This window comes from Sphingobacterium sp. UME9, assembly GCF_014170215.1.
GTDB lineage: Bacteria > Bacteroidota > Bacteroidia > Sphingobacteriales > Sphingobacteriaceae > Sphingobacterium > Sphingobacterium paramultivorum.
This window is the reverse complement of the sequence record NZ_LZZP01000002.1, coordinates 1-57,671: the sequence shown is the minus strand read 5'-3', so window position 1 is coordinate 57,671 and position 57,671 is coordinate 1. Positions and strand designations below refer to the sequence as shown.

Sequence of the window (57,671 nt, the reverse complement as noted above, 5' to 3'; positions counted from 1 at the left end):
GTTACGTGTACTAAATTTGGCATTGGCTATTTCTTTTTCTTGTCTATTAATTTTTTCATCTCCTTATCAAAATCGGAAACATAATTCTGGTCTTGAATCACGCGAAATTTATCATACTCACTTTCGGCTTTTAGCTTTGCTTCCAACATTGATATTTTGCCGTTGTCTTTTAAAATAGGATAATCTGCCAATTCCAAAAATTGAACTAAAAAGCTGTCCCAATTTTTCATATTCATTACCTGCCTGTTTCTAGCTCTGTTTTCTGCTAAGTCTAAATAGGAAGTCACTATCCTTTCTAAAGCTTTTAAATGTTCTGCATTCAAATAGTTTTTGGCAATCGTTACATCACTTTTTAAAATCTTTCCGTCAGGAGCTTGTTTCCAAGTTTTTAAGCCCATATAAATTTTGGAGGCATCTGCTTCTGTGTAAATAATCTCAGCAGCCGTTTTTCCTGTTATTGCCCAATGCAGTTTGTTTTGAACCGAAGCAAAAAAGTGTTGGGTTATTTCCGATTTGTTGTCATAGTCAGCAGAAAGCGCATAGATGTCGGTAATTTTTTGATATAAACGTCTTTCACTTAATCGAATCTCACGGATTCGCTCCAACATTTCTTCAAAATAATCTTCTCCAAAATGTTTGATTTGTTTCAATCGCTCATCATCCATAGCAAAACCTTTGATGATGTATTCGTGCAAAATTTCAGTTGCCCATTTTCTAAATTCAATGGCTCTTTGCGAATTTACCCTGTAGCCAACCGCTGTTATGGCTCTTAAATTATAGTATTTGGTCTGGTAGGTTTTGCCGTCTTCGGCAGTGTGTCGGAAATCCCGACATACTGAAACTTCATCCAATTCGGCATCTTCAAATATTCTTTTGAGGTGTTCGGTTATGGTTGAACGTCCTTTTTCAAAGAGTTCAGCTATTGTTTTTTGCGTTAACCAAAGCGTTTTGTCTTGATAAAAAACGTCTATATTTACTTTGCCACTTTCGGTTTTGAAAATAACAAAGTTGTTTATAGGCTGTAAATCGTTATTTTGATTTTCCTTGCTCATCTTACTTTCTTTTGATGCAATTCGGTTTCTAACTGAATTAAACTTTCTAAAACTTCTTCCACAATTTTTGAATCAAAATCATCACGGTCAGGTTCTTCGTGTGTACCTTTATTCAAATAGTTCCATATTTGATTATTTGTAGTTTCAAGACCTGCTAGCCAAGTAAGAATTTTTAAACTATTCTCAAAGTCTGTAACCTTAAGTGCGGTCAGTTCTTTTTTAAGAGAATTAACAATTCCCATCAAGTCTGGCGGTGCGTTTGGAGTTCTAACTTTATAACTTATTTGAAAATTATATTTTTTACTTGCTTTATTCCATAAGGTATTGCTTAAATTTTCAAGAGCTCTTCGGCACTCCATTAAGCAGTCTCGATACGAATTTTCTTCAATGTGTGCCGAAGCTTTGTTTATATAATGTTTTGTTGTCTCTTTTTTGCGAACAGTTTTTGATGTTGGTTTTAAGAACGCATATAATATTCTTTCACTTTCAAAACCATTTTTTGTAAAATGTTTATTCTCAATATCCTTTATGTATTCTTCCGAATGAGAAGTAATAATTATTTGTTTTTCATTAATAATTGGATTATCAAACAGCAACTCTCTTATATTTCCACGGTGGTCGTGGTCAATAGCATTTACTATATCATCAAAAATTATAAATGGAAGTCTGTCTTGAACAACTTTTGCCAGTAAAATGGATAAACCTAAGCATCTTGTGTGACCTTCACTTAAAATATGCATTGCATCCAATTCAATTTCAGGGTTATCCTGAAAAAAAACTTTTATTCTGTCTCCTGCGTTGGAAGGCAATAAAATATTTTCAATTAACTCAAATTTACTATCGCCTTGATTTATGAAGTTATAAAAGTCTTTTGTTAAATCATTAAGATTTGAAACAAGTGATAAAGGCAATTCTCTTTTATATTTATTGAGTTTTTGCAACAATACGGAGTATGCTTCTACAAACTTTTTATTATCATCTATTAAAATCTTTTCTATTTGAACTTCTTCAATGAGTGTTTTATTTATTGTATCAAATTCCTTTATCACCTTTTCTGCCGAACTTACTATATCATTATGAGATTTTATATTGGCTTTTAACTGGTCAATCTGTGTTTTGATTACTGATAGGGTACTTCTTTCTGCCTGTAACTGCTTTTGGGTTTCTAAATGTTTATTTGAAACCGCATTTGTGGCTGTAATCTTTTGTTCTAATTCAAGTAAACTGGTTTTATGTAGTTTAATACTTTCAAAAAACACTTCTAAATCTTTCACATAGCTATCTTGTTCCAATTTTTCCTTCTGAAAGTTTTTAAGTTGTTCTGGAATGTCTACGGTTATCTCAATTTTTAAATCATCAGCACTTTTTTTTCTTTCCTCAAAGTCTATAGTGAAATTATAAACGTCCGAAACCAAATTCGTCCAAGCGTTGTCTCTATCTTGTTGAATTTTAGCAATCCCTTCAAGTTCATTCAGTTTAGCTTTTGCATTTTTATAAGGATTTATTTTTGCTTGTTCTACAGGCGTTTCACAAACAGGACATTTCTCGGAAAGAGTGTCCTCAAAATTTTCAACTAATCTGAATAATTCTACAAAATTTATTTTCTCTTTTTCTTGTTCAAACTTTGTGTTGTTTACTTCAAAAGCCAATAGCGTTTTTTCAATATTTGAAATGGATTCAAACAATTCATTTACTGAAGAATGGGTGTAAATTTTGCCTTTTGCCTTTTGTAACTCATCATCAATAAGGGTAATTCTACCTTTTATTTCTGGATTTCCATTAATATATAAATCCAATTCATCAAACATTTTTTTTAATCTGCAATTTTCAGAAATAGTCTGTTTTTCCTTTTCAAGTTCAACGAGTTTTCCATTAGAAGTTTTAATACTTTGTTTGTGTCCTTCTATTTCGAGTGTTTTTTTGTCGAGTTCTTTTTGTTTTTGAGATTCAACGGGTATTCTACCAGCGATATTTTCAGTAAAACCATTTATGAATGAATAAAATTCATCTAGTCCAAATAGTGTAGCCAATAAGTTTTCCTGCTGTCCTTGCGTTTTAGAGGAATAACGAGCAAAGTCAATAATTCTATTTTTCTCTATCAAGCAAAAATAATAGCTATCAGGATTGGCATTGATTTCAATAATTTCTCCTTTTGAGTTTGTGCCTTTAATAATTGGTTCTGAGGAATTACCTGTATGAAGATTCGTTATATAGCGTTTTACATCAATCCTTTTTGCATCTGCTTCACTTAAATATCCAAGCAACGAATATTCTAATGCTTCACAAAAACTTGTTTTACCACTTCCGTTTGGTCCGTAGACCAAAATTTTCGGCTTATCAAGGTCAAAAGATTCCTTAGAAGCAAAACCTCTGAAATTCTCAACTTCAATACTGTTAATTCGTACAATATCATTGGAGTTTTCGCTTTTATCATCCTCTATTTTAGGCAAACTAGTACTTAACTGATCTCTATTTTTATTAATCAAATCATTTAATAACGACGCTCTTTTTCCTGCCGCTGTTCCCACACTTGCAATGGGATCAAAATTATCAGTTATCAAATTAACTAACTTGATTTCATAAGATGTTAATTTATCAACTTTTAATGTTTTGATGAACTGATTAAATTGAGATTTTATTTTAGTATAATTTGACATTAATTATTTAATTTATGATTGCTATCTATTCTATACTCATTTCACTATCTTCTTTCTTATTTTCTTCTCCTTCGTAAAAAGCGCGTCTTTCTGCAACATTTCTTCATACTGTTTAAACAAGTACTCTAAACGCTCGGTATCGTTTTTGAAAGGTTGCAAACGGTAACATTGCTCTATGGCTGTGTCGAGTTCTTGGTGTGCTTGTAGCAAACCTTTGGGCATTGTAGTTGGGTTGTACAATTGTGCCATTGTTTTGCTTGGGTGTTTGGCTCGCTCATCTAAAATGGTAAAAACATAGAGATTTAAGTTCTCCTTTTGCTTGGTGGTCATGTCTGGAAACGGGAAGGTGTTGTAGCATATTGAAGAGGAGAATATATAGTCTGTTTTGAATCTTCCACCAACTGCTTTTACCCAAACAAGCATCATTGTAGATGAAATTATTCCAAACATATTAGGCTCAAAATCATACACAGCTTGAGCTGTATTTGAAATTATATGGTTTTTATCAAGAATTCCACACGGGATATAATTTCTTCTTACTGAAGTAATTGTTGGAACAATGATTACTTCTTTTTCAAAATAACGTACTTCTCCAAATTTATGTGGAGATGAAACTAACTTGTTTGTCGCTGACTTTGTGCTATTTAATCGCATTATGGTAACAGCATCAAGTCTTCTTTTAATTTCATCACAAGAAGAAATACTTTCTAAGTCATTATCATTTACCCATAAACAGTATTTACTATCCCCATCAATAAATTCTTTTGTTCCAACAAATGGTTTTATAATTTCCTTTGAATTTGGACAGCTTTCAATCAAATCATCTTTCTCTTTTTGAGACAACAAGAGATTGCCGCCATCTGTAGGCTGACTACCTTTCATCATAATTGGAAGTGATGAAATTGGTTTAGCTCTCTTTGTTACAATAATATTTTTGGTGTCAGTCAAATATGGGCTTATGTTTTTTACACTTTGCTTTAGATTTTGATTGTAAAGGAATTTGTTTGTGCCGTCAATATTTCTAATTCCTATTATTACCACTGCAACTCCTGCATTTCCTTTGGCGTTGTTGGTCCATTTAAAAGATTGATGAGCAAAGTCAATTTCTTGTCCTAGATTTAGAATAAGTGGCCAAAGTAAAGCAACTTGTTCTCCCTGTGTTATAGAATTGGTCGTTACAAATGCATATTTAGCTTTTGTATTCTGAATGTAATTGGTTCCCTTATAAAACCAACACGCTATATAATCTAGTTTTTTATAGTTTTTCACTCGTGAAAAGACGATTTTCATATCCTCCTTTTGATTTTCGTCTTGTCTACTATAACCCAAATAAGGTGGATTTCCAATCACATACACTTCGTCTGTTGAGGAAATTGGGCAAGCAACATTCCAATCTACTCTCGTGGCATTTCCTTGTGTTATTTGTCCTGCTTCTTTAAGTGGTAATATAGGTTTCGATTTTCCGTAATCAAACAATCGTTCTTCAAAAACTCGGTTCATTTGGTGTTCTGCCAACCAAAGTGAAAGTATTGCCATTTCGTGGGCGAAATCGTCGATTTCTATACCGTAAAATTGGGAAAGCTGGATTGCAGTCCATTTTATAGTGGGTGCACTGCCTTCTAAATCCGTGATTTTTTCTAAAATGAGTATTTCTAGTAAGCGTATTTCTTTATAGGTAATAATTAAGAAATTTCCACTTCCACAAGCAGGGTCAAAAAACTTGATTTTCGAAATTCTTTTGATGAGTGCTCTTAAATGGTTTACTGTTGTTGCGTTTTCATACGCTTCATACAATTCATCCAAAAACAACGGCTTTATCAGTTTAAGGATGTTTTCTACAGAAGTGTAATGCATTCCTAAATCACTACGGTATTCAGGAATTACCACAGCTTGTATCATTGACCCGAAAATATCTGGGTTGATAGCTGCCCAATTGAGTTCTCCCAATTCTAAGAGCGTTTTTCTCGCTCTTGAAGTAAATAGAGGCGCATTTATTTTTTGCCCAAATAAACCACCATTTACATAAGGAAATTGAGCTAAATAAGCCGGATATTTATCGCCACTTTTAGCGTTTAATCGGTCGAACAAATCATCTAAAAACGTATGTGTGTCTTTCCCGTTTTCGGCAGTATGTTGAGCAAGTGTATTTGTAAAAATACTTTCATTTTCAAATATCTCAGTATCTTCTGCAAAAAAGCAAAACAACAAACGGGACAAGAAAATATTGAGGTTGTGAATGCTTTCTTTTGAATTGTAGATACTCGGATTTTCGTCAATCAACAAATCATACAAAGAAGCCATTTTGTAGGAAGCGTTCCTGTCTGCTTCATTGTTATTGGAAGCATTATAAACTTCGCTACCTGCCAAAGGCAAAAAGAAATCAAAATAGTTGGGTAATTCTTTTAGTTTTATATCTAAGTTCTTGCCTAATTTGAGGTCTTTGGCAACTAACTGTTTGTAGTCGGTAAGAATTGCAAATCGTGGTTTTTGCTTTAAAATGCGTTCATCTTTAGAAATATCTTCAATGCTACTTAGTAGTTTATCTGAAGCCTCAACTTTATAGAAAATTTTCTTTTTGTAGAGTATTTCTCCATCAACCTTGGATATATTATAATCTCCCTTTTTTAGTCGTGTTACAGATGTTTTAGAAATGCCGTACGCAATCAATAAATCAAAGACAAATTCTTCTTTTGAGAAGTTATCAATCAGGTTCTGAACGTTATGTTTTATTTCGGTTGATATCATTAGTTATTTTGTTCAGGTTTGTTGGAAACTAGCAATTCTTTCACATCTATGTCCAAAATATCCGCTATTTCCATTAAGGTTTCCAATCTCGGTTGTTGTCTATTTTGAGCATAAGCATTTACCATATTGTAGCTTTTCCTGAGTTTTTCAGCCAACCAAGTTTGCTTAATTCCTTTCTGTTCCAATACTTCTTTAATTCGGTTCATGGTAAGACGTTAATTTGTCATTTGCTAATTTAATAAGTTTATTTCAAACATCTCAAAAAACTGTGTATATAATGTAAGTATTTTGTTTAGATGCAGTAGGAAAGGCCTAAATCTACCATTAGTTCTATAATAACGTAAAATGAGCAAAAACCAGAACAAGTCGATTATCTTCTTTTCCGAGAATATTGTTTCTTCCTCATCTTATTAGCAAACTGTTCTTCTTCATAGTCCTCGCCTTGTGCATCGGGGAATAAGCTAAACAGCCCTAAATCAGTATTAGGTGAGTGTTCTTGTAAAAGAAATTCAAAAAGGTCTCGTGTCGGTAGGTTGTCTATTTCATTTGTTTTGGAAACAGGGTTATCCTGTATCTTCAATTCGGGTTTGTTTCCATTGTTCCACCAATCGTTAAACATATTTGCCGATAAGTTTCTATCTAATTGTGAGCCGTTCCAAACACAACGGCTTTGGTGGTCGATGAAAGTCATGCCGTAAATACGTCCTTCGTTATTATGTCTTACAACGGTGTTAATACCCTGCTCGGTCAACTGCTTTTTAAACTCCGTTTCGCTGTTTGTGGTATGTATAGCAAGCTCCACCATATTTTTCAGAACTGATCTTGCAGGATTGGTTTTCATTTTCTCTTTGGACTGTTCAAAGTGTTTTTGAAGTTGTGCCACGCCTGCGTCTTTTCCGAATAAAGATGCTTTGAACGGATTACTTACTTTGTTCCCATTTTCGTCCAATGCCACATAAACCAATCCGTTTACGGTTTCACCGTTCCGTTCGCCTTTTACTTCTTCCGCTGTGATGTTGAACAGCGACAATAAAGCATTATAGCTTCCCATAGTCGGAAAGCTGTAATACTTGGGCAGATGCCGTACTACCGAAGCAATCTGACTTTTGATATCGCCGTTTTTATGATTTACTGGCTTGAAAACTTTGTTAACCTGTTTCTGCTCTTGTTTAGTTGCCTTTTGTAAATTATATTTCGTTTCCAAATCCCGACAGATAGCCATTGAACGTGGATGGTCGTAATCGTCGGGGATTTTCTTGCCGTCAATGCCTACACAAGTCGAAACGATATGGATATGCGTTCGGTCAATGTCCGCATGTTTGAAAACGATGTAAGGTTGATTGCCGTATCCCATACGTTCCATATACACTCGAGCCATTTCCATAAACTGCTCATCGCTGACCTTATCCGAAGGATCTGGGTTCAGTGATATATGACGTACCGTCTTTTCTGTTTTGATATTTGCCGACAGGTACGGCTCAAAGTATTTATTAAAATAGGCTACAGAATACCTGCCGTCCACCGTGTCGGGTATCTTGTTCAGCAACAAAACTGCTCCGTTTTCTTTGTCCACTTTTTGTTGATTGTACAAAATTGCTCCGTACATATTGCTTCCTTTTCCAATTTTTGCAATCATAACTTTACTCTTTTTTCAGATACGTCTCTTCAAATTCCTGTGTTAAACGGATGACTTCCTTAGTGACTTTTACCAATTCTATGGTTTCTTTTTCCAATTTATAGAGGTATGCAGCTGCTTTTTTATCCGAAAAATTGGCGTTCAATAGTCTTACAACCTGATTATAATTTGTTCCGATTGATCGGAACTGGCTAAAAAATCGGGTCAACTTTTCGTGATATTCGATAGCATCCATATCAATTTTGACGGTCTTTACCGTCTTTTGAAAGATACAAGCTGTAATAAAATGAGCGATTACCTTCATTTCTGATTGGTCAAAAAGGGCAAGGAACTTGGCATTATCTTCTGCATTCAGGTTGATGGAATACCGATTGACGGCAGGGTCAATCTTAGGTTTTCTTCCTGTTTTCCTAATCTGTTTTGTGTTTTTCTCTTCCATAATAATCCATTTTTAATATTAAACAAACGGGCGACTTCGGAGCCGTTTCCAGCCCCCTGCAAGGGCAAGGGCTTTTGAGGTGCTGAAATTCATTCGAGTACCTCAAAAGATAACTTGCTCTGAACAGGAGTTCAGAAAAATCCGTTTTGCAAACGGATTGTAGTTAGCAGGGAAAACCCATAGCTTCCATTACAAATTTCGGTAAGACTATTTGAATAACAGCTATTTACAATCACGGCAATGAACGCCAAATGCTACCTTTGAGTGCCACATCAACATAGACTGGAATTGCTTTCGCTTCCTTTGTATATGGTTAGCTGGCTGATTGGTTATAACCTTAACTATGTAGCCAATCAGCATAAATCCCGACAGCAAATCTGCGTGATTGGATGCAAACGAATTACAGATTTTTGAGTTAATGAATTAACCAATTAAGGGTATGCAGGTGCTTAGGTAGTTACATAAATACAACAGTATATACAGCTGATTGCTTAGTTAACCAAACAGCTAATTGGATATAATATTAAAAATGAGAGATATGATACACGAAGAAAACAAAAATCAGCAACCCGAAAAAGAGGATTTCTCTATTGAAAATTTCCTAACTAATGAAAAGAAACAATCTTTCACGGAACAACAGGCAGTAACACATCGGGAAGATTTTGTCAAACCCAAAGTAGATGAGGAAGCTATTATGCGTGTAATGGCAGGCGAAGAACCTTCGGAAACTGAAACGGAAAACACAAAAACACCTGAGAGTAATACAAGAAGGATGACTTACAAGCCAAAGAAGCTGACCAAAGTGGACTACTGCGGACGGTTCTTCAAAATTCCCACGACAACGGCAAGCAGGGGGAAATCAGTGTACGTACGGCAGGAACACCACGAAACATTTAACAGGCTTACAAATATTATGGGCATCGACAAACTGACGATTTATGCGTATCTGGACAACATTATCGAATACCATTTTCAAGAATTTGGGGAATTGATTAGCGAAATATATAATGAGAAACACAAACCGTTGTTTTGATTATAATGTGTTATCAGGAGCGATGCGTTGCTACCTCTTAAAATTATTTTCCAAAAGAAAAAAACAGAAAAAAAAGAAAGCCATTTTAAAAAGGGGGACAGGCGGAAAAACCAAAAGGAAACGGAATAAGTCCCGAAGGGTGGCAGGGCAAAGACAACTACTCGGCGAAGCCACCTTATTTGCCCTGCCATTATGCCGTAGTCTTTTGGTTGGGTGGTGCGGTGGCTGTCCGCCTTACCTTTGCTACCTTTTTTATTCTTTTTGGTACATGTTTCAAATATTCAATTGGCATGAACGTCAACAATACTAAGCAATAATAAAACGAAATCTATGTTGTCTAGTCGGATTTGCAAAACAATTTTAAAATATTTCACCTGATTTTATTAACTGTCAGAAATAATTTGTATATTTGCATCATAGTTCTTTGAAAATATGTTTTGAAAGCTAGTTACTAAGTGGAGCTTTATATTTTTTGTTTAATTCATTAAACAACCCCTATGGGGTTTCGGGTCAATCCTCTTGTCTGTCCTCGAAAGGTCTCAATCCCCAATCAGCCAAGAACTGATACAAGGAGAAAGGATATTAGATGATTTGATATTAATTAAATTGATTTGAATGCTTCTTATTTTATTATTGATAGGAAGCAGGGATTTTAAAGTGGTGTATAGAGAACATTGTCTACGCATTTAGTAATGGGCTATTGTAAAATAAGCAGGGTGCAATAATGCCCCATTAACTTTAAAATCTTATTTTTTATGTCTCGATTAAAAAGACTTCAAAACATCGATGGTTTGAAAACATCATTACAAACCATCCTACAGAACCAGTGTTCTCTTTCGGAGAGTGACGTTAATTTATTGAACGATGCAGTTGCAAAATTGAATAGATTAGGAACAAAGAAAGGATTGACGGATAAGCAGTACCAAACGGAAATTGCCGACATCATCGACCTGATTATTACGTTTTTAATTTAATGCTGCTGAATTATGATACAGATTACACAACAATCACGTTTCCGACACCCTTTAAATTTTTCCATTTAACATCAACTAAAATGAATTTAGGTACAGTTATAAAAGACATTAGAAAACAACGAGGGGAAACTCAAACAGAGTTTGCCGATAGTTGTGGTATTACTCAAACTTATTTATCTCAGATAGAAAACAATGCTAAAGAGCCTAATTTATCTACGCTAAAAGAGATAAGTAAAAATCTTGATTTGCCCTTACCTATATTATTCTATTTATCACTTAATGAAGATGACATTTCTCCAGAGAAAAGAAAAGCGTTTGAAATTATTAACCCATCCGTAAAATCTCTGATAAATGAGTTCTTCAGAGTTGAGAAGTAAATTACATTTCCCATCAATTATTGGCAAATCAAAAAGGGAGTTAGATGAGTTTGTCAAAAATATTGATAGTCATTACAGGGAATGGTACGAGGTAAAGGTTGATAAGAAAACCAATCAACCTAAAACATACAAGGACGGCACTATCAAGCAGAGAGCAATAAGACCCTCAAAAGCTCCTTTGAAAGCCATTCAGAAGCAAATCAAAGACCGTATTCTTGCTGTAATCGAGTTGCCCGAAAATGTACACGGCGGTGTTAAAAAACGTAGCAATATTACAAATGCCAAACCACATCAAGGAAAGAAATATATACTTACAACCGATTTGCAGGACTTTTATCCGTCAATAACTGCGAGGAAAGTATATGAAACATTTCTTGAATTAGGCTTCAATGCTCAATGTGCTTTTTACATAACCAGATTGACAACCTGGAAAGGAGAATTGCCCCAGGGTACGCCTACAAGTACACACATCTCAAATATTGTTTTTTTAAGAACGGATTATAAACTTATTGAGCTTTGTAATGCTCACAACATTACTTATACAAGGTATATAGATGATTTAACCTTTTCGTCTCAATCAGATTTTCAGAACGCCATTGAGGAAATTTTAGATATTGTTTTAGATAGTGGTTTAAAGATAAGCAGAAGAAAAACCTTTTATAATGGTTCGCAAACCGTAACCGGAATTAAGATTTTTCTAAATAAAATTGATGCGCCGGAAAAGATTATAAAAAAGGTCGAAGAAGAAAAAATATTACCCAATGGAACAATGAAACCTTATACGAGCTATCGAAACAATATTTTGAAAACAAATAATAGGAAAAAGTAATACAATGACACCATCTGAAAAATTCGTATCTGAATTATGCGAAAAATCCTTTCTACCTTTTTGGAGTTTTGCAAGTCCTTTAGGAAAGAAAAATAAAGAACTGTGTGATGTTTTGGTGGTTTGTAATAACACCATTGTAATTATTTCAATCAAGGATATTAAGGTTTCAGAGCATTCGGATGAAAACATCCAGTATGAAAGATGGCAAAAGAAAGCTATTCTTGGTTCAATCGACCAAATATATGGTGCTGAAAGATTTCTTAAAACTGTAAACGAAATAACGCTGAGTGATAAGATTACAAAAATTCAACTACGTCCACATTCAGACAGAGAGATATTCAGAATTGCGATTGCTTTTGGCGGTAAAAATGAGTTCCCTTTAGATAACGGAAATTTCGGGAATGGCTTTGTACACGTATTTGACGAGCCTTCTACTTTTACAGTTTTAAAAGAATTGGATACCATTACAGATTTTGTAAATTATCTTAAAGCAAAAGAAGATTTTCTGTCAAACAAGATTGTTTCTGTACCAAGAGAAATAGATTTTCTTGCACTCTATCTTACTACAGAATTGAAATTTGATTTTGTTCCTGACAGCGTTATGCTGGATGATGGTATGTGGGAAGAATACATCGAAAGCGAAGAATATAAATACTGGCAAAGAGAAATTCCACAAAGCTTTATATGGGATGAAATTGTATCGCACCTGCATAAAATTCATATTGTCGATAAAGGAAATTCTGAAATGATGTCTGACTTAGAAAAAGCGACAAGGATAATCACGTTGGAACCAAGAATTAACAGAATTGAGTTAGGGATGACTTTTATCGATGCAATAAAAAAGAAATTGAAAGGTAGAATGCTACCACCCTACAAAGACAGTGACCACTCTTATGTATTTATGCCTTTAAGCCATAAAAACTGGGAAAGCAAAGAAAAAGAGCTACAGTTAAGGTGTTTGATTGCAAGAATGGAAAATAAAAATGCTCCAAAAGTTATTGGTATTGCAATCGGCGAAAGCCCAGATAAGGAACATATATTCGATATAGCTTATTTTGATATTCCGGAGTTGAACGATGAAATGTTAGAAAAAATAGTAGAAGCTAAGGAAGAATTGGGATATTTTAAAAATCCTGTGATAAGTCGTAGTAAGGATATGAGGAACTAAGTCAATACCTCTTTAAACACAATAGCAGCTTATAACACAATAGTATTTGTGCATAAAACCCACTTGTATTATTTGTTATATTGTCATATTTTTATTAAGCAAAAAAAGTTACCTTTGCAGTAAGAAATGGCACAGTTAGATTACATAAAAGAGATAGCGAAATATGGTCTGGAAAACGACCAGGAACGTTTATTGTCTGTGCTGAACGAATTAATTGAGCATTCAAAAAAAACAAAGAAACTCAATTTTGCCATTCAACTTCAATCCATTTTAAAAGATAGCTTAAGACTTCAAAAGTCAAATGGATTAACAAAAGTTGGCTCAGAAACACATCTTAATAGAATTGAAGACAAAGAGTTATCTGAACTTATTTTAGAGAAAATCACTTCTGATTATTCATTAGATAATATCATTGCCAACGAAAAGATATATACTGAACTGAAGTTTTTTATTGAGGAACACCATAAGATAGAAATCTTACAACAGTTTGATTTACCAGTTTCTAATAAATTGCTTATGTACGGACCTTCGGGTTGCGGAAAAACTCTTGCTTCCTATGTTATTGCAGGCGAATTAGATAAAATGATGGTGGTTATTAATTTAGGAGCTATCGTTTCTTCTAAATTAGGTGAGACCAGTAAAAACCTATCTAAAATATTTAAAAAAGCAGCTACAGAAGATTGTATTATTTTTCTTGATGAATTTGATAGTTTAGGTAAAATAAGAGATTATAGCCAAGACCACGGCGAAATGAAACGTGTTGTGAATACAATACTTCAATTGTTTGATTACCTTCCTCAAACTAGCATTGTTATCGCAGCAACAAATCAAAAAGATATGTTGGATGATGCTTTGTTAAGAAGATTTGATAACATCATTGGATTTGAATTGCCGAATGAAGCTGATATTAAAAAGCTAATTGAATTGACATTGAAAAATGGCAATTTTAAATTCGATAATAAAGCTGCTGCTAATAGAATTATTAAACAATCTATTGGTTTATCTTATTACAGTATTCAAAAAACCTTAATTACTGCTATCAAAAGAACATTATTTGCTTCTGCCGAACCTAAGAGTATGCTTTCCGCTCAAATCAATACGAGTATTTGGAAAACACTTGTTGAAACTGAAAAACATTCTTTAAACGTCTAATTCATCAGCTTCAAGTCCCGCATCAATATCAAGTTCTTGTATTACCTCAAGTTGGTTTATTAATTGAATTTCATCGTACAATTTCCCTGAATTATTTTTGATAGTTTCCTCTATAGATAAAACTATTGAGAAAGGAAATTCTGTTGGATAATCTTCTGGTAAACCACCTACCACCTGTTCAGATAATTTAGCGTGAACAGCTAACTTGAAAGTATTTCCTTCATTATTCAAATCATCTACATTTACATTCAAAAATATTTTTTGAGTATTAGAATACGGCAATGGCTTTGATACATACCTGCCATTTTCCGACCAAGATAATGTTGTTTTTAGTTTTGACTTCAGTTCTTCATCCGGCTTCATAATATCATCAGCAGAATGATTTTTGAAGATACTGAAAGCCATATGAATTGGATTATAGGACAGCTGATTATTTTTAATCGGCAAAAATTTGAAGCACATTGTAGCGGTAACTTTCAAGATGCCTCGTTTTTTCCCTAAATCATCACTAACCAAATATTCAGGAAAATTGATAGGATAAATTCTAATATTACCATTTCCGATAACATCTTCCAATATCAACGTTGCAGAGTTCTCATCAGAATATAAACTTTTCAAATCGTCAACTAAACCGTTGCCAATTACTCTGTTTCTCAACTTTGATACGTCTGTTGCAAAAGGTATTAAGTTTAATGATGCTCCATTAATTATAAGTGCTTTTACACTTTCATTAGATAAAGCAGGATAATTTTTTATAATTTTTGCTGCAAGATTAGCTGTTAAAGGAGCGGCGAAACTTGTACCCACTTCCTGCATAATACCAATCTCTGGTCGAGCCGATAATAATGTTAATGCAGGCTCGTCCATCCAATCTAAAGTATTAGCATTATAATAACCCATATCGCCACCACTTTCAATTACATCGGGCTTGAAGTAGTTTTTATTTGTTTTCTTCGGATTGTAAATCACTGACAAATCAATATGCCCTTTTCTGGTGTAGAGTGTTGGAAATTCACGACCTGATGCGATGCCTAAAAATGCACCATCTTTTAAATTATCAGCTGCTGCACCAATGGTAACATTGTTCATACTATCAGCAGGTGTTGATAGATTGGTATGGTCGCCGTGGAAATAAGACAAATCATAGCTTGTATTTTCATTAATACAATTTTCATTGTTACCTGTACAAATAAAAATCAAGCTGTTTGTTTCGTAAGCGAATTTATCTAAGGAATAAGTATAATCAGAAAATGTTTCATTCTTATACATAAAGCTACTGTAGCAAGTTGTTAAGGTAAATAATCTGATTTCAGGATATTTAGCTTTGACATCATATAACATATTCAATAAATCAATCTCTGAAATATAACCACTTCCATTATCGCTTATTTTTATAGAAAGCAACCTTGCATCTGCCGTTACTTCATTTTCAAAATTATTTTTGTGATTAAGCCTTCCCAAAGCTACTAACCCGGCTACGGCTGTTCCGTGACCTAACCTATTTCTTCCTGCTTGGTCAATTAATGGGCTTCCTGCAAGTGTAAAAGTCGTATCGTCGATAATTAATGGAGCTAAAGCAGTTTGTTGAGCAATACCTGTATCAATAATCCCAACAATTGGTAAATCATCACCAACATTTTGAATATCGAAACCAAACTGACGTTGAACCGTATTAAATTCGCTTGGTCTAATTGTGGTAAATGCAGAACTTGTAACACTTTCAATTATATCAAAGTTTTGGATAATCTTTTGAATTTGTTCGGGTGTTGGATTTTGTAATTCAATTCTATCATTTTCGACATCGTGCTTATACACTATACCTGAGCTTTCAACATACACAATCAACGACTGTACAAGCTGTTGCTTAACTGCTCCATCTAATGGTAAATCTATTAAGGATAAGTAAACAATTTCTCCAATATTTTCTAACCTAAATTTAAGAATATCGTTTGCTCGTAATAGCTTAAAGCTTGCCACATATTTTACATTATTGGAATATTTTACGTTTTGATTGTGTTCTAGTTCAAATTGAATAAAATTATTCACATCAGTAATAAATGCTTGAAACCTTTCACGGTTAATAATTGCAAATAATCCCTTCTTTGCGAAATCATAAAATGCTGATGCTTCTAATCCTAAATCATTATAATACACTTTAAAGTATTTGTTAATTTCAAATACCCCTTGAAACGCTATTTCAATATAATCTATGTCAATAGGTATATTTAATTCCTTATCCTTTAGCTCATACTTTGCCGTAACATCCGTATCGAATTTTATCAAATCTGCTCTTAATGAAGTCGCTAGCCTAAAGTAGTTTTTAGGTGCAGCATCTTCATCGTCTTTATTACTATCAAAGCCATAATTATATTTGAAATCTTTGATTTCAGATAGTTGTTTTTCGCTTAAGAATTTGAGGTGAGATTTATTTGCCATTAATTTAGGTTATTTGTTTCAGACCCATTTTGATATACAAATAATATCAAAAAGACCATCTTGCTAAGATGTAAAGATAATAAAAGCATTTTAGTGTATGCTATGCAACGCAATGGATTAACTACCTCTGAACGCCAAATGCAACCTTTCACTACAACATTGGAATACCTAATGTAAATACCTTTTATTTTAGAGGTTTAAATGATGCAGATATGGAAATAACAGTTTTGGACATTCAGATTTTAAAGGCATTGCACAGAGAAGTAAAGGAAGTTTCTTTATTGATTAAGGAAATCACTGCACCCTACAAAGCACTGCAACAGGCAACGAAATGGCTCGACCAACAGGAAGCCTGTCAATTGCTAAATATCAGTAAAAGAACGTTGCAGACGTACAGGGCAAAGGGCATTCTTGGGGCAACACAAATCAATCGGAAGACTTATTTCAGATTGTCCGAAGTGGAGTTACTGATGCAAGGAGAGCGACCATTAAAAAAGCAAAAGAAATGAGACAGATTGGAAATTCAAACGATGATATGCTTGCCTTGCTCGAAGCTGTGGTAGGCATCAAAAATGAACTGTTGTATATCAGAGAATATTTCCACCCATTACTAAAAGGGGAAATCTACCTGTCAGGCGAACAGGTTTGCCAGATGTTACACATCAGCAAACGGACATTGCAACAGTACAGGGATGACGGACTGATACCTTTTATCAAGCTCGAACGGAAAATCTTGTTTCGTGAAAGCGATATTGTAAAAGTATTGGAAGGTAACTATCAGCGTTAGCTGATTAAATGAATGCTTTGAAACTGTAACCCGTATCGGTCATTAAAGAAACAGCCCACTGCTTAAAGCGGTGGGCTGTGTTGTTTTAAAGAATTGTGACATAATGTTATAGGCTTGCAACAAAGGACTCCTCCATACCCTTAAATTTATGCGATACCTTTTGCATATCCTTTCCGACTTTCTCGTTGAGAATTTTTGCATAAATCTGAGTAGTGGCAATGTTTTTATGCCCTAACATTTTGCTCAAACTTTCTAATGGAACACCCTCGCTTAAAAATAGCGTGGCAAAGGTATGACGTGCTAAATGAAAGGTTACTTTCTTTTCTACAAGGCAGTCAATCAGTTGAGATATTCTCTTTAAGCTGTCATTACAAATCGTATTTGATGGTACGGGAAATACCTTTCCGTCCTTTGACAATCCTGCATATTTTTCAATAATCATTTTCGGAATATCCAAGAGCATCACGTTTGATGATGTAGCGGTTTTCTTTCTTCGTACAATAATCCACCTGTTACCGTCAAAAAAATCTTGGATATTGCTGTTTTTAAGTCCTTTCATATCTGAATAGGAAAGACCTGTAAAGCAACTGAAAACAAACAAGTCTTTAATTAATTCGTCTTTCTTTTTATCGCAGTTGAACGTTACGAGCTGTTCCAATTCATTACGCAATAGATAACCACGATCTTTATCCTTTTTGGTATTCTTGTACTCGCTGAACGGATTAAAAGCAAGATGCTTTCTGCTCATTGCCAATCGGCAAAGCGTTGTAAATCCAATCATATACAGCCAAATGGTGTTGTGTGTTAAACTTTGGTCGTCACGCAGGTAGTAATCAAAGTCCTGCACAAGATCAGGTGTAAGGTCGCTAAAGGACACATCGGAATAGCCGTATTTTGTAAGTGCAAAATTTCGAAGATGTTTCAAAAGTATTTTGTATTTACTGCGTGTGCCATTTACTCGAAGTCCACTGTTAACCTTTTTCTCATAGTCGGATAGGAACTGTTCATAGAATTTGAAAAAGGTCAGTTCTCCGCTTTCCATCCCAAGAACAGCATTTTTAAGTTTAGCACTGTTTACAGCCCCCTCGTTCTTCAGAATTTTGGAATAGCATTCCTCAATACCCGAACGAATTTTGTCAAGTTTGCTGTTTGTGTCTAGGGCTTCTCGGCTTTTACCTAAAACCCTGCCGTACTTCAAATCCCAATTTGTTGCGGAAATATCCAGCTTTGTACTGAATGCAGACTGTTTGCCATTTACGGTTATCCTGCACATAACCGTAACTTTTCCGTTTTTCTTTGGGGCGTTCTTTTTAAGGTAGAACAATACCTTAAATGTTGATTTTTTTGTCGTTTCCATACTCACAATTCTTAATGATAAAATTAAACCTATGTGAGCTACGGAACAATATGAAAAACTATGCAGAAAGCTGAAATACAGTATTTTAAAACGATATTTCTAATATTTAAAAGTAACGTTTTAGTAACCTTACTTTTGCCAAACCTCGCTTTTTCCTGCTTTTTACCTCATTACCAAAAAATTATAAAACGGCTGTAAAGCCTTTATTTACAACCGTTTTGCCTGTTATTAATCTTTGATGTATTTTTACTGAAACTTTATTTTAAAAGATCATCCAATGCTGATTCGACTTTTTCAAAACCAAAAGTGGCTTTGACCTCTCCGAACATACGTTGAATCTGATCATTGCATAGATTTCCAATGCTTCCTTCGTGGGTATGGTTTACCTCTTTTGATGGCTTGAAACGCCCTTCATCAATATCAATGCCGATAGTCCTGTAGGCCTCCCGGAAAGGAACCCCTTTCAGGACCTCATTGTTCACGACTTCAACAGAGAACAAGTAATCGTATTTTGGATCGTCCAGGATATTTTCTTTAACGGAAATGTTTTCCAACATGAAAGTTGCTATTTCAAGACATTCATTGAGGGATTTAAAAGCCGGGAATAAATTTTCCTTTAACAATTGAAGATCTCTATGATAACCAGATGGCAGGTTCGTAGTCATCAACGCAATTTCATTTGGCAATGCCTGTATCTTGTTACAGCGTGAACGGATCAACTCAAAGACATCTGGATTCTTTTTATGCGGCATGATGCTCGATCCCGTAGTTAAATGTGCTGGAAAGGAGATAAAGCCAAAATTTTGATTAATATACAGACATACGTCCATTGCAAATTTAGCCAATGTCGCCGCGATGGAACTCATGCCCTGTGCCAAGATACGTTCGGTCTTACCTCTCCCCATCTGTGCATAAACCACATTGTAATTTAGGTCTTCAAATCCCAGCAATTGCGTCGTCATCGTTCTATTTAATGGAAAAGATGATCCATAGCCTGCAGCAGATCCTAAAGGATTCTTATTACAAACCTTCCAGGCTGCACGCATCATCTCCAGATCATCAACAAGGCTTTCTGCGTAAGCACCAAACCATAATCCAAACGATGAAGGCATAGCAATCTGCAAGTGCGTGTATCCAGGAATCAAAATATGCTTATATCGCTCGCTGAGTTGGATCAATTCATTAAAAAGAGCTTCCGTATTCTGGATGATATGCTGAATCTCTGAGCGGAAGTATAATTTTAGATCGACCAAAACCTGGTCATTACGGGATCTGCCGGAGTGAATTTTCTTACCTGCCTCTCCAATACGCTGTGTAAGCAGCATTTCAACCTGTGAATGCACATCTTCTACCGAGTCCTCAATACGAAAGTCACCGGCTAAAATTTCTTTATAGATATTTTTCAGTTCTTTTTGTACAAGCACTAGATCCTCATCGGTCATCAGATTTATGCTATTCAACATGCGTGTATGGGCCAATGAACCCAAAACATCCGCAGCAGCAAGTTGCAGGTCCATTACGCGGTCATTGCCCACCGTAAACGATTCTACAAAAGAATCGACATCTATATTTTTTTGCCAGATTTTCATTCGTATAATTTCTTTTTGATCCTGTTATTATCAAAAGCCTTTGGTCGGTTTAGCGTTGATTGAAGCTCCTGATAATTCTATCACATACAATTTTTACAAAAATACCAATTGCAAATGGTTATATCAATGCAAAGATTGCATACATTTTGCTCGGACAATTTGATGAAAAACAAAAAATCGGGTGAAAAAAAAGTGCCGTTACAAAAAAAATTAAATGTTAAAAGTTTGTTAAATCGCGATAAACACACATTATAAGTAACCACTCACTTTATTTTTAAAAGTTATTTTGTCAGTTTTTTAAGTATTCCTATGTTTGTAGTGTAAGGGAGATGAAAAAATAGAAGATGGTAAGGTTAGTAAATACTTACCGCTTTAAATACACCGAAATTTCAAACCAAATATGATAGACCCCAAAGTCTTAAAACTTGAAAGAAATTACCTAACCAATTGTGAATCGAAATTTAAAGGCACGTCAAACCAAGATGTGCCTTTTTTCTTGTGCTGCTTATTTTAGTGTTTTCAAAGCTGTAATCCATTCGCTACCAATCGATGGTTTATTGTATATTTTTTGTCAAGTAAGCGGCAAGAGGTCGAACCAAATTTCTCTTTTAATTGAAATTTTGGCTATTTTTGTTTGACATAATTGAGAATATTCAACATAAAACGTATACGATGGGAACAGAAAGCAAGAGACAGCAACGTTTTGCTGGGGTGATTCAACAGGATTTAGCAGCATTATTTCAACGCGAAGGTAATTCATGGGCTCCTGGAGCATTTATTACGGTTACACGGGTTCGTGTTACGCCGGATTTAGCAATTGCCCGCGTTTACGTGAGCTTTTTAAACACAAAAACGGCACAGGAGGATATTAAGGCCATTCGTTCCAAAACATCTGAAATACGCTACAAATTGGGTGCAAAAATTAAGAACCAGGTAAAGATTGTTCCTCAATTGGAGTTCTTCCTCGATGATACCAACGAATATGTTGAACACATGGATAAACTATTTGAAGAAATAGGCAAAGAACCGCGTCAACCAGAATAATGCCATCTATCGTAGCATGTTAAATAACCATGGTATTTGAACTGGATACTAAAAGGCTGGAGTTTCCACACCCAAGCTATGCAGAAGAAGATGGTTTACTCGCCGTAGGTGGAGATCTTTCGGTAGATCGTTTGCTACTGGCCTATAGTAACGGAATTTTCCCGTGGTTCAGCGATGATAGCCCAATACTTTGGTATGCCCCAAACCCCCGATTTGTGATCGATCCGTCCAAGATAAAGATCAGCAAGAGCATGACGAATGTTCTCCGGAAAAAAACATTTTCCTTATCGATAGACCGCAGCTTTAAAGAAGTCATTCAGCTTTGCGCGACTATGAATAGAAAAGATCAGACTGGAACCTGGATAACACAGGACATGATCGAAGCATACAGTAATCTTGCTGAGCTAGGTTATGCACATTCGGTGGAAGTTTGGCAAGATAGTATACTGGTTGGGGGGCTTTATGGTGTGTTAATCAATGGCGTCTTTTGTGGCGAAAGCATGTTTTCAAAAGTGGCCAACGCTTCGAAAGCGGCCCTGATTTATCTCGCCCAAGAAATTGAACTTCGGTTAATTGATTGCCAATTTCACACGGATCATTTGGAAAGCATGGGCGGAGAATACCTCTCCTTGACAGATTATTTAGCAATACTAACAAAAGACCAAAGACATGAGTAGTCTCTATCGTAAACATTTTGACATCGCTTCAGCGGTAACTTACCTCACCACACCAGGATCCGGCTTACTTTCACGTGAAACAAAGGCCTGGCGTGCAAAAAGAGACCAAGATTTCTTTGACTCGAACACCACCTTACGCGAACAGCAAGGCGCAACTTTAGATGCCTGTCGGGATACGCTCGGCAAATTTTTCAATTGCCCTTCCCAAAATGTCTTCTTATCAAGTTGTTTTTCCTTTGCCTTCAATGCGCTATTGGCAGGTTTACCAAAACAAGCTAAGGTTTTATTACTGAATAATGATTATCCTTCCGTTAATTTTCCGACGATATTAAGTGGTTTTGAACACCAATTTGTCACGATGGACGAACAACTGGAAACGAACTTATTGGACACAATAGCAACATTCAAACCAGATGTCCTTATCCTTTCTATTGTTCAATATATTTCGGGGTTAAAAATAGATCTATCCTTCATACAGGAATTAAAGCATCAGCATCCCGAGTTGTTGATTGTAGGCGACGGCACCCAATATTTAGGGACGGATCTTTTTGATTTCGCACTTTCGGGCTTTGACGCCGTATTATCAAGTGGATACAAATGGCTTATGGCAGGCTTTGGTAATGGTTTTGTTCTCCTAAGCGAAAGACTCAAAGCGATGCTTTATGCGGATATCCAAAAAAATTACAGCTTCCTCAACAATCAATGGATGAATAAATCTGTGGTACAACTCTGTTTTGAACCAGGGCATTTGGACACCCTGTCCCACGGAACGCTACAGCAGTCTCTTCTTCAATTGGAGGAATGGGGATTTGCCGAAACAGTGGCCTATACCCAAAAATTGATCGAAGATGTCCGCGCTGAACTTGCCGACAGAAAACTGTTATTGGACAGCATCATCAATAGACGTCCGCAGAGCAATATTTTCAATATTCAGATCAACCCCGACTATTATAAAACTCTCCTGGATGAGGGTATAAAATGCTTTCCCCGAGGTTCGGGCATCCGTGTCGGATTTCATTTGTACAATGATCACTCGGATCTTGAAAAGCTACTATATATTATTGACACAAAAGTAAAGTAAACATGAAATTTAGAATAGGCGACTTAGTACGGTTTGTCGATGAACCCATTGAAGGGCATATCACATCCATGCAGCCCAACGATATTGTAGGCGTTACAGACGACACTGGTTTTGAGATTCCGGTGCCAATGGATAAAATCACCCTTGTCTTCGGTAATATGCGTCGCGCAGATGATGAACTTGACCAGCATGCGACACCACTGACACCACATCGATTTATCGAAAAAGGAATACTTTTGGCAATCTCGGGAGATCACAAAGATGGACTTGCCAAATTACATATCATCAATGAAACCAGCTTTGAGCTCCTGGTATCCGTATCTGAAGCGACAGCGAATAAAGTGAAAGGTATTTTCAGTAATAAGATACCGCCGCACGACTCTATGCAGTTTTATACAGGCAACTTTGCAAATGTTGGGAAATGGCCTACCTTCCGTTTTCAGATCATACGGCATAGCGGCAGTTTGCAGGAACTGACCTCACCAATCAACAGGGAACAACGTGTACGTCCTGTAGATCTTACTAATCCAAAAGTCCTTAACGAAATTTTGGATGAAAAAATATGGTCCTACGAACTGGATAAGATTGAAGAGGATTTAGGACTGGACAAGCTGAAAAGTCATTTCGTACCGCATCGTCCAAACAAAAAATAAGCTAGATGAATTTCATCTAGCTTATTTTTTGTTTGGCAAACGGCTTTATTTTATTCAGCTGTCGCAGAAACCTTCTTGGTACTCAACAATAATAGTAAGATTCCAATCAAATAGACAATCCAGCCCCAGCGCATGTGTAAGGATTTAGAAAGCAATTTATCGGCAAATCCCCAACCGAAATAATTATTGATTTTAAACCAGACAGCTGTTATACTCAACAAGTACCAACAGGCGGCTAATCGAGTCATCCATTGATAAGCTCGAACTGCACGAACAAAAAATAAAAGGGCCGTCACCCCCAGAATAAGTAATGTAATAAAGAATAAATAGGCATCTACCTGATATAAATTCCAATTTCCTTTAATAGGCACTTTTAAGAACGGCGTCATGCTGGACAAAAAAGAAATGACTAGTCCAACGATGGCAAAGTATTTTTTGATAATAATCATGATTCAAATTCCTTTAAAACTGCTACGAATATAAGTTGAATATTGACACATATATAACTTGTATTTCACTTTTTGAAAAATTATTCTATTTTTAAGCGCAATTAACGCTTAGAACAAATAAAAAATAAAGCTAATCAAAAGACCATCAAGCATTTATAGCCTTTTTTTTACTTGTTTAAAAGAGATGAGTATAATTTTTAGCATTAAGCCGAATAATAAACATGAAAAGAGAAGTTGAAGAAATCGCTGCGGAACAACCTGCACAGCCAAATAAAAAGAAAAGGGTATATATCATTATTGGCGTCGTCCTATTGGTTATCCTAGCGGGTGGCGGATATTACAATTATAGCCAGCGACAAGCTTTCGACGGCTTGCAGGTAGATAGCGCTGCTACGGCTGCCGTCGGATTTGACAATGCCGATCCCAAAGACCTGGAAGATGCTGATGGATGGAGTTCATTAGAGGACTATCAACATTGGAATAATGCAATCTTCACTCTTCCGGAATACGACAACATCCCATTACGCTATAGAAGGGGGATTACAAAGATATTTATGGGTAATAACTACCTAGAACCTGTAGATGATAAACCTATATACAAGTTTACTCGGATAAAAGATCGGGCTAAATCTGTTTTCTGCTATGGGAACTTTACAGATCGCAACGATTCTGACAGTTGGAATAAAGAAATGGCTTTCCTAGTAGAAAAGAACGACTACCAGAGCAGTGCCATCTGGATTATATCGGCAAAAGGCGATATTTTATTCTGGAAGGAATATTCAAGCGAACTGCCACTCATCAACAGCTTCAAAAAGGGACAGAAAATTTTTATGGATGAGATGAAGTTAGTGCCCGCTCCTGCCGATGGAATTATTGTCAAGAATAAAAACTCCAAGTACGCATTGATTTACAATAAAAGCAGCAAGACCTTCGACAGCTATTACCAATATAGCGATAGTGAAATTCAAGAAGCTACTACTTCTGAAGAGGAGCCTTATGTAGAAGAATTGGAAGATGTCACCATCGACTCTGCAAGGACAAATACGGGTACTAAAGAGTAGTTTATCGTATTTTATAGCTTAAAATTTTCGTCACGACAGATCGTGACGAAAATCATTTAGCACCGAACAACAACATAATAAACTACAATACAATAACTTAAATAAAAAAAACAGCTATTTAAAATCTTTCTAAATTAATCCCTTTGACAGATTTTTGACACAAGCACAAAGCTTTTAAGCTACATTTGTACCGTTAAATATAAGCGAGGGATTAGAGCTTTGAAAAATCTTAAAGTATTAGCGTTTACTCATAAACATGTCGAACTAAAAGATCTAGGTAATCTAGTGATCTGCAATGAGGATTTAGAAAGTCGTCTCATCAATCTAAAGCATAGCCTAGACATTCCGGAGATCTTTTATATTGGTACTTGTAACCGAGTAGAGTTTGTATTTTATGGTGCTCACGAATTGACCCATGAATTCATTGCTGATTTTATGGGAAAATTGAACTTCTGTGTACCTCAGGAAAGACTACAATGTTATTTAGGACAGGTCAACAAATACGAGGGTATGGATGCTTTAAATCACCTGCTTCGGATGTCATGTTCTCTTGAAAGTCTTGTTGTTGGTGAAAAAGAAATTTTGGCACAGGTACGTCGCGCATATGATCGTTGTAGAGAAGCCGGTTTTACTGGAGATTTTCTACGTCTGATGATGGATCGTCTCGTAAAAACAGCTAAAGAAGTATACACCTATACTAAAATTTCCAGAAACCCAATTTCCGTTGTCTCTCTTGCCTACCGCAAATTGCGCGAACTAAAACTGGTTGAAAACCCTAGAATCATCATCATCGGTTCTGGAGAAACTAATCAGAATTTAGCGAAATATTTCCAAAAGAACCAAAAAGCGAAGTTCGTTATTTTCAACCGCACACTGGAGAATGCAAAGGCCCTAGCTGAAGAATTAAATGCTGAAGCTTACCCCTTGGCTGATATTGATCAGTACAAAGAAGGTTTTGATATTCTGATTACTTGTACAGGTGCGCCTACCTCCATTATTGACAACACACTTTATCAATCGTTATTAAATGGAGAGACTGATAAGAAGATTATTATTGACTTAGCCGTTCCGAATGATGTTGATGCTGAAGTTCTCCAAAATAATCTGATTCATTATATCGAAGTAAGCAGCTTACAAGCTATTGCGGAGAAAAACATCCAAGAGCGTTATAATGAATTGGAGAGTGCCGAAAAGATTATCCAGGACAATATCCAAGAATTTTTACCTTTAATCAAACAGCGACGTGTAGAAGTTGCTATGCGTGAGGTTCCTGAAAAAATTAAAGAAATTAAATCATTCGCTCTAAATGAGGTTTTTGCCCAAGAGGTTCAAGCCCTAACTCCCGAAGCGAGAGAAGTTTTGGAAAAAGTCATCAACTATATGGAAAAGAAATATATCAAGGTTCCAATGGTTATGGCGAAAGAAATTTTGGTTAAAACTCCAGAAACGGAAAAAAACTAAAAAACGATCCCTAGTTCTTGAATGGATTCTGCTCCCCTCCTACGGAGCTATCCTTTGACTGTTTCCTTTAAATTTCGGTTTATCAATTATTTCCTGACATATAATGACAGTAACGTGTCAACATATTCCTTTCATTTATTTATTTTTGCTTTGATAAATGGTATTAAACACATTTTTCCGAAATTGTTCATTTTCCGGGGCTCAATTGAATTAAAACACATTCTGTGCTAGTTGAATACGTAGCTACCGGTGGAACATCTTTGTGATTGTTTTAATAGGTAAAGTAAAATTAACGTGAATAGAAAACTAATTATTGGTACCCGGGGAAGCGTTCTTGCCATGTGGCAGGCAAATTTTGTAAAAGATCGATTGGCAGAAATCGGAATTGAAGCAGAATTAAAAGTCATTAAAACACAGGGTGATATCATTCAACACCTTCGTTTGGATAAATTAGAAGGCAAAGGATTTTTCACTAAAGAGCTTGAAGAGGAACTTTTAAGTGGCACCATTGATTTAGCTGTACACTCACACAAAGATTTACCTACGGTCAACCCTCCAGGATTGATCATTGCAGCGGTTTCTGAGCGCGAAGATCCAGCTGAATTATTGATTATCCACAAAGATTGTGTGGATATCAAAAAACGTCTTTCATTAAAGCACAATGCGACTGTTGGAACATCATCTAACCGTAGAAAAGCGCAGATCTCGGCACTACGTCCTGATCTAGAATTTGACGATCTCCGTGGTAATTTGCAGACAAGAATCCAGAAACTACGTGATGAGCAATATGATGCCATAGTACTTGCAAAGGCAGGTATTAGCCGTATTGAAATGGATATTACAGATTTTCATGTCGAGGAGATTCCTCCCGTTGAAATTATCCCGGCACCAGCGCAAGGGGTACTTGCTATTCAGATCCGTGAAGTTGACAAGGAACTTTTTGACGCTTTACAGCCCTTGAACAATGAAGAAGTAGCACAAACAATCTCCGTAGAACGTTTGGTATTAAATAAATTTGACGCAGGATGTCATGCGCCACTTGGCTGTTATTGCCGCAAAAGCGGTGATGAATATGAAGCTTGGGCCTCTATTGCTGAAACAAGTGAAGATTTCCCTGACCGTGTTTACCTTAGAGATACCGATGCGACACGTTTAGCGGAGCGCATTTTCAATAAGTATGCAAAGGATAGAAAGCTGCCACAATCTGTATTTATCTCCCGAGAGGTAGACGAAAATTCCTATTTCGCAAGAGCAATGGCCAAACACAATATTACTATTGAGGGCCGCTCTTTGATCAAAATATTCCCTATTATCAATAAATTGGATCCTTTTATCCTAAAACACGTTGATTGGATTATATTTTCAAGCAAAAATGGTATTGAGCACTTTTTCAATTTAGAGCCTCGTTTGAGCAAAAAGACCAAGATAGGTGTCATTGGCCGCGGATCGGAAGAGATTTTGCGTAAATATGACCGCGTTGCTGATTTCTCTGGCGACAGTGAGGGTATCAATATGGATGAAATTGCGAAGAAATTTGCTGAATTGGCCAATGGTGGTACCGTCCTTATTCCACGTGCGAAAGAATCTTTGGAAACGATCCAAAAAGCATTAAGCTCAGAGACGAAAATCATCAATATACCGGTATACGAAACTGTCTTAGAAGAAAATGTAGATCCATCCAATGCGGAGGTATTGGTCTTTACCAGTCCAAGCAATGTGGAAGCTTATTTTGCGGATAATTTATTGGAACCGGGCCAGAAAGTAATTTGTATTGGTCGCTCTACCGGTGCAAAGTTTGATGAGATGAATGTCCCTTATACACTTCCTTATTCTCCAGATGAAATAGGCCTTTCTGAAGCCGTTTTTGGATTGGAGTATTAGAATCGTATAAAGTAGTTTGTATTTCAACGTCGGTAAACGATTCCACTGACTTTGAAATAAACAACATAGATCATAAATAATCTTAATATAATGTTACAACGTCCGAGAAGAAATCGTAAATCTGCCGTGATTCGCGACATGATTCAAGAGACACGTTTAGACGCGTCAAATTTGATTTTCCCACTTTTTATCGTCGATGGGCAAAATCAAAAAACTGAGGTTAAATCGATGCCTGGCATCTATCGCTATTCAATAGACAATCTATTGAAAGAAGTGGAAAGTTGCCTAAAGTTGGGCTTACGCTCATTTGATCTTTTCCCTAACATTGAAGAGTCCTTAAAAGACAAATATGCTACAGAAAGCTACCGTGATGGAAGTTTATACTTACGTGCGATTGCAGCCGTAAAGAAAAATTTTCCGGAAGCTTGTATCGTAACGGATGTTGCTATGGACCCTTACAGCAGTGATGGGCACGATGGAATTGTCGAAAACGGTGAGATCCTAAACGATGAGACATTAGAGGTATTGGGCAAGATGGCTTTGGCACATGCGCAATCAGGTGCAGATATCATTGCTCCATCAGATATGATGGATGGTCGCATCGGTTACATCCGTGAGCTATTGGACCATAATGGTTTTACAAACGTTTCTTTGATGTCCTATACGGCAAAATATGCTTCGGCCTATTATGGTCCTTTTAGAGATGCCTTAGGCTCGGCGCCCAAGCATGGCGATAAAAAGACCTACCAGATGAATCCTGCCAATGCAAAAGAGGCGCTTATCGAAGCACAGCTCGATGCACAGGAAGGAGCAGATTTTCTGATGGTAAAACCAGGACTTCCCTACTTAGATATCGTTAAACTTCTTGCAGACAACTTCGATCTGCCAATTGCGGTATATAATGTCAGCGGAGAATATGCGATGTTAAAGGCGGCTATTCAAAACGGCTGGTTAGACGAACGTGTCATTCTAGAAACGTTATTGAGCTTCAGACGTGCTGGCGCTACTGCAATCTTATCCTACCATTCCAAAGAAGTATTGGAGAAAGGTTTTATTTAACAACTTCCAAATTATCTTCGATAATCGGAATATAACTAACAGAAGCTCGGGAATTCATTTCCGAGCTTCTGCTTTTTTTAAAATATTATTTAAACCTTTTTATTACATTGCGGTCAAACAGAAAATTATAATCCACCTTATTATGTTAAAAAGTATTATAATCAGCAGTTTCCTGTTATCGGCTCCTTCCGTACATGAACATACATTTTACTCCTTTTTAGAAGGCAATTGGATTGCGGCCAACGCTAAATTGAAATCAATCATATTTAATAAGAATGGCGACGCCTTTTTCACCTTTTCAAATTCAAACCATCAAAGTCCCCCAACTTCAGTTCATCAAAAAGTGGGCAATTTTGCAATATTAGATAGCAAAAAATTCAGTGGGTACTTTTTTAGTCCAAGCCTTTTTGGAAAATATAATGATAATAAGACGGCTTTTGAGATTGAAATTAAATCGGCCAATGAGATTATCCTGTTTGTCAATAAACAAGAAATACAATTGCTAAAAAAGGAAACTATTACTCAATTTAAATAGCTAATATCAGGCTATTATGGATTCCTTACGTTTCTATGAGACTTATCTTCTCAAAAAAAGATAACTTCGCATTCAAATACATAGACTATGCAAGCACCTGATATTTCAAGAGCAAAATCTGCTGAGCTATTTGAAAAAGCAAAACAATATTTCCCTGGAGGCGTAAACTCTCCTGTTAGGGCCTTCAAATCCGTATATGGTACCCCATTATTTATTGAACGTGGCGATAAGGCGCATCTTTGGGATGCGGACGGCAATGAATTCATCGATTTTTGTTGTTCATGGGGTCCCCTAATTTTAGGGCACAATAATGATCAAGTTCGTGAAGCAGTAGCGGCACAACTCGGGAAAGGCTTAAGTTTTGGCGCTCCTACTGCGTTGGAGAACCAACTAGCTGAGTTGATTATCGAAAACAATCGATTTATTGAGAAAATTCGCTTTGTCAGTTCTGGCACCGAGGCTGTAATGTCTGCTATCCGTTTGGCTAGAGGCTATACGAAACGTGATAAGATCATCAAATTTGATGGCTGTTATCATGGGCACTCCGATTCTCTTTTGGTAAAAGCTGGTTCTGGCCTGGTAACCTTTGGTGAGACATCTTCGGCCGGTGTACCTAAAGCATTTGCAGACGAAACCATTGTTATCGAATTAAACGATAAGCAAGCTTTAGAAGCTGCTTTTGCAGAGTTTAAAGATCAGATTGCGGCAGTTATCATTGAGGGTATACCTGCAAACAATGGCTTATTGTTGCAATCTAAGGAGTATGTTCACTTCTTACGTAATATCACCAAAGAACATGGTGCAATGTTGATTATGGATGAAGTGATCACAGGATTCCGTGTTGGTTTTGAAGGTGCTTCAGCTTACTATGATGTACAACCTGATATTATTACCTACGGTAAAATTATTGGTGGCGGAATGCCTGTCGGTGCTTATGGAGCCTCAAAAGAATTGATGGCCTGTATATCTCCTGATGGTGCAGTTTACCAAGCAGGAACTTTATCCGGAAATCCAGTTGCTATGGCTGCCGGCATTGCTGCATTGGGTATCTTGGCTCAAAAGGATTTCTACACAAATTTAAATGCCAAAACAGAGGCTTTCGTCAATGATATGCGTACTTATATTGCCGAGAAAGGATATAAAGTTCAACTTTTCCATGTTGCTTCTATTTTTTGGTTTGCATTTACAGAACAGCAAGAAATTAAAAAAGCGAGTGAAATCGATCCTAAATCGATGGAATCTTATAAAATTATGCACCGCGAGTTGTTAAATCGCGGCGTTTATTTTGGCCCTTCAGGCTATGAAGTAGGTTTTGTTTCTGATGCACATACAGCAGCGGATCTTGACCTGGCAAAAAAACATATTTTTGATGCGTTGGACATTGTCTTTAGCGCATAAAAATCAAACTACTTTAAAAAAAGCCCTCTAGTATATTACTGGAGGGCTTTTTTTATAGGTTAGTGGAAGTTTCGGTTTGAATCAACGTACTTATTAAAGTTTGTTTGCCAACTTCTTATCTTTGGATTTCATCTTATTTAATCCGGCGATAAGTTCATCCAACGAAAACTTACCTTTGATATCCATAAATACACTTTCATCTTCATCATCATGGACCAATAAAGAAACCCGCTGAATGACATTGTTCTTATCAATACGAGCATTTAGCGAAATTTCCTGGCCATCGGTGTTAATAACCAGAAGTTCCTCAAATTTATTTTTCTTTAAAAACTTATGGTAATCGTCCAAAATACGCGCATTCTTTATTTTATCATTATTTGACAGTGTCAGCATTCTGAACTTCTTCAATTTCTTTACAATTTCGGCCATTGCACGAGTATCTTCATCATTATCATCCTTTAAGGCTTTTTTCATAAAGGGTTTTGTTAACCACATCGGTAAATTAATCGCAACAATCTCAGCATCGTCAGATACATTAGACCGACTGACGAAGTCCATATTGGACGCTTTTTTTATCATGCATGATTGCATGGAGAAAAGAACGCCAACTAGGCACAACAAGGTTAGTAATCTTTTCATAATTTTCTACTTTTTGTTGTTATCTCCTTTGTTCTTATTCACTTTATTATTCCCTTCGTTGACCAAGCTAGTCACATCTTTCAACGGTATAGCCCCGTCCAGGATCATAAATAGGTTTTGCCCATCTCCATTGATTGTAAGTAACAGATTGTTTAGGATATCGGCATTTGCGGACATATTTTCTACCATGAATCGGATATCTTGTCCATCACTGTTGAGTGACATAAGCTCTTCATATTTTAAATTAGACACCGCCCCCCGAATAATACCTGTTAAAGCTTTATCTTCTCCATCCTCAACAATCAGCATCCGCAACGATTTAACATTCTTAAGCAGTGGTGTAATTGTCTGCATATCCTCATCGTCTATTTTCAAATTACCCAATAGTTTGAACATCGGCGCCCCAATCTTGAGTGTCGTTACACCTTTCTTTCCTTGATATTGTTCAAAAAGTTTATCCAATTTTGAAATTTGTGCATTTGCCATACTTGCTACAAGTAGAAGGCAAGCTATTAAAAAACCTTTCATTTTATTTTAGTTAATCGTTATTGACATTTGTTTTATATTCATTGCTTTATCTACACCATTTTCCAGATTATTTGCCAGTAAGCCCAAAGATTTTAGGGTCAGTTCAACAGCTTCCTGTTCATTCACGACAGGTTTCCCATTCAAAACAACATAATCTGCCCGGTAGGACTCTTCTGTTGTCAATTCCGAACTTTCAGTCACGACTTCTTTCTTCACTATCCAATCTTTGGCCTGTTTTTTTACTTTTGGACGTTTAAAAGTTTCTGCTGTTCGCATCGCCTTTCCACTGTCCTCCGCACTTACCTCATCATTAAGTTTGGGAGCTGTTATTTCTATATTTTGATCGTCAAGCAGCTTCTTATCGGCAGGCTTCGACTCACTCATTTCTTTTTTGGCGAGCACAGGTCCTTGTATTGCTGATTCCTGATTTAGGAATAGTGCAATTCCAATAGCCATTACCAACATGGCTGCTGCTGCATATTTTATCCAGCTATTATTCCACCACACAATACGTTTCTTATCATCATTGATCTCACTTTGGAAGTCCTCAAAGGACCAGTCCATTGTCTTATTTTTTTCCTGATTCAATGATTGAAAAAAAGCATTATCCGAGTTTTTCAATACTCTTTCTTCCTCTAATGACGACTGGCCATTAAAGTACTTCTCTTCCAATTCTTTTAATTTCTTATCTTTCATCACTGTATATCTTATTTTCAAAGAAGATGAAACAATCGGGTTTATTTTTTACCTGAATAAATCCGCGTGGTTTCATAATCGAATAATTTTGTCAATTGTTCTTTTACCTTCTGTCTTGCACGCATCAGATTAACTCTGACTGCTGACTCCCCCATCTCCAATACTTCACCGATTTCATCGATGTCATAATCCTCAACATCGCGCAGATGCATAACAAGCCGTTGTTTTTCGGGAAGAGAATTGATCATCTCCAGAATAATTTCTTTCGTATTCCCAACGGTATGTTCGGTCATCGCAACAACCTGATGCTGTTCAACAAAATCCGCCCGGACCTTATCTCTTTTTAAACGATTGAGTGCTTCATTTTTCACACTCTGCATGCAGAAGGCTTCCATATTTTTGTATTGAAGCAACTGATCTTTTAATTGCCACAACCGCATCATCACATTTTGTACCGCATCAAAAGCCTCGTCATCATCAATCAAGATCCGTTTCGCAAAGCGAAATAGCTTATCCTTATGGATGAAAACGGTATTTTTAAATTGCTCTTGATTCATGTTATCGTCAATATTGAGACTTACTCTATTTTAATTTTTAATCGGCTTATGCTCCATCTCAATATCACCCGTGCCTTTTATATAATCAAGACATTTCAGCAGATCGATTTATTACATCTAATATGACTATTTTTTAAAAAATATTTAATTCATTGTGTATTAAACTTCAATGAGTAGCCCAAACGGCCTATTTTTAACCTTATTACAAACAAAATAGGAACATAGACTGTTACTTAAGATGCTGAATGATTAAAAATTTAAACAAAAAAATTATGAAGTATTACAGAATTACAGGTATTACTGCTGCAATAGCGCTATTGGTAGGCGCTATTGGGTGTAACAACTCTTCTACAAAAAGTACAGGTGGAGCTGACTCAAGCAGCAGTATCGACACAAATACTGCACAAAAAATGGACTCAATCACCGTTAGTCCTATTGCAGACTCGAAAGAATTTCCTGGAGCTGATCTGCAGATTGCCTCGATCACTGCAGAAAAGGTAGGAACAGACTCCGCAAAAGTAACTGTAAAATATGCGATTAAGAATTTCAAATTGACTGAGATGACCGATGATGCCCATGCTGCCCATATGGCAAATTCGCATGATGGCCAACATATCCATTTTATTTTAGACAATAAACCTTACACGGCTCTTTACAAACCCGAGAACTCCGTAACAGTACCGTTAAATTCGGAACATTACCTGCTCTCATTTTTATCAAGATCCTATCATGAATCCATAAAAACCACTGAAGCTTCTAAATTGGTAAAATTTAAGATTGATGCAACGGGTAAATTGACGACAGATGCAACACCAAAGGAACCATCACTTTTCTATTCGCGACCTAAAGGTGAGTATAAAGGAGCTGAAACAAAAAATCTCCTGTTAGATTTTTACGTAGTCAATACCAAACTTGCTCCAGACGGCAACAAGGTAATTGCAGATATCAATGGCCAGACATTTACATTGGACAAATGGGGGCCATATGAGATAAAAGGGCTGCCAATGGGCAACAATAAAGTAAAATTGACTCTAGTGGATAAGGATGGTAATGCTGTTACTGGAGATAATGTTTCGGTAGAACGTGATATCAAACTGTCTGAAAAATAAATTGAGGGCTGTCCTAAACACAAAAGAGTCGCATTAAAATGTGACTCTTTTGTATTTAGGACAAACTTTGAGCGACAAAAAGACATTGTCTTTATTCCTCTTTGATTAAGGCAGTTTGTCAAAATCAATTTTCGGTGCATTATTTTTATTTCGGAATTCAAACTTACTTCCTGGCTTAACAACGTCATTAAAGAAACCACCATTTCTAAGGAAGTATCCGTTTTTGGTAATGCCGCCGATTGCATCAATGCGTTGATTTGCACGATACGTATTATCGACACTGAAAGAAGCCTCCTGTACAGCTTTCCATTGTCCATCATAGACCCATTGATTGCCAAACTCAACCTTTCTACCCAGGTAGCCTTGATTAGGACTAAAGTTCTCTAAGAAACTATGGAATCGTTTCAGGTAGGTGTTTGTCTGCGGACGTTTGAAGCTTGCGATCACATTCCATGCATTCTCTTCGGGTACAAAAAACCAAGCCGTATAATCAGTATTCCCTTTTCCATCGGGCACGCCTTTCAAGAGAAACTTATAGGTTACCCCTGCTTTCCAAAAGTACTTACGGTAACTCTGTCCGCCTGACCCTTCATTTCCAAACTCACCCGAATGCACATCCTTTCCTTTTTTTAGTAGATGGATTTTTTGCTCATCTGGAATACTTTTCGGATCATCTGTGTGGAATGGACTCCAGACGGAAAATAAGATACGTCGCTCGGTTTCTGAATTAACCTGTATACCAAAGTAGCCTTCGCCAAAACCATTCGCCATAAAATAGGAACCAACTTTATCTTCTCCTTGAGGGACGGTTACTTCGTTATAATAGTAACTAACGTTACCCTCCGTAGGAACAGTATAATTGAGATGACAAGAAGGGCCTCTTCTGGACCAATAGTAATACTCAGGATCATTGGAAAATAGAAGACCTTCCGAAGCCGCTTCGCCGCTCACAAGCAATTCGGTTACATCGGCAAAATTGCTTCCCGATTTACTTAAGCCTTTTAAATTAACCTGAACGTAACCGGGCGATTTTACATCAATCGACAGAGGCGCTGTTTCCGACAGCTCAATACTTTCCACATTCACGATCGTCTTTTTTCCTAAAGCGTCTACTGCTATTTTGGATTTTCCAGCATCGTTTTTTGCCTTCAGTTTCAAAGTCAATTTCCCCGCCTTTTGAGCCCTAAAATAAACCGATACCACTTCCTGATCGCTTGACCATTTTACAAGGCCATTACGACCGGAAATTTCCGCTTCACCAGCTTGTCCTGCGGTAATGAAAGCATTCCCGGCAAGTGGTACGGCATAAGTCTTCCCTACTGTTTGCGCTATACTGCTTATCGAAAGACAGGATAAAGCTCCCATAAAGAGATACTGGATAAAGTGTTTTCTTTTCATACTTTATTTTTTTTATCAATTTATATATCAAACCTAGGCTAGTTATACTACCTGCGGTTATTAATGCTTGCCATGCATTCGAGATGCTGCTATACTCGAATACTTCACGAAACCAAACTCCTTTAGTTGTTCTGAAACTCAATTTATCAGCTATCTTTCTGTTGCACTTTACTATTGAATAAAGATGGTATCGGTTTGTGAAACTGGATTATTTGATGAAGATAAGGCTTAGATTTACAGAAAAAGAAAGGAAATGTATATCAATCGATTGTGTAAAAAAACAGCAATAATTGACCATTATTCCTTTCCATTTAAATGAACTATTATAAAATGAGATGTGTATTTTAACATTTTAAAAATACGATCTAATCTTTTTGTGTATTTTTAAGATCAGAGTCCCCTTTAATAAAAGCTAAAATTGCAAGCTCCATGGACAAATCGGCTGATAGCACATCAAAACGTATCTTAGGACAAAAACAAATCTCCATATTGATCCATGGACTCGCCTGGCTTATTTTCTTATCCTTTCCAGTATTATTTTTTAACAACGGTCAATTGGAAATTAAGGAAATACTTTTTGCGCCGGCATTTTGGATTTTCACAGGCTGTTTTTTAATCCTATTCTATGTCAATGCTTACCTGCTAATTCCTTATGCGATAAGAAAACGAAAATTTATCAGTTACGGAATCTCCATTATTTTGACAGGCTTGTTATTAGCCTGTTATCTTCAGCCCTTCGATCGCTTGATGCATATTGGACGTCAGCAATTACCTACCCCTGGAGAAAGAGAATTTTCGTCTAGGCATCACCCTGATTTTCCACCGCCGCCATCTGCTAGGCATTCCCCAGACCGAGGTCCGGGGCAGACCCCGGGACAACGGCCACAACCCATCGATATTGCTTCCGTGTATATTTTCCTGTTAACCATTAGCCTTGCCGCACTCTATAGAATCGTAACCTACTGGATGGAAACTCAGCAAAAGATGCAATTGGTCGAACAAGACCGGATGAAGGCCGAACTTTCCTTCTTAAAAGCCCAGGTCCACCCCCACTTTTTATTCAACACCTTAAATAATATTTATGCATTAGCATTGACCAACGATGATGCCGTCGCGAGTAGTATTCATCGTCTTTCGCAATTAATGCGTTATTATATGGATGAACGGCATAGTGATACGATTGACATCAAGATCGAAATTCAGGCTATACAAGATTTTATCAATCTCCAAAAGCTACGCACTGGCCCAAATTGTTCGATCAGTGAACACTATGCGGGGCTAGAACACCCTAAAACGATACACGCATTTGTGTTGCTTCCTTTTGTTGAAAATGCGTTCAAATATGGATTAAGCACAATAGAGCCCTCCCAATTAAGTTTTGAAGTCATTCTAACGCCAACATCCTGTGTATTAAATGTAAAGAATAGCATAGCTACACAGTCAACCGAACAACACCGAACAGGAACAGGTCTTAAAAATGTTAAACGTCTATTGGAACATTTTTATGCCAACAAACATCGCCTGACGATCCAGCAGGAGGATCATTCTTTTTTCGTTCAGCTTATCCTTTACATTTCTTCATAAATTGTTTCTATATTAGGCTATACGATTATATATACAAAAGCAGTTTATCTTAATTTAATCGATGTTAACTTGCATAGCTCTTGACGATGAACCCCTGGCTCTTCGTATTATTTCGACGTTCACAGCAAAGCATCCTGCTATACAGCTTGCTGCAACCTTCAGTAACCCCCATGAAGCGAAGCTATATCTCGCCAATAACAGTGTTGATTTGATTTTTTTGGATATTGATATGCTCGAGATCAATGGTATTGATTTTGCAAAGAACTTAAAACCAAGACCTTTATTGATTTTCACCACAGCACATAAGGAGTATGCGATAGATGGATTTGAACTTGATTCAGTAGACTATCTTCTCAAACCATTTGACTTCGTCCGTTTTGAACGGGCCATCGATAAAGCGATGACACGTTCAGCTACACAGAGCCATCGCCCCTTTTTAATCGTGAGTGTAGAATATCAACGAATCAAGATCTATCTTGACGAAATTGAGTGCTTGGAAAGCATGCAAGATTATATCAAAATACACCTTATACACGGAAAAACAATATTGACTCTATCGACAATGAAAGCCATGCTCGAGCGTTTGCCAAAAAATCAGTTTATCCGTATCCACCGCAGCTTTGTTATCGCAGTCAAACACATCATTACATTTTCACAGCGTAAAGTACAATTACCCAACTTCACATTGAAAGTCGGCGATGGTTACTATAATGAGGTTATCCAATGTCTACGTGATTCGTCGATGCAATAAGCCTCTTTATCGTTACTTAACATTATTTTACATCTCCGTCTATTACCTTGCTTCCATAAATAAAAAAGAAGAGATATGGAACGCAAAAATTTTATAAAAACCCTATCATTGCTCGCATTTTCAGGGCCAATGGTCTGGGCAGCTTGCAAGAAAGACGATACCACATCAATTACAGATGAGGGCACTGACGTAAATGTCGATTCAAGCTGCAGTGTAACACCTTCGGAAACCGAAGGGCCTTTTCCGACAAAAACACCTTCAAGTTATGTCCGATCAGATATACGCAAAGGTGATGGTATTGGGGCGAATATGCTCGGTTTAATTACCATTGTTAATACAAACAATAGCTGTGCGGCACTAGAAGGAGCTTTAGTGGATATTTGGCATTGTGATGTGGAAGGTAACTATTCCCAATATGGCGGAACACAGATGCAATCCAGCAACTACCAGTCTGTCAATTGGTACCGCGGTAGACAAGTTACGAATGCCAATGGACTTGTTTCTTTCCAAACCATCTTTCCGGGCTGGTATCAAGGTCGAGCAACACATATTCACGTTCATGTATATGATGCTACAGGTAAATCGCTATTAGTGACGCAAATCGCCTTTCAAGATAGTCTGTGTCTTGAAGTCAATAACACAGGTTCTTCTTATGGTTACAAAAAAGGTGTTTCAGGATATACCTATAATGCCAATGACAACGTATTCAGCGATGGTGTTACCAAAGAAATGTCTACGGTCACAGGATCCTTATCTGAAGGTTTCCAAATGAAAATGACGATTCATGTTAATGCTTAACAGCCTGATCATGCAGGATATTAGAATCTATATCGCGGAACAGCGAGGGGAAACATCAATCGGAACACATTTAGTCAGGAGCACACTCAATTATGGCTCTTTTGCTGCTCCTCACCGGGAGGCTATTGGCCGGTTGCAACAAGTCAATAGCTGGCAAGTCGCGCTTCAAGAGACTTTGGAACTCCCGACCAATCAGGATACAGTCTCATTTTTGATTCCTTTGGTTGGGGATCTACTCGTGACGATGGATGGCCAAACCTATACCGTTCCTGTCGGAACAATCTTAGTACACAATTTTGAAAATAATACGGCAATTCACATAAAGGCATCATCCGAAGTTGGGGAGCCTGCGATCTTTCAAGAATTTGTGCTTAATTCGGCAATAAACACTCCTACACTACCTCATATTGTGAATCTTCCACTTTCATCTTCGTTTGAGAAAAACAAGATGTATCCTGTAGGCACCGACTTAGCTACTGATTTTCAGTTCTACTTCGGTGCATTTGCCGGAAAACATGATTTTGAATTACAGATTGGCCAAGACCAAAAAAGCGCATTTGCATTTGCATTAGATGGTAATTTTGAAGTTGAAGAACGTATTCTTTATCCATCTGATGGTCTTTATCTACCAGATTCAAAAAATTTAGACATCGAATGCTTATCGGCAACTGGCCTTTTGGTGGTTTTGTGTTTCTAACGGAATAGATTTAAAAAACGATGATTTCCAAAATAACGACCACGATAAACATAAAAAAGTGAAGGGTCTACCCTTCACTTTTCCACACGATGTTAATAAAATGTTGAAAACCTCATTTCGCTTTTAAGGTGATCCCTCAAGTTACTCACAACTTGTTGATATTGCTGTTTAATATTTTAAAAATGGCTAAAAACCAACGCTTTTCAAGTTTAATCCTGTACGCTCGTCTAAACCGAACATTAAGTTCATATTTTGTACAGCTTGACCAGATGCTCCTTTCAGCAAATTATCGGTCGCATTTAAAATAAGGAGCTTATTTCCGTGCTTTTCGAGGTGGATAATACTTTTATTTGTATTAACGACCTGTTTGAGGTCAATATTTTTAGGACTGACATGTGTAAAAGGGTGAGCGGCATAATAGCTGTCATACAATGCGTAGGCCTGCTCTTCAGACAAATCGGTGTCTACATAAATTGCCGAAAAAATTCCGCGGGCAAAATCGCCACGTTGAGGAACAAAATTAATTTTTGCAGCAGCACGTTCCAACAATGATCCGTCTGACACCGGCAAAAATCCCGCTTGTAGCTGATCCAAGGACTCTGAAATTTCCTGCAAATGCTGGTGTTCAAAAGATTTGTAAGCAGAAAGGTTATTGTTACGCCAGGAGAAATGCGTTGTTGCACCTGGTTTTTGTCCTGCCCCTGTTGATCCAGTCGTTGCATTAACATGGATTTGATCAGGTAATAAGCCTTTACTCGCTAATGGCAATAAAGCCAATTGGATATTTGTTGCAAAGCATCCTGGATTAGCAATATACTGAGCCGTTTTGATTGCCTCTTTGTTTAGTTCCGGAAGCCCATACACGAATTGTTGACCTTGGAAAGCTGTATTCGCACGAAGACGATAATCTTGTGAGAGATCAATAATCTTCACGGATGCATCGATTGGATTTGCATCTAAAAATTTGCGTGCATCACCATGACCAACACATAAGAACAATACATCAATAGCTGAGTGAAAGTCCGAAGAGAAGGTCAATTCAGTATCACCAAATAGATCATTGTGAACTTCATATAACTTATTTCCTGCATTGGAAGCGCTATTAGCAAATACGATTTCCACCTCAGGATGATAAATCAATACACGTAATAATTCACCACCAGTATATCCTGCCGAACCAATTATTCCTACTCTTATCATTTTTTTGAATTTAGAATTTAGGTATGCGTTATCACCTATCATGCCATGTACTTTTTCTTATCAAGTTTACTTTAAGAAAAAATACATGGCATAAAACACGGCTTATTTTTTATTCACTTTGTGCCAAATGATGGTTTGATTTCCAAAAATTTTGGAGAAACCTTTCACATCGTCACCTGTATAGCCCTTATTCATTTCACCATAGCTGCCGAATTTATTGGACATCAAATCGTGTTCAGACTCGACACCAATGACGACAAAACGGTATGGGTGAAGTTCAACAATCACTCGGCCAGTCACTGTTTCTTGTGAGGATTGCAAGAATGCTTCGATATCACGCATAACGGGATCGTGCATTTGGCCTTCGTGCATATAATTTCCGTAGAAAGCAGCGATTTGATCTTTCCAGGACAATTGCCATTTAGTTAAGGTATGTTTTTCTAAGGCATGATGTGCCTTGATTAAAATGACAGAAGCAGCGGCTTCAAAACCCACACGGCCTTTGATACCAATGATTGTATCACCAACGTGGATATCACGGCCAATACCGTATGGTTGAGCTATTGTCTGTAATTCTTGAATCACTCTAACGGAAGCCATTTTCTCACCATTTAATGCAATAGGCTCTCCTTTTTCAAAATCGATTGTAATTTGTTGCGGCTCTGAAGAAGTCACTGGAGTTGGCCATGCCGACTCTGGTAAGTATTGGTTGGATGTCAATGTTTCTGCTCCACCAACAGAAGTACCCCAAAGACCTTTATTGATGGAGTATTTTGCTTTTTCAGCAGAATACTCTACACCATGCTTATTCAAATATTCTATTTCGGCTTCACGCGACAATTGTAGATCACGGATTGGGGTGATAATTTCCACTCCTGGAATCAGGGTCTGGAAAATCATATCGAAACGTACTTGGTCGTTTCCTGCACCTGTAGATCCATGAGCAACACATTCAGCGCCAATTTTCTTTGCGTAGTTTGCAATTGCGGTTGCTTGGCATACACGCTCAGCAGATACTGACAATGGATAAGTCGCATTTTTTAACACATTGCCAAAAATCAAAAATTTAATAGTTTCGCGGTAATAGTCTGCCGTTTCGTCTATAGCTGTATGTGATTTCACACCTAAAGCATAAGCACGTTCTTCAATATTTTTTAATTCTTCATCCGAAAAACCACCTGTATTTACAACTACGGAATGAACTTCTAAACCTAAATCTTGTGTAAGATAAATACAACAGAATGAAGTATCTAATCCGCCACTAAATGCTAAAACTACTTTTTTCATTAGAATGTTATTTTATGAGTGTTTGTTTTCAACGGCTGATTTAAGCTCGTTTCACTCGGTTTTTTATTATTATGTTGAGAGAACCTTGAACTGATCTTGTTATTACGAACATCTTCAGTTACCTGTTACATCTATTTTCAATATAATCGCTCAGCCTTAGCTTAATATCCTTTTGCGACTTTGTTATGCTTCGGAAAATTGACAGCAATAAATTTATTGGCCGATTTCCAAAACTTCGCCTGTATACGCTTTAGCAGAGACTGTTTTTGTGTAATTCTTTCCAAACGTTCTTTCGCTTCATGCTTGCGCTGGATCTTCTCCCGCAATTCACGTTCTTTCTCTTCGGGATCCCAAAGCATGGCGGTACACATACAGTTTTTACGGTCTTTACTCATCAGGATCTCATAATTCACGCAGCTTTGACAGCCTTTCCAGAATTCATCATCGGAAGTCAATTCGGAATAGGGAACCGGTTCATAGCCCAGTTCTGAATTGATTTTCATCACGGCGAATCCGGTTGTCAAACCAAAGATCTTCGCTTTAGGGTATTTCTCACGTGAAAGCTCAAAGACTCTTTTTTTGATTGCTTTTGCCAAACCGACTTTTCTGAATTCGGGATTGACAATCAAACCTGAGTTAGCGACATAATCCCCATGCCCCCAAGTTTCTATATAACAAAAACCTGCCCATCGGCCATCTCTATGTAAAGCAATCACTGCTTTACCTTCATTCATCTTGTTGGCAACGTATTCTGGTTTACGACGCGCAATACCAGTACCACGAGCCTTTGCAGACTCGAACATTTCGTCGCAAATAACCTCTGCATAATGTGCATGCTCAGGTTTAGCCGGGATAATTAAAAAATCTGATATAGTCATTGACTTACGACCCTAATAATAAAACAACAACTACTGTCGTGTTTTGTTACTAAATAAATTAAAATAATGGATTCAAAACCATCGGACAATCATGGTCTTGCTTGGAAAGATTCACTACCTCAAATCAAGCCCGAGGTAGTATAGGTCGTCGGAGGCGTAAAACAGGTATTTCTACAAAAATGAAAGCACAAAAGACCTTCTTCATAAACTTCTCAAAAGTTTGAATATAAGAATAATCGTTCTTTTTGTTCTGTTTCATTTTTTTATGCTCTGTCAATTGTTTCTGACGATGCAAATGTATAAAAATATTTTTTTCTTTTCCACAATATTCTCATTGATTTTTTGCAAAAATTAAAAATTTACAATCCACCGTCAAAACCTTCCTGTAAGCTTCATTTTCAAGCAATTAATCCACAACAAGTCGGTAATAGAACGATCACATTAGCGATATTAATTTGACAATAAAACGGATAAAGGTTTAAGGCTTTATCAATTGAAATTGTTGTTTTTTCTATCGGTTCGTTATTTTTAGTCAAAAACGATACTTTTGTAGGGATCATTTAATGGAGAATAGTATGTCACCGAGTTTAATTTTCTATATTATTTTTGCCGTCCCTTACATTATCTTTATGTATTGGCTCGTCAAACAGGACAAACATAAATATGCCTGGGGAATAGCAATCATTACTATTGTTGCCCTATTAGCGATCTACGTATCGCAGAAAGCCAGTAAAGTGGCCATGGACAATTATCAACAGCATCAGATCGACTCTAGAGAGATCGAGCGGGAAGAGCGTTTACAAAAACAACAGGATAGCATTAATCATGCTCAACAATAAAAAAGCGGCTAATGCCGCTTTTTTATTGTTCGTTTGTATAATTTGGAATAATCCCTTCCAATTTAAAGAGAAAAGCATATTCCAATGCAATTTCCTTTAAATAGTCAAATCGACCAGATGCACCACCATGACCATAATCCATATCTGTTTTTAACAGTAAAACCGCATCTCCTATTTTAGTAGCTCTCAGTTTTGCTACCCATTTTGCTGGTTCAAAATACTGCACCTGACTATCGTGCAGCCCGGTTGTGACCAATAAATTAGGGTATTCTTTTGCTTCAATGTTTTCATATGGAGAATAGGCCTTCATATAATAATAGGCTTCCTTCTCATTGGGGTTACCCCATTCATCATACTCATTTGTAGTCAACGGTATTGTATCATCCAACATGGTATTCACCACATCTACAAATGGTACCTGAGCTATTATGCCATGATATTGCTCAGGCGCAATATTAGCGATTACACCCATCAGCAAACCTCCGGCACTTCCCCCTTGCGCATAGAGATGTTCGGGCATACAATAATGTTGATCAATCAGGTATTTACCACAATCCACAAAATCATAAAAGGTATTCATCTTGTGCATCATTTTTCCATCTTCATACCATTGGCGCCCCATTTCCTCACCGCCTCTGATATGTGCCAAGGCATAGATAAATCCACGATCCAACAGACTTAGTCGATTGCTCGAAAAAGTGGGATCCATCGACGCACCATAAGATCCGTAGGCATATTGCAATAATGGAGCTGAACCATCAAGTTTGGTTCCCTTTTTATAAACAATAGAGATGGGCACTTGAACACCATCTCTTGCTGTTGCAAAAACACGTTCGGTGATATACGCGGTTTGGTCATACCCTCCCAAAATCTCCTGTTGCTTTAATAATATTTTCTTCTGCTTAGCCATATCATATTCATAGACTGAGCTTGGTGTCACTAAAGAAGTATAGCCATATCGTAACTTATCACTGTTGTATTCAACATTAATACCCGGGTATACCGTATAGGCAACTTCTCCGAAATCCAAATAGTGCTGATGCTGACTCTTTAAATTATAAATTGCCAATTGGGTCAATCCATTTTTCCTTTCAGCAATTGCCAGAAAATCCTTAAACTCTTCAATATCGCTGACCAATACATCCGGTCGATGGTCTATGAATGGCTGCCAGTGGCTGCGATCTGTACGATCTAAGGGACATTGCATGATTCGGAAATTAATAGCTCCATCATTGGTAAGTATTAAGAACCGATCTTCCAATGCAACAACCGAATAGAGAACATCCTGTATCCTAGGCTGAAAAATACGAAATTCCGATTGCGGTGAGTCAGCATTTAATAACCAAATTTCTGAGGATAATGTCCCTTCAGAATTGATCATAACATATTTTCCATTTTTGGATTTACCAACTCCGATATAATTTGTGTTATCTTTTTCTTCATACACAAGCACATCTGCTGCCGGATCGCCCCCCAGTGTATGTCGCATAATCTTTTCACTAAGCAAGGTAACAGGATTCTTGGCCGTATAGAACAAGGTTCGATTATCATTTCCCCAAATAGCGGCTCCCTCTGTATTCTTTATCTGGTCGGGATAGATTTCTCCGGTCTCGATATTTTTGATAAATATGGTATATTCTCTCCGAGAGACAGTATCCACACTAAAGGCAAGCAAACGATTATCCGGACTAACAGAAAATCCTTTTGCCGTATAATATGCATGCCCTTCGGCAAGCTGATCTACATCCAACAGCACTTCCTCTTCGCCCTCCAGTGTCCCCTTTTTCCGACAGAATTTAAAATATTGTTTTCCCTCTTCCGTCCGGCTATAATAATAGTAGCCATTTTTGTAATAAGGCACAGACTCGTCCTTTTCCTTAATCCGGGATTTCAATTCATCAAAAAGATTTTCCTGTAAATCTTCGGTATCTTGAAGCATTAAATTGGTATAATTGTTTTCCTCTTCCAGATAGTCAATAACTTCTTGCGATTTTTCTCCTTTTTTAAAGTAATCAATCATCCAGTAATAATCATCTTGCACAGTATCATCATGTATCTTTCTGACATGAGGGTAAATTGCCGCCACTGGGGCCATCACATTAGGCCAAACTATTTTCTTATTTTGTTGCATTCGCTCTTTTATACGCTAATCAATATATACTCTTTCTTATCCTAGCTATCTAGATCATCTAAATAAAACAGGAGACTCTTAGAAATGGTTTGAATTTAAGATATTTCGTCAACAGTTTGCTAAGAGATATGGATTATAAATACTTTTAATAAAAATTAACAGTTCAGAAGAGGCATTAGCATTATCTTTGCTATTCTGCTATAGGCAGGAATATGCGAGCTTACACGCTCATGAAGAAAATTTAAAATAAACAGGAGAGAATAACCAGGTGGAACGCGTGCATTGCAACAAATGAAAGCAGACACTTTATTAAGAATTATTTACATATGAATTTAAAACAATCACTATATCTAATTGCTTTAGGCTCATTGCCCCTTATCTCTTTCGGACAATCCGATACCATTCCAGCAAATTGGTTCAATTTGGATTATAAAACAGATGGGGTCATGGGAATCAGTACCGAAAAAACATATAAAACGTTATTGAAAGGAAGAAAATCTACTCCAATCATTGTTGGGGTATTGGATGGAGGTGTTGATGTTTATCACGAGGATCTCAAAGATGTTGTGTGGATCAATACGAAAGATAGTCTCACGAATGGTATAGATAATGATGGTAATGGCTATATTAATGATAAATACGGCTGGAATTTTATTGGAAACGCCGATGGAAAGGACGTTCAGTTCGATAACCTGGAATTGACAAGACAGCTTAGGGTTCTGGACAAAAAGTTTGCAAACATCACAGCGGCAACAGAACTCAATGAAGCTGGTCGAAAATCTTTCGCTAGTTATCAAAAGATGCTTGCCAAATATAAAAACAAGCTAGAAGAAGCTAAGATGGGCCAATTTTCCTACGATGCGCTCAAACGTAACATAGACGCTGTGGTACGTGAAATAGGTAAAAAGCCCGAAGATATCACACAGGAGGATATAGACAATTTCAAAGCAACCACAAACACGCAACGTATCGCACTTGGCTATGCAAAGGATGAAATCAACAACGGCGGCTTCGCCAAATTTTTTGATGATATCACCGAAGGTGCAAAATATTTCAACAATCAAGTTGATTATCATTTAAACAAAGCATACGATTCTCGACCTATTGTTGGAGATAATTATGAAGATGCTTCAGAGCGATACTACGGAAATGCAGATGTAAAAGGACCGGACGCATTACATGGTAGCCATGTCGCTGGAATCATTGGTGCAAAACGTAATAATAATGTTGGTATCAACGGCGTAGCGGACAATGTTAAAATACTCACAGTTAGACTTGTCCCCGATGGTGATGAACGTGATAAAGACGTCGCAAATGCCATTCGCTATGCAGCAGACAATGGCGCTAAAGTACTTAACATGAGCTTTGGGAAAAGTTATGCCTATAATAAACAGGCCGTAGACGATGCCATCAAATATGCTGAATCCAAAGATGTCCTGATGGTACATGCCGCAGGGAATGACAGTGAAGATAACGATATAGAGCCTAATTTTCCGATGAAGTATTATACGGATGTAAAAGGTGATACAACCGGGGTTGCTAATGCTTGGATCACAGTGGGTGCAACCGGCCTTCATTTGGACAATGAACTATTAGCCGATTTTTCCAATTATGGTAAAAAAACTGTCGATGTTTTCGCGCCTGGCGTCCACATCAACTCAACGGTACCAGATTCCAAGTATAAAGAAGAACAGGGCACAAGTATGGCTGCTCCCGTTGTCGCTGGTCTGGCCGCCATGATTCGTTCTTATTACCCTAATTTGAGCGCTGTGGAAACGAAACAAATTATTATGGAATCGGTAGAAAAGCCGAATCAACTGGTACAGGTAAAAGTTGGTGAAGATGCCAGCAAAACGGTTCGATTAGCAGACATTTCGGTCACTGGAGGAATCGTTAATGCATATAACGCTATTATAAAAGCAGAGGAATATACTAACAGAAAGAAAAAATAAATATTTTCTCGTTTTTTATACCAAAACTATCTTTTGTCCGTTTAATTAATTAACTTACAGAGACAAAACAACAGATGCTTATGGTAGAAAACTTTACCCAATCAGAAAACGAAGTTCAAAATTTGCTAACCCAAAACGAAAAGGTAATGACAGACGAGGACATAGAAAATGAATTGAAACTTCAATTACCAAAAATGTTGCTTCATCCAAGCAAAAGATGTGTTGAGAATATCCTTGCATATTCTAAACAACTAGAAAAAAGAAAGGCCTAATCTAGAGATTAGGCCTTTCTTTTTCACCTTACGACATCCATGATCAGCTATAGTGTAAAACAGCTGTGACTCGCCTTACCTTCCACAAACTAAAATCAGATTATTCTCCTTTTACTAGGTTTCAAAATTTCTTTTTTGATGGAAATTTTGGCTAGTTTTGAACCGATGTTAAAACAAGAACGATACAAGGCTTTCGTAGATTATTTCTCCAAAAATAGTCCTGACGCACAGACAGAACTCAACTATAGTAATCCCTTTGAATTACTGGTTGCCGTTATTTTATCTGCACAGTGTACAGATAAAAGGATCAACCAAGTCACGCCCAAGTTGTTTGCACGCTACCCAGATGCACACAGCTTGGCAGCTTCCAGCGTAGACGAGGTGTTTAGCTATATACGATCTGTAAGCTATCCGAATAACAAGGCCAAACACCTTGTGGGGATGGCTCAGCTACTGATTGAAAAGTTCGACAATATTGTACCCGAAAAAATTGAGGATCTTGTGAAACTTCCAGGTGTAGGTCGAAAAACTGCTAATGTCATTTCCTCTGTTGTTTATCATAATCCCGCTATGGCCGTAGATACCCATGTTTTTCGTGTTGCAAACCGTCTTGGGCTAACTTATCGTGCAACAACACCATTAGCTGTGGAAAAACAATTGGTAAAAAATCTACCTAAAGATACGATTGCCATTGCCCATCATTGGCTTATCTTACACGGGCGTTATATATGCCTGGCCCGAAAGCCACTGTGTGAGAAATGCCCTATCACTTATATGTGCAAATACTTTGAAAAAAATCACCATATAAAAAGTGTCTCAGCTATACCAGAGACAAAAAACTAATTTTTTTAGTGAAAATATTTGGTTTATGATTTTTAATTTTTAATTTTGAGAAATATATACTAAAAATATGAGCAACACAGATAAACTAAAAGCTTTACAGCTGACGTTAGATAAATTGGAAAAGAACTTTGGAAAAGGTTCAATTATGAAATTAGGTGATACTGCTGTTGAGCCGATCGAAGCTATTTCTACAGGATCTCTAGGCTTGGATATCGCCTTAGGAATTGGCGGTGTACCAAAAGGCCGTATCATTGAAATATATGGACCTGAATCTTCAGGTAAAACTACCTTAGCAACTCACATTGTTGCCGAAGCACAAAAAAAAGGCGGTATTGCAGCAATCATTGATGCTGAGCATGCTTTTGATAAATATTACGCTCAAAAATTAGGCGTAGATGTAGAAAATTTATTGATTTCTCAACCAGATAATGGTGAGCAAGGTTTAGAAATTGCTGATAACCTAATCCGTTCTGGTGCAATCGACGTTATTGTTATTGACTCCGTTGCCGCTTTGGTGCCAAAAGGTGAGATCGAAGGCGAAATGGGTGATTCTAAAATGGGGCTTCAAGCTCGTTTGATGTCACAAGCTTTACGTAAGTTGACAGGTACAATTTCAAAAACAAACTGTTGTTGTATTTTCATCAACCAATTGCGTGAAAAAATTGGTGTGATGTTTGGCAACCCAGAAACAACAACTGGTGGTAATGCATTAAAATTCTACGCTTCTGTACGTTTAGATATCCGTCGCACATCACAAATCAAAGATTCTGATGAAGTATCGGGTAACCGCGTAAAAGTGAAGATTGTAAAAAATAAAGTTGCACCTCCGTTCCGCATAGCGGAATTTGATATCATCTTTGGTGAAGGTATCTCTAAAGTAGGTGAAATCATTGATCTAGGTGTTGAATATGGTATTATTAAAAAAGCAGGCTCTTGGTTTAGCTATGGGGAGACCAAATTAGGACAAGGTCGAGATGCTGTTAAAGCCTTATTATTCGACAATCCAGATTTAATGGACGAACTTGAAGCTAAAATCCGTGCTGAAGTGACAGGAGAAGATCCAATGCTTAACATCGAGGAAAACGAAGACTAGTTGCTGTAAAAATTAGTATAATGTAGGTAGCCATCCTGTTTAGGATGGCTATTTTTTTTACGAAAATTCAAGTGCTTAGATGATTATTTTGTTACATGTCCAAAGTTTTCAATTTGTACTAATAGATTTTATTAATTTTAGCAGGTCGAGCTAAAAACGCCTGACATCCAAATGCTAAACTTAATATAAACAATGAATCGTAAACTAATTCTATTTCTTTTAATACTGCTAGGCTCAGTATTTCATCTACATGCACAAACGATACGCATACTCTCCTTTAATATCCACCACGGAAACCCACCCACCGAAAAAGAATCAGTTATCAACCTTGACACAATTGCCAAAATTATTAAAAATTCAAAAGCTGACCTCGTAGGTCTTCAGGAAATCGATGTCAATCTCGGTAGATCATATTTTGAAAATCAAGCCAAAAAATTAGCCGAATTAACAGGCATGCACTATATATTTTCCAAAGGGATAGACCTGGATAAAGGTGAATATGGTACCGCCATCTTATCAAAAAATCCAATTGAACGTGTAGAGAAACACTTTCTACCTTCCCCTGTGGAAAGCGAAACACGTAGTTTATCTGTAATCGAAGTCACGATACACAAAAGGAAACTCTTATTTGCAAATACACACCTTGACCTGAAAGACAAAAACAAAATCGAACAGGCAAAATTCATCACCCAGCGTTTCAAAAACGAAAAGCTACCCACCATCCTTGTCGGTGATTTGAACTCCGAACCCAATGATCCAGCAATTACTGAACTTAGCAAAATATTCACAAAAAGCAGCATTGCTAACGGATTTACGTTTCCTCAAGATAAACCCACTACTGAAATCGACTATATCATGATCAATAAAACATCTGCCGCAAAGTTCTCCAACCACCGTATTCTGAACGAACAATATGCGAGTGATCATCGGCCATTATATGTCGAGATAAACATTAAATAACTACTTGTGACCTTAAAATATGAATTTTAACAGAAGAAGATTCTTAGAATCCTTGGCTCTGGCCGGGATTACATTACCTAATATAAGCGTCGCGCAAGAAAAAGACGCAAATGAGGCAGAAGGCGAGTTCAGTTTTGTCGTACCTGCCTATCTACAAAATCAAACCGAAACAGGAATCAGTATTTTTACGATTTTGAGCAAAGATGCCTTTGCTTGGCTCGAGATACTGGACAATGGAGGGAATGTCCAAAAAAAGATCTACCAATCCGAAGATGGGATGATCAATGCCAATACTGATTTCTTTCATTTTACAATTGAAGACGCACCGCGTTCATTTCGTTATCGCATCAAAGCGAAGGAAGTGCAAAAATTCGATCCTTATAAAATCGTATACGGCCAAGAAATAGAAACCCCTATTTTCGAGGCCAAATTAGCCAAGAACAATCAAGAACAGATTCGCTGTCTGGTCTATAACGATGTACATGAGGAAAAAAGCAGCTATCGTGACCTTATTCCGCATCAGGATATTTCACCCTACGATTTTTTTGTACTGAATGGTGATTCCTTCCATTATGTCACCAATCAGCAAGATATTACAGAGAAACTACTAAAGCCAATTGAATTTTTTGCGACAAGCAAACCATTCATTATGAATCGGGGAAACCATGAGACAAGGGGATCCTTCGCACGTAATTTCAAACGATATTTTGGTTATCCTGACAACAAGTATTACCAAGCCTTTAAAAGAGGTCCTATTTTTTGGATCATGCTGGACAGTGGCGAAGACAAGCCTGACAATCATGAGGTATACGCCGGAACAGTCGATTATGATAACTACAGAAAAGAACAGGCTAAATGGCTGGAAAAGGTTCTACAATCCAAGGAAAGAAAGAGTGCACAACACACTGTTGTCATTAGCCATATACCGATTTTTCATTCGGATGACTGGCATGGTACCTTGGATAACAGAGCATGTTTTCATCCCTTGTTTCAGAAATATAAAATTGATGCCATGATCTCTGGTCATACACATCAATATGGCTACTACCCTGCAGATAAAGATCACAATTATCCTGTATTTATAGGCGGAGGTCCAAAAGTTGGGAAAAGAACTATCATCGATGTAGCCGGCAACAACAAGTCATTGAACATACGGATGACTAGAGACGATGGCACAGAACTGGGATTATTTAAGAAATAAAAAAGGGCGCTTGATAAGCGCCCTTTTTTCTATTTTGATTGAAGAAAGCTGCGATGCGAACTTTCTTATTCTCCCTTTTCCAAGAAAGGGTATCTATAATCTGTATCTGGATTAAATGTCTCTTTGATTGTACGAGGAGACACCCAACGAAGCAAATTGATCATTGATCCCGCTTTGTCGTTTGTACCCGAGCCTCTAGCACCACCAAACGGTTGTTGACCTACGACAGCACCTGTACACTTATCATTCACGTAGAAGTTACCAGCGGCATGTCTCAATTTATCTGTTGCTAAGTTAATCGCATACCGATCTTGCGCAATGATTGATCCAGTCAAGGCATAAATAGATGTTGTATCAACAATATCTAAGGTTTCTTCAAACTTAGCATCCTCGTAAACATATACGGTCAGGACAGGTCCAAACAATTCCTCAACCATTGTCTCGTAATCTGGTTTTGAAGCCTCAATGATTGTTGGATGAATGAAATATCCTTTAGATTTATCGTATGTACCACCAACTACAATTTCTGCGTCATTAGATTCTTTAGCTCTGTCGATATACTTCGCTAATTTATCAAATGACTTCTCATCAATTACAGCATTGAAAAAGTTTGTAAAATCTTCTGTTCCACCGATTGTAAAAGATTTTACGTCAGTAGTCATAGATTCTTTCAATGCAGGCCACAACGATTTAGGAATGTATGCACGTGATGCAGCAGAACATTTTTGACCTTGGTATTCGAAAGCACCACGAACCAAAGCTGTATTTGCAGCTTTCAAATCGGCCGAAGGGTGTACAACGATAAAATCCTTACCACCAGTCTCACCAACAATACGTGGATACGTTTTATAACGGTGGATATTGTTACCGATCGTCTTCCAGATATCCTGGAATACTCCTGTTGAACCAGTAAAGTGGATACCTGCGAAATCTGGGTGTTGGAAAATCACATCACCAGCGTCAGGACCTGAAACATACACCAAGTTGATAACACCATCCGGAAGACCAGCTTCACGGAAAATTTTCATCAATACATTTGCTGAATAGATTTGGGTATTGGATGGTTTCCATACCACAACATTCCCCATCATTGCGACACAGGAAGGTAGATTACCCGCAATCGCTGTAAAATTGAATGGAGTCAATGCAAATACAAAACCTTCAAGAGGACGTTGTTCTACACGGTTCCACACACCTTTACCTGATATAGGAGGTTGTTGTTTATAGATTTCGCTCATGTATTGTACATTGAAACGCAAGAAATCCACAATCTCACATGCCGAATCAATTTCTGCCTGATATGGGTTCTTCGATTGTCCCAACATTGTAGCAGCATTCAACTCATAACGGTATTTACCTGAAATCAATTCAGCAGCTTTTAAGAATATCGCAGCACGATCTTCCCAAGTAAGATTTTCCCAATCCTTTTTCGCCGCTAAAGCTGCATTGATTGCATCTGTTACATGAGATTTATCGCCTTGATTGTATTGACCTAAAATATGTTGGTGGTCATGTGGAGGAGCTAAGTTTACTTTTTTAGAAGTAGTGATTTCTTTACCACCAATATACATTGGGATATCGATTTGTTTCGAACGTGCCTCATCAATTGCTGCTTTCAACAATTTACGTTCTTTCGTTCCGACAGCGTATGTGTACACCGGTTCGTTGGTAGGAACAGGAACTGTAAAAAATCCTTTAGACATATTACAATTATTAATTATTCATCCAAAAAATACTATTTATGAATCATGAAGGGATCAAGTTTGTTCATTCCATTATTTTCATCAGAAACCATGGTTTCAACCTGTTAGCATGACACTAAATAGCGTTAATAGAAGTAAAATTACCTCAAATTTTATGAATACCCAAAGTTACTGTCCTTCTTTGAGCACCTTGGAAAAGATACGTTTAAATTTTTCCAATTTCGGTTTAATCACCAATTGGCAGTATGGTTCTTTTCCATTTAATCTATAATAATCTTGATGATAGTCCTCTGCTGGATAAAATACGGTTGCCGGAACTACTTCGGTTACAATAGGTTTATTGAAAACATGCTCCTTTTCTAACGTCGAAAGATAATATTGCGTCTTATCAAGCTGCTCTTTATTGTGCACAAAAATAGCCGAACGATATTGGGTGCCAACATCATTTCCCTGACGATTGAGCTCCGTTGGATCGTGTGCTACAAAAAAGGCCTCCAATAGTTTATCGTAGCTGATCACTTTTGGATCAAAAATAATATTGGTTGCTTCCGCGTGCCCTGTACTCCCGGTACAAACCTGCGCATAACTTGGGTTTGCTACCCATCCACCGGTATATCCCGAAACCACATGTACAACACCCTCTAACTCCTTAAACTGTGCCTCAGTACACCAAAAACATCCTGCAGCAAATGTCGCCGTATCCAAACTCGCCGTATTTTTTTCAGGTAATTTGGTGAAATCAGGTTTCTTTACCCGATGCCCCTGCTGCTGCCCCTGGCAGGAGTTCAATACAAAAAGTGCTGTTAAAAGTATCAGAATATTTCTCATAAATAATTACCCTTCTTCTTTCCTTTTATGTTCCCTGAATTATTGGAGCTAAATTCATGCCCTAAACAAATACCAACTAGGTTTTGTTTATAAAATAGAAAAGCGACAATAAGTTATTATTGTCGCTTTTCTATTGTTCTATCAAATGATCAACTATTTAGCTGCAGCATAGTTTTGTGCTACGGCATCCCAATTGATAACATTAAAGATTTCCTCTAAATACGCTGGACGCTTATTTTGGAATTTCAAATAATAAGCATGCTCCCAAACGTCGATACCTAAGATAGGCGTACCTTTTACCTCAGCAACATCCATCAATGGATTGTCTTGGTTTGGTGTAGAAGTTACTGCAAGTTTACCATCAGCACCAACAATTAACCAAGCCCATCCTGAGCCAAAACGAGTGGCACCAGCAGCTTGAAGTTGTTTTTTCAACTCATCAAATGAACCAAATGTAGCATTGATTGCTTCAGCTAATTCACCTGTTGGAGCTCCACCTGCATTTGGGCCTAAAACCTTCCAAAACAAAGAGTGGTTGTAGTGACCACCACCATTATTACGTACTGCTGCGCTGTATTTACTTACATTTTTAATAATATCCAATAGGGATAAGTTTTCTGCGTCTGTTCCTGCGATAGCTTTATTTAAGTTATCCACATATGCCTGATGGTGTCTGTCATGGTGGATTTCCATTGTAGTTTTGTCAATATGTGGTTCCAATGCGTCGGCTGCGTATGGTAACGCTTCTAATTCAAATGCCATATCTATTTTAATTTAAATGTTTATTACTTCGTTTATACATACAAATATAACACAATATACACGTTTATGTTTTTATGTGTTACAATAAATCCATTATTTCCCTACCGTTTTTGACGAAAAAATGATTTTACCAAATCAGCACATTCTTCCTGCAAAACGCCATGTGTAATGACAGTTTTGGGGTGTAATATTTTATCGTGAAAATGGGAATAGCCACGCTTTTCATCTTTGGCTCCATAGACTATTTTACCAATATGTGTCCAATAGGCCGCTCCGGCACACATAATACAAGGCTCAATGGTAACGTATAATGTACATTCATCCAGGTATTTGCCCCCAAGGTAATTTGCTGCTGCTGTAAAAGCCTGCATTTCAGCGTGAGCTGTCACATCATTTAATCGCTGCGTCAAATTATGACCTTTCCCTATAACACGTCCTCGATGAACAATAACTGCCCCAATAGGCACCTCTCCCTCTTGGTAAGCGACCTTAGCTTCATTCAATGCCATACGCATGAACGACTCGTCACTATCGATGAGTTGTGTTCCTTCAAAATCTATAAATGTCATGGTACAAACTTAACTAAGTTTAGATCCATTTGGTAATTTTTTGTCGACGGATGTCAAAATAATATCTCCATTTTCGTCCGAAAATCCGGTCACTAGACACTCAGAAAAGAAATTAGCAATCTGCTTTTTGGGAAAGTTGACAACTGCGACAACTTGCTTCCCAATCAACTCCTCTTTGTTGTAGTGTACTGTAATCTGGGCACTACTTTGTAATATGCCAATTTCATCTCCAAAATCAAGTTTCAACTGATATGCTGGCTTTTTAGCTCTCGGAAAGTCTTTTGCTTCTAAAATAGTTCCTACCCGTAAATCCACTTTCTCAAAGTCGGTCCAACTAATGGCGTCACTCATAATCGGTTGCTACTAATATCCTGAATCTCTTTACCTATCGTAAATAAAACATAGGAAGGCTTCCGTCCCAAACGTAAAGACAATCTATTGATCAGTTTATCTTCCTCTCCTGCTTGAAAAGCTAAATCTTCATCACTTAAGTGGTTGTACTTGCGGCGGAGTTTTTCTTTGGCTACTTGCCACTGTTCTTCGTTAATTTTCAGCATAACTAAGATTTAGGTATAAAATTTGTATATCTTTACTGAACTGTAAAAGTTTGTTTAAATTTACATTTAATTTTCCGATTACACACAAGCGGATAAAAATTGGCGAGAGCTATCGCAATCAAAGCAAGTCCCGCTGCTTATCTTTATGTTGAAAAAAAAAGTTATATGAAAACAGCAGGACTTGACGTGCATAAAGATAGTATTTTTTGTGCGGTATTTAATGGGAAGCATTATTCGGATGTGGAGGTTTTCGAAACCTTCAGTACGGGCATTCGACAGTTGGGAGCCTACTTGAAGGCTGCGGGTGTT

At 37.2% G+C, this 57,671-nt stretch carries 56 protein-coding genes (1 of these 56 running past the window's edge); 30 read left to right on the top strand and 26 right to left on the bottom strand.

What is annotated here, in order from left to right; translation table 11 throughout:
* The 7 genes from A9970_RS01430 to mobA form a co-directional block, all read right to left on the bottom strand.
* On the bottom strand, nucleotides 1-23 hold the 5' portion of the coding sequence (locus A9970_RS01430; protein ID WP_182981045.1) for a DEAD/DEAH box helicase. 1,942 nt of this gene lie to the left of the window's left edge; 23 of the gene's 1,965 nt are visible here — the first part of the coding sequence; its start codon is at nucleotides 21-23; its stop codon lies off the left edge, out of view.
* 3 nt (nucleotides 24-26) lie between these two features.
* Nucleotides 27-1,052, bottom strand: a complete 1,026-nt coding sequence (locus tag A9970_RS01425) for a virulence RhuM family protein (RefSeq protein WP_182981044.1) — start codon at nucleotides 1,050-1,052, stop codon at nucleotides 27-29.
* Nucleotides 1,049-3,709 carry an AAA family ATPase gene (locus tag A9970_RS01420; protein ID WP_182981043.1) on the bottom strand — a complete coding sequence of 887 codons (2,661 nt, stop codon included), beginning with the start codon at nucleotides 3,707-3,709 and terminating at the stop codon, nucleotides 1,049-1,051. Before A9970_RS01420 ends, A9970_RS01425 begins: the two co-directional genes overlap by 4 nt.
* 36 nt (nucleotides 3,710-3,745) lie before the next feature.
* Nucleotides 3,746-6,454 (bottom strand): DNA methyltransferase, encoded by a 2,709-nt coding sequence (locus tag A9970_RS01415; RefSeq protein ID WP_182981042.1) that lies wholly within the window; start codon nucleotides 6,452-6,454, stop codon nucleotides 3,746-3,748.
* Nucleotides 6,454-6,660 carry a helix-turn-helix transcriptional regulator gene (locus tag A9970_RS01410; RefSeq protein ID WP_182981041.1) on the bottom strand — a complete coding sequence of 69 codons (207 nt, stop codon included), beginning with the start codon at nucleotides 6,658-6,660 and terminating at the stop codon, nucleotides 6,454-6,456. Before A9970_RS01410 ends, A9970_RS01415 begins: the two co-directional genes overlap by 1 nt.
* 164 nt (nucleotides 6,661-6,824) lie before the next feature.
* The gene (gene mobB, locus A9970_RS01405) at nucleotides 6,825-8,090 is read right to left on the bottom strand and encodes a conjugal transfer protein MobB (RefSeq protein ID WP_182981040.1); all 1,266 of its coding nucleotides are present in this window, start codon (nucleotides 8,088-8,090) and stop codon (nucleotides 6,825-6,827) included.
* A 4-nt stretch (nucleotides 8,091-8,094) separates the two neighbouring features.
* Nucleotides 8,095-8,529: a conjugal transfer protein MobA gene (gene mobA, locus A9970_RS01400; RefSeq protein ID WP_182981039.1), complete on the bottom strand. Its 435-nt coding sequence runs from the start codon at nucleotides 8,527-8,529 to the stop codon at nucleotides 8,095-8,097.
* A 538-nt stretch (nucleotides 8,530-9,067) separates the two neighbouring features.
* Here mobA and A9970_RS01395 point away from each other — a divergent pair.
* From A9970_RS01395 to A9970_RS01370, 6 genes are all read left to right on the top strand, one after another.
* Entirely contained in the window at nucleotides 9,068-9,562 is a 495-nt protein-coding gene (locus A9970_RS01395; RefSeq protein WP_182981038.1) for a DUF3408 domain-containing protein, read from the top strand.
* A gap of 755 nt (nucleotides 9,563-10,317) precedes the next feature.
* Nucleotides 10,318-10,536 carry a hypothetical protein gene (locus tag A9970_RS01390; RefSeq protein ID WP_182981037.1) on the top strand — a complete coding sequence of 73 codons (219 nt, stop codon included), beginning with the start codon at nucleotides 10,318-10,320 and terminating at the stop codon, nucleotides 10,534-10,536.
* Between the two features lie 80 nt (nucleotides 10,537-10,616).
* Nucleotides 10,617-10,913, top strand: a complete 297-nt coding sequence (locus A9970_RS01385; RefSeq protein WP_182981036.1) for a helix-turn-helix domain-containing protein — start codon at nucleotides 10,617-10,619, stop codon at nucleotides 10,911-10,913.
* A complete protein-coding gene (locus A9970_RS01380; RefSeq protein WP_182981035.1) occupies nucleotides 10,888-11,742 on the top strand; it encodes a reverse transcriptase family protein in 855 nt (284 codons plus the stop codon). The genes A9970_RS01385 and A9970_RS01380 overlap by 26 nt, the downstream gene beginning before the upstream one ends.
* Nucleotides 11,743-11,746: 4 nt before the next feature.
* Nucleotides 11,747-12,910, top strand: a complete 1,164-nt coding sequence (locus A9970_RS01375; RefSeq protein WP_182981034.1) for a hypothetical protein — start codon at nucleotides 11,747-11,749, stop codon at nucleotides 12,908-12,910.
* Nucleotides 12,911-13,036: 126 nt separating this feature from the next.
* Nucleotides 13,037-14,062 (top strand): AAA family ATPase, encoded by a 1,026-nt coding sequence (locus A9970_RS01370; RefSeq protein WP_182981033.1) that lies wholly within the window; start codon nucleotides 13,037-13,039, stop codon nucleotides 14,060-14,062.
* Here A9970_RS01370 and A9970_RS01365 read toward each other — a convergent pair.
* On the bottom strand, nucleotides 14,051-16,498 hold the full coding sequence (locus tag A9970_RS01365) for a S8 family peptidase (protein ID WP_182981032.1): 2,448 nt from the start codon (nucleotides 16,496-16,498) through the stop codon (nucleotides 14,051-14,053). The two genes, A9970_RS01370 and A9970_RS01365, sit on opposite strands and share 12 nt — an antisense overlap.
* A 212-nt stretch (nucleotides 16,499-16,710) precedes the next feature.
* On the opposite strand from A9970_RS01365, the gene A9970_RS01360 reads away from it, so the two are divergent.
* Both A9970_RS01360 and A9970_RS01355 read left to right on the top strand, forming a co-directional pair.
* Entirely contained in the window at nucleotides 16,711-17,007 is a 297-nt protein-coding gene (locus A9970_RS01360) for a helix-turn-helix domain-containing protein (RefSeq protein WP_094772800.1), read from the top strand.
* A complete protein-coding gene (locus A9970_RS01355; protein WP_182981031.1) occupies nucleotides 17,004-17,285 on the top strand; it encodes a helix-turn-helix domain-containing protein in 282 nt (93 codons plus the stop codon). The genes A9970_RS01360 and A9970_RS01355 overlap by 4 nt, the downstream gene beginning before the upstream one ends.
* A gap of 106 nt (nucleotides 17,286-17,391) precedes the next feature.
* Here A9970_RS01355 and A9970_RS01350 read toward each other — a convergent pair whose 3' ends face one another.
* Nucleotides 17,392-18,642 (bottom strand): site-specific integrase, encoded by a 1,251-nt coding sequence (locus A9970_RS01350; RefSeq protein WP_182981030.1) that lies wholly within the window; start codon nucleotides 18,640-18,642, stop codon nucleotides 17,392-17,394.
* A gap of 257 nt (nucleotides 18,643-18,899) precedes the next feature.
* Entirely contained in the window at nucleotides 18,900-20,231 is a 1,332-nt protein-coding gene (gene argH / locus A9970_RS01345) for an argininosuccinate lyase (protein ID WP_075990928.1), read from the bottom strand.
* 672 nt (nucleotides 20,232-20,903) lie between these two features.
* On the opposite strand from argH, the gene rbfA reads away from it, so the two are divergent.
* From rbfA to A9970_RS01325, 4 genes are read left to right on the top strand one after another with little or no spacing between them, the layout of a single operon-like run.
* A complete protein-coding gene (rbfA, locus tag A9970_RS01340; protein WP_088160129.1) occupies nucleotides 20,904-21,275 on the top strand; it encodes a 30S ribosome-binding factor RbfA in 372 nt (123 codons plus the stop codon).
* A 29-nt stretch (nucleotides 21,276-21,304) separates the two neighbouring features.
* Nucleotides 21,305-21,952: a leucyl/phenylalanyl-tRNA--protein transferase gene (aat, locus tag A9970_RS01335; protein WP_182981029.1), complete on the top strand. Its 648-nt coding sequence runs from the start codon at nucleotides 21,305-21,307 to the stop codon at nucleotides 21,950-21,952.
* On the top strand, nucleotides 21,945-23,033 hold the full coding sequence (locus tag A9970_RS01330) for an aminotransferase class V-fold PLP-dependent enzyme (protein WP_182981028.1): 1,089 nt from the start codon (nucleotides 21,945-21,947) through the stop codon (nucleotides 23,031-23,033). Before aat ends, A9970_RS01330 begins: the two co-directional genes overlap by 8 nt.
* Before the next feature lie 2 nt (nucleotides 23,034-23,035).
* The gene (locus A9970_RS01325) at nucleotides 23,036-23,686 is read left to right on the top strand and encodes a hypothetical protein (protein WP_159731357.1); all 651 of its coding nucleotides are present in this window, start codon (nucleotides 23,036-23,038) and stop codon (nucleotides 23,684-23,686) included.
* A 50-nt stretch (nucleotides 23,687-23,736) separates the two neighbouring features.
* On the opposite strand, the gene A9970_RS01320 is transcribed toward A9970_RS01325, so the two are convergent.
* Nucleotides 23,737-24,135: a hypothetical protein gene (locus A9970_RS01320; RefSeq protein ID WP_153848143.1), complete on the bottom strand. Its 399-nt coding sequence runs from the start codon at nucleotides 24,133-24,135 to the stop codon at nucleotides 23,737-23,739.
* Nucleotides 24,136-24,356: 221 nt separating this feature from the next.
* Between A9970_RS01320 and A9970_RS01315 the strand changes: the two genes are divergently transcribed.
* The 6 genes from A9970_RS01315 (at nucleotide 24,357) to hemL (ending at nucleotide 31,530) form a co-directional block, all read left to right on the top strand.
* Nucleotides 24,357-25,196, top strand: a complete 840-nt coding sequence (locus A9970_RS01315) for a hypothetical protein (RefSeq protein ID WP_182981027.1) — start codon at nucleotides 24,357-24,359, stop codon at nucleotides 25,194-25,196.
* A gap of 219 nt (nucleotides 25,197-25,415) precedes the next feature.
* Nucleotides 25,416-26,657 (top strand): glutamyl-tRNA reductase, encoded by a 1,242-nt coding sequence (gene hemA / locus A9970_RS01310; RefSeq protein ID WP_153848145.1) that lies wholly within the window; start codon nucleotides 25,416-25,418, stop codon nucleotides 26,655-26,657.
* A 294-nt stretch (nucleotides 26,658-26,951) separates the two neighbouring features.
* Nucleotides 26,952-28,538: a hydroxymethylbilane synthase gene (gene hemC / locus A9970_RS01305; RefSeq protein WP_182981026.1), complete on the top strand. Its 1,587-nt coding sequence runs from the start codon at nucleotides 26,952-26,954 to the stop codon at nucleotides 28,536-28,538.
* A 90-nt stretch (nucleotides 28,539-28,628) separates the two neighbouring features.
* Complete coding sequence (hemB, locus tag A9970_RS01300; protein ID WP_070561999.1) at nucleotides 28,629-29,597, top strand: porphobilinogen synthase; 969 nt, start codon at nucleotides 28,629-28,631, stop codon at nucleotides 29,595-29,597.
* Between the two features lie 142 nt (nucleotides 29,598-29,739).
* Nucleotides 29,740-30,132, top strand: coding sequence for a hypothetical protein (locus tag A9970_RS01295; protein WP_182981025.1), 393 nt, complete (start codon nucleotides 29,740-29,742; stop codon nucleotides 30,130-30,132).
* A gap of 87 nt (nucleotides 30,133-30,219) precedes the next feature.
* Nucleotides 30,220-31,530: a glutamate-1-semialdehyde 2,1-aminomutase gene (gene hemL / locus A9970_RS01290; protein ID WP_145327153.1), complete on the top strand. Its 1,311-nt coding sequence runs from the start codon at nucleotides 30,220-30,222 to the stop codon at nucleotides 31,528-31,530.
* Nucleotides 31,531-31,623: 93 nt separating this feature from the next.
* Here the strand turns inward: hemL and A9970_RS01285 are convergent, their stop codons facing one another.
* Genes A9970_RS01285 through A9970_RS01270 form a run of 4 tightly spaced genes read right to left on the bottom strand, consistent with a single transcriptional unit; the run spans nucleotide 31,624 to nucleotide 33,950 of the window.
* A complete protein-coding gene (locus A9970_RS01285) occupies nucleotides 31,624-32,169 on the bottom strand; it encodes a DUF4252 domain-containing protein (protein ID WP_075990917.1) in 546 nt (181 codons plus the stop codon).
* Nucleotides 32,170-32,175: 6 nt separating this feature from the next.
* Nucleotides 32,176-32,697 carry a DUF4252 domain-containing protein gene (locus tag A9970_RS01280; protein WP_120333165.1) on the bottom strand — a complete coding sequence of 174 codons (522 nt, stop codon included), beginning with the start codon at nucleotides 32,695-32,697 and terminating at the stop codon, nucleotides 32,176-32,178.
* A 6-nt stretch (nucleotides 32,698-32,703) separates the two neighbouring features.
* Nucleotides 32,704-33,393, bottom strand: a complete 690-nt coding sequence (locus tag A9970_RS01275; RefSeq protein ID WP_182981024.1) for a hypothetical protein — start codon at nucleotides 33,391-33,393, stop codon at nucleotides 32,704-32,706.
* Between the two features lie 41 nt (nucleotides 33,394-33,434).
* Nucleotides 33,435-33,950, bottom strand: coding sequence for an RNA polymerase sigma factor (locus A9970_RS01270; RefSeq protein WP_075990914.1), 516 nt, complete (start codon nucleotides 33,948-33,950; stop codon nucleotides 33,435-33,437).
* A gap of 272 nt (nucleotides 33,951-34,222) precedes the next feature.
* Here A9970_RS01270 and A9970_RS01265 point away from each other — a divergent pair, with 272 nt between their 5' ends.
* Entirely contained in the window at nucleotides 34,223-35,059 is an 837-nt protein-coding gene (locus tag A9970_RS01265) for a hypothetical protein (RefSeq protein WP_145327155.1), read from the top strand.
* Nucleotides 35,060-35,164: 105 nt separating this feature from the next.
* On the opposite strand, the gene A9970_RS01260 is transcribed toward A9970_RS01265, so the two are convergent.
* On the bottom strand, nucleotides 35,165-36,457 hold the full coding sequence (locus A9970_RS01260; protein WP_145327156.1) for a DUF3472 domain-containing protein: 1,293 nt from the start codon (nucleotides 36,455-36,457) through the stop codon (nucleotides 35,165-35,167).
* 429 nt (nucleotides 36,458-36,886) lie between these two features.
* Between A9970_RS01260 and A9970_RS01255 the strand changes: the two genes are divergently transcribed.
* From A9970_RS01255 to A9970_RS01240, 4 genes are all read left to right on the top strand, one after another.
* Nucleotides 36,887-38,041, top strand: a complete 1,155-nt coding sequence (locus tag A9970_RS01255; RefSeq protein WP_088160116.1) for a sensor histidine kinase — start codon at nucleotides 36,887-36,889, stop codon at nucleotides 38,039-38,041.
* A gap of 61 nt (nucleotides 38,042-38,102) precedes the next feature.
* Nucleotides 38,103-38,792, top strand: a complete 690-nt coding sequence (locus A9970_RS01250; RefSeq protein WP_075990910.1) for a LytTR family DNA-binding domain-containing protein — start codon at nucleotides 38,103-38,105, stop codon at nucleotides 38,790-38,792.
* A 75-nt stretch (nucleotides 38,793-38,867) separates the two neighbouring features.
* Complete coding sequence (locus tag A9970_RS01245) at nucleotides 38,868-39,590, top strand: intradiol ring-cleavage dioxygenase (protein ID WP_075990909.1); 723 nt, start codon at nucleotides 38,868-38,870, stop codon at nucleotides 39,588-39,590.
* A 10-nt stretch (nucleotides 39,591-39,600) separates the two neighbouring features.
* Nucleotides 39,601-40,287 (top strand): hypothetical protein, encoded by a 687-nt coding sequence (locus A9970_RS01240; RefSeq protein ID WP_145327157.1) that lies wholly within the window; start codon nucleotides 39,601-39,603, stop codon nucleotides 40,285-40,287.
* A 186-nt stretch (nucleotides 40,288-40,473) separates the two neighbouring features.
* On the opposite strand, the gene argC is transcribed toward A9970_RS01240, so the two are convergent.
* From argC to A9970_RS01225, 3 genes are all read right to left on the bottom strand, one after another.
* The gene (gene argC, locus A9970_RS01235) at nucleotides 40,474-41,487 is read right to left on the bottom strand and encodes an N-acetyl-gamma-glutamyl-phosphate reductase (RefSeq protein ID WP_145327158.1); all 1,014 of its coding nucleotides are present in this window, start codon (nucleotides 41,485-41,487) and stop codon (nucleotides 40,474-40,476) included.
* Nucleotides 41,488-41,589: 102 nt separating this feature from the next.
* Entirely contained in the window at nucleotides 41,590-42,774 is a 1,185-nt protein-coding gene (argG, locus tag A9970_RS01230; protein ID WP_182981023.1) for an argininosuccinate synthase, read from the bottom strand.
* 161 nt (nucleotides 42,775-42,935) lie between these two features.
* The gene (locus A9970_RS01225) at nucleotides 42,936-43,652 is read right to left on the bottom strand and encodes a GNAT family N-acetyltransferase (RefSeq protein WP_070561978.1); all 717 of its coding nucleotides are present in this window, start codon (nucleotides 43,650-43,652) and stop codon (nucleotides 42,936-42,938) included.
* Nucleotides 43,653-44,227: 575 nt separating this feature from the next.
* Here A9970_RS01225 and A9970_RS01220 point away from each other — a divergent pair.
* On the top strand, nucleotides 44,228-44,491 hold the full coding sequence (locus A9970_RS01220) for a hypothetical protein (protein ID WP_075990905.1): 264 nt from the start codon (nucleotides 44,228-44,230) through the stop codon (nucleotides 44,489-44,491).
* Nucleotides 44,492-44,513: 22 nt separating this feature from the next.
* Here A9970_RS01220 and A9970_RS01215 read toward each other — a convergent pair whose 3' ends face one another.
* Complete coding sequence (locus A9970_RS01215; protein WP_088160114.1) at nucleotides 44,514-46,622, bottom strand: S9 family peptidase; 2,109 nt, start codon at nucleotides 46,620-46,622, stop codon at nucleotides 44,514-44,516.
* Between the two features lie 326 nt (nucleotides 46,623-46,948).
* On the opposite strand from A9970_RS01215, the gene A9970_RS01210 reads away from it, so the two are divergent.
* The 6 genes from A9970_RS01210 (at nucleotide 46,949) to A9970_RS01185 (ending at nucleotide 52,943) form a co-directional block, all read left to right on the top strand.
* Nucleotides 46,949-48,574: a S8 family serine peptidase gene (locus tag A9970_RS01210; RefSeq protein WP_088160113.1), complete on the top strand. Its 1,626-nt coding sequence runs from the start codon at nucleotides 46,949-46,951 to the stop codon at nucleotides 48,572-48,574.
* An 80-nt stretch (nucleotides 48,575-48,654) separates the two neighbouring features.
* Entirely contained in the window at nucleotides 48,655-48,846 is a 192-nt protein-coding gene (locus A9970_RS01205) for a hypothetical protein (protein ID WP_153848161.1), read from the top strand.
* 165 nt (nucleotides 48,847-49,011) lie between these two features.
* Nucleotides 49,012-49,689: an endonuclease III gene (nth, locus tag A9970_RS01200; protein ID WP_075994622.1), complete on the top strand. Its 678-nt coding sequence runs from the start codon at nucleotides 49,012-49,014 to the stop codon at nucleotides 49,687-49,689.
* A gap of 67 nt (nucleotides 49,690-49,756) precedes the next feature.
* Nucleotides 49,757-50,782 carry a recombinase RecA gene (gene recA / locus A9970_RS01195; protein WP_046674918.1) on the top strand — a complete coding sequence of 342 codons (1,026 nt, stop codon included), beginning with the start codon at nucleotides 49,757-49,759 and terminating at the stop codon, nucleotides 50,780-50,782.
* Between the two features lie 192 nt (nucleotides 50,783-50,974).
* Nucleotides 50,975-51,742, top strand: a complete 768-nt coding sequence (locus A9970_RS01190) for an endonuclease/exonuclease/phosphatase family protein (RefSeq protein WP_182981022.1) — start codon at nucleotides 50,975-50,977, stop codon at nucleotides 51,740-51,742.
* Between the two features lie 19 nt (nucleotides 51,743-51,761).
* Nucleotides 51,762-52,943, top strand: a complete 1,182-nt coding sequence (locus A9970_RS01185; protein WP_182981021.1) for a metallophosphoesterase — start codon at nucleotides 51,762-51,764, stop codon at nucleotides 52,941-52,943.
* Nucleotides 52,944-53,008: 65 nt separating this feature from the next.
* Here A9970_RS01185 and pruA read toward each other — a convergent pair whose 3' ends face one another.
* From pruA to A9970_RS01155, 6 genes are all read right to left on the bottom strand, one after another.
* Complete coding sequence (pruA, locus tag A9970_RS01180; protein ID WP_075990900.1) at nucleotides 53,009-54,646, bottom strand: L-glutamate gamma-semialdehyde dehydrogenase; 1,638 nt, start codon at nucleotides 54,644-54,646, stop codon at nucleotides 53,009-53,011.
* A gap of 168 nt (nucleotides 54,647-54,814) precedes the next feature.
* A complete protein-coding gene (msrA, locus tag A9970_RS01175) occupies nucleotides 54,815-55,474 on the bottom strand; it encodes a peptide-methionine (S)-S-oxide reductase MsrA (RefSeq protein ID WP_182981020.1) in 660 nt (219 codons plus the stop codon).
* A gap of 153 nt (nucleotides 55,475-55,627) precedes the next feature.
* Nucleotides 55,628-56,236, bottom strand: a complete 609-nt coding sequence (locus A9970_RS01170) for a superoxide dismutase (RefSeq protein ID WP_120333147.1) — start codon at nucleotides 56,234-56,236, stop codon at nucleotides 55,628-55,630.
* A 101-nt stretch (nucleotides 56,237-56,337) separates the two neighbouring features.
* On the bottom strand, nucleotides 56,338-56,805 hold the full coding sequence (locus tag A9970_RS01165) for a nucleoside deaminase (protein ID WP_088160107.1): 468 nt from the start codon (nucleotides 56,803-56,805) through the stop codon (nucleotides 56,338-56,340).
* Between the two features lie 9 nt (nucleotides 56,806-56,814).
* The gene (locus tag A9970_RS01160; protein ID WP_182981019.1) at nucleotides 56,815-57,156 is read right to left on the bottom strand and encodes a tRNA-binding protein; all 342 of its coding nucleotides are present in this window, start codon (nucleotides 57,154-57,156) and stop codon (nucleotides 56,815-56,817) included.
* Nucleotides 57,153-57,362, bottom strand: coding sequence for a hypothetical protein (locus A9970_RS01155; protein ID WP_070561956.1), 210 nt, complete (start codon nucleotides 57,360-57,362; stop codon nucleotides 57,153-57,155). Before A9970_RS01155 ends, A9970_RS01160 begins: the two co-directional genes overlap by 4 nt.
* Nucleotides 57,363-57,671: the final 309 nt, after the last annotated feature.

Excerpts from the sequence above, each read along its gene's own strand:
- A9970_RS01425 (WP_182981044.1), bottom strand. The coding sequence starts at position 1,052 with ATGAGCAAGGAAAATCAAAATAACGATTTACAGCCTATAAACAACTTT.
- A9970_RS01420 (WP_182981043.1), bottom strand. The coding sequence starts at position 3,709 with ATGTCAAATTATACTAAAATAAAATCTCAATTTAATCAGTTCATCAAA.
- A9970_RS01415 (WP_182981042.1), bottom strand. The coding sequence starts at position 6,454 with ATGATATCAACCGAAATAAAACATAACGTTCAGAACCTGATTGATAAC.
- A9970_RS01410 (WP_182981041.1), bottom strand. The coding sequence starts at position 6,660 with ATGAACCGAATTAAAGAAGTATTGGAACAGAAAGGAATTAAGCAAACT.
- mobB (WP_182981040.1), bottom strand. The coding sequence starts at position 8,090 with ATGATTGCAAAAATTGGAAAAGGAAGCAATATGTACGGAGCAATTTTG.
- mobA (WP_182981039.1), bottom strand. The coding sequence starts at position 8,529 with ATGGAAGAGAAAAACACAAAACAGATTAGGAAAACAGGAAGAAAACCT.
- A9970_RS01395 (WP_182981038.1), top strand. The coding sequence starts at position 9,068 with ATGATACACGAAGAAAACAAAAATCAGCAACCCGAAAAAGAGGATTTC.
- A9970_RS01390 (WP_182981037.1), top strand. The coding sequence starts at position 10,318 with ATGTCTCGATTAAAAAGACTTCAAAACATCGATGGTTTGAAAACATCA.
- A9970_RS01385 (WP_182981036.1), top strand. The coding sequence starts at position 10,617 with ATGAATTTAGGTACAGTTATAAAAGACATTAGAAAACAACGAGGGGAA.
- A9970_RS01380 (WP_182981035.1), top strand. The coding sequence starts at position 10,888 with ATGAGTTCTTCAGAGTTGAGAAGTAAATTACATTTCCCATCAATTATT.
- A9970_RS01375 (WP_182981034.1), top strand. The coding sequence starts at position 11,747 with ATGACACCATCTGAAAAATTCGTATCTGAATTATGCGAAAAATCCTTT.
- A9970_RS01370 (WP_182981033.1), top strand. The coding sequence starts at position 13,037 with ATGGCACAGTTAGATTACATAAAAGAGATAGCGAAATATGGTCTGGAA.
- A9970_RS01365 (WP_182981032.1), bottom strand. The coding sequence starts at position 16,498 with ATGGCAAATAAATCTCACCTCAAATTCTTAAGCGAAAAACAACTATCT.
- A9970_RS01360 (WP_094772800.1), top strand. The coding sequence starts at position 16,711 with ATGGAAATAACAGTTTTGGACATTCAGATTTTAAAGGCATTGCACAGA.
- A9970_RS01355 (WP_182981031.1), top strand. The coding sequence starts at position 17,004 with ATGAGACAGATTGGAAATTCAAACGATGATATGCTTGCCTTGCTCGAA.
- A9970_RS01350 (WP_182981030.1), bottom strand. The coding sequence starts at position 18,642 with ATGGAAACGACAAAAAAATCAACATTTAAGGTATTGTTCTACCTTAAA.
- argH (WP_075990928.1), bottom strand. The coding sequence starts at position 20,231 with ATGAAAATCTGGCAAAAAAATATAGATGTCGATTCTTTTGTAGAATCG.
- rbfA (WP_088160129.1), top strand. The coding sequence starts at position 20,904 with ATGGGAACAGAAAGCAAGAGACAGCAACGTTTTGCTGGGGTGATTCAA.
- aat (WP_182981029.1), top strand. The coding sequence starts at position 21,305 with ATGGTATTTGAACTGGATACTAAAAGGCTGGAGTTTCCACACCCAAGC.
- A9970_RS01330 (WP_182981028.1), top strand. The coding sequence starts at position 21,945 with ATGAGTAGTCTCTATCGTAAACATTTTGACATCGCTTCAGCGGTAACT.
- A9970_RS01325 (WP_159731357.1), top strand. The coding sequence starts at position 23,036 with ATGAAATTTAGAATAGGCGACTTAGTACGGTTTGTCGATGAACCCATT.
- A9970_RS01320 (WP_153848143.1), bottom strand. The coding sequence starts at position 24,135 with ATGATTATTATCAAAAAATACTTTGCCATCGTTGGACTAGTCATTTCT.
- A9970_RS01315 (WP_182981027.1), top strand. The coding sequence starts at position 24,357 with ATGAAAAGAGAAGTTGAAGAAATCGCTGCGGAACAACCTGCACAGCCA.
- hemB (WP_070561999.1), top strand. The coding sequence starts at position 28,629 with ATGTTACAACGTCCGAGAAGAAATCGTAAATCTGCCGTGATTCGCGAC.
- A9970_RS01295 (WP_182981025.1), top strand. The coding sequence starts at position 29,740 with ATGTTAAAAAGTATTATAATCAGCAGTTTCCTGTTATCGGCTCCTTCC.
- hemL (WP_145327153.1), top strand. The coding sequence starts at position 30,220 with ATGCAAGCACCTGATATTTCAAGAGCAAAATCTGCTGAGCTATTTGAA.
- A9970_RS01285 (WP_075990917.1), bottom strand. The coding sequence starts at position 32,169 with ATGAAAAGATTACTAACCTTGTTGTGCCTAGTTGGCGTTCTTTTCTCC.
- A9970_RS01280 (WP_120333165.1), bottom strand. The coding sequence starts at position 32,697 with ATGAAAGGTTTTTTAATAGCTTGCCTTCTACTTGTAGCAAGTATGGCA.
- A9970_RS01275 (WP_182981024.1), bottom strand. The coding sequence starts at position 33,393 with ATGAAAGATAAGAAATTAAAAGAATTGGAAGAGAAGTACTTTAATGGC.
- A9970_RS01270 (WP_075990914.1), bottom strand. The coding sequence starts at position 33,950 with ATGAATCAAGAGCAATTTAAAAATACCGTTTTCATCCATAAGGATAAG.
- A9970_RS01265 (WP_145327155.1), top strand. The coding sequence starts at position 34,223 with ATGAAGTATTACAGAATTACAGGTATTACTGCTGCAATAGCGCTATTG.
- A9970_RS01260 (WP_145327156.1), bottom strand. The coding sequence starts at position 36,457 with ATGAAAAGAAAACACTTTATCCAGTATCTCTTTATGGGAGCTTTATCC.
- A9970_RS01255 (WP_088160116.1), top strand. The coding sequence starts at position 36,887 with ATGGACAAATCGGCTGATAGCACATCAAAACGTATCTTAGGACAAAAA.
- A9970_RS01250 (WP_075990910.1), top strand. The coding sequence starts at position 38,103 with ATGTTAACTTGCATAGCTCTTGACGATGAACCCCTGGCTCTTCGTATT.
- A9970_RS01245 (WP_075990909.1), top strand. The coding sequence starts at position 38,868 with ATGGAACGCAAAAATTTTATAAAAACCCTATCATTGCTCGCATTTTCA.
- A9970_RS01240 (WP_145327157.1), top strand. The coding sequence starts at position 39,601 with ATGCAGGATATTAGAATCTATATCGCGGAACAGCGAGGGGAAACATCA.
- argC (WP_145327158.1), bottom strand. The coding sequence starts at position 41,487 with ATGATAAGAGTAGGAATAATTGGTTCGGCAGGATATACTGGTGGTGAA.
- argG (WP_182981023.1), bottom strand. The coding sequence starts at position 42,774 with ATGAAAAAAGTAGTTTTAGCATTTAGTGGCGGATTAGATACTTCATTC.
- A9970_RS01225 (WP_070561978.1), bottom strand. The coding sequence starts at position 43,652 with ATGACTATATCAGATTTTTTAATTATCCCGGCTAAACCTGAGCATGCA.
- A9970_RS01220 (WP_075990905.1), top strand. The coding sequence starts at position 44,228 with ATGTCACCGAGTTTAATTTTCTATATTATTTTTGCCGTCCCTTACATT.
- A9970_RS01215 (WP_088160114.1), bottom strand. The coding sequence starts at position 46,622 with ATGCAACAAAATAAGAAAATAGTTTGGCCTAATGTGATGGCCCCAGTG.
- A9970_RS01210 (WP_088160113.1), top strand. The coding sequence starts at position 46,949 with ATGAATTTAAAACAATCACTATATCTAATTGCTTTAGGCTCATTGCCC.
- A9970_RS01205 (WP_153848161.1), top strand. The coding sequence starts at position 48,655 with ATGGTAGAAAACTTTACCCAATCAGAAAACGAAGTTCAAAATTTGCTA.
- nth (WP_075994622.1), top strand. The coding sequence starts at position 49,012 with ATGTTAAAACAAGAACGATACAAGGCTTTCGTAGATTATTTCTCCAAA.
- recA (WP_046674918.1), top strand. The coding sequence starts at position 49,757 with ATGAGCAACACAGATAAACTAAAAGCTTTACAGCTGACGTTAGATAAA.
- A9970_RS01190 (WP_182981022.1), top strand. The coding sequence starts at position 50,975 with ATGAATCGTAAACTAATTCTATTTCTTTTAATACTGCTAGGCTCAGTA.
- A9970_RS01185 (WP_182981021.1), top strand. The coding sequence starts at position 51,762 with ATGAATTTTAACAGAAGAAGATTCTTAGAATCCTTGGCTCTGGCCGGG.
- pruA (WP_075990900.1), bottom strand. The coding sequence starts at position 54,646 with ATGTCTAAAGGATTTTTTACAGTTCCTGTTCCTACCAACGAACCGGTG.
- msrA (WP_182981020.1), bottom strand. The coding sequence starts at position 55,474 with ATGAGAAATATTCTGATACTTTTAACAGCACTTTTTGTATTGAACTCC.
- A9970_RS01170 (WP_120333147.1), bottom strand. The coding sequence starts at position 56,236 with ATGGCATTTGAATTAGAAGCGTTACCATACGCAGCCGACGCATTGGAA.
- A9970_RS01165 (WP_088160107.1), bottom strand. The coding sequence starts at position 56,805 with ATGACATTTATAGATTTTGAAGGAACACAACTCATCGATAGTGACGAG.
- A9970_RS01160 (WP_182981019.1), bottom strand. The coding sequence starts at position 57,156 with ATGAGTGACGCCATTAGTTGGACCGACTTTGAGAAAGTGGATTTACGG.
- A9970_RS01155 (WP_070561956.1), bottom strand. The coding sequence starts at position 57,362 with ATGCTGAAAATTAACGAAGAACAGTGGCAAGTAGCCAAAGAAAAACTC.